The organism is Pantoea sp. Ap-870 (genome assembly GCF_011752515.1).
GTDB lineage: Bacteria > Pseudomonadota > Gammaproteobacteria > Enterobacterales > Enterobacteriaceae > Pantoea > Pantoea dispersa.
In genome coordinates, this window is record NZ_VWXG01000014.1 from 1 (window position 1) to 54,286 (window position 54,286).

A 54,286-nucleotide genomic window follows, 5' to 3' on the forward strand; every position below is an offset into this window, starting at 1 on the left:
CCGGGGATGAATCTACGAAGCAGGCTTTATGCCCAGGGGGCGCCCCCATCTCACCAGCAACTTCCCGATGATCAGTCGGGGATCATCATACCCGGAGGAGAATGATCGGGATATAAGGGGCGCCATTCATGGCGACCGCAGCAAACCTTAAATACCGTACTCTTTGCGATACGCCCCGACCTTCGCCACCAGGTGCGCATCAATGCGCACCCTACGCTCAAACATCCTGCTACTGTAGGGTCGCCATTCATGGCGACCGCGGCAAACCTTAGATGCCGTACTCTTTGCGATACGCCTTCACCTTCGCCAGATGGTCGGCCATCTCTGGCTTCTCCGCCAGGTAATCAATCAGCTCGCTCAGCGTAATGATCGCCGTGACCTTGCACTGATAATCGCGCTCCACTTCCTGAATCGCGGAAATCTCGCCACGGCCACGCTCCTGGCGGTCGAGTGAAATCAGCACGCCGGCCAGCGTGGCGTTGTGGGCGTTGATGATGTCCATCGATTCACGAATTGCCGTGCCGGCGGTGATCACATCATCGACCAGCATCACTTTGCCCTGCAGCGGGCTGCCCACCAGTAAACCGCCTTCGCCGTGATCTTTGGCCTCTTTACGGTTAAAACAGTACGGCACATCGCGGTCATGATGATCGGCCAGCGCCACGGCGGTAGTGGTCGCTATCGGAATGCCTTTGTAGGCCGGGCCAAACAGCAGGTCGAAATCAACGCCGCCATCCACCAGCGCCTGTGCATAGAAACGGCCCAGCAGCGCTAAATCGCGCCCGGTATTGAACAGACCGGCATTAAAGAAATAGGGACTTTTACGGCCAGACTTCAGGGTAAACTCACCAAACTTCAGCACCCCTTTGTTCAGGGCGAACTCAATAAACTGACGCTGCCAGGCTTTCATTTCTCACTCCTCAAATAAAGAAAAGGCGACTCTGTGGTCGCCTGTTACATCAATCAATTAACGCCGCTTTCTGCGCCTGAATCAGCTGCTCAATGCCGCCGCGCGCCAGCGCCAGCAGCTGCAACAATTCGTCATGGCTGAACGGCTCGCCTTCTGCGGTGCCCTGCACCTCAATCATGCGGCCATCTTCGGTCATCACCACATTCATATCCGTTTCAGCGGCGGAGTCTTCGACATACTCTAAATCGCACACTGCTTCACCGGCCACGATGCCGACCGAGATCGCCGCCACCATGCCTTTCAGCGGGCTGGCTTTCAGTTTACCGGCTGCCACCAGCGCGTTCAGCGCATCCGCCAGCGCAACGCAGGCACCGGTGATTGCCGCAGTGCGCGTGCCGCCGTCGGCCTGAATCACGTCGCAGTCCAGCGTGATGGTGAATTCACCCAGCGCCTGCAGATCAACCGCCGCACGCAGCGAGCGGGCGATAAGGCGCTGGATTTCCAGCGTACGTCCGCCCTGCTTGCCTTTGGCGGCTTCACGCGCCATACGGCTGTGCGTCGAACGCGGCAGCATGCCATATTCTGCGGTTACCCAGCCCTGACCTTTGCCTTTGAGAAAACGCGGCACGCCCTCTTCAACGGTCGCGGTGCACAGGACTTTGGTTTCGCCGAACTCGACAAGAACCGAGCCTTCCGCATGTTTGGTAAAGTGACGAGTGAGGGTGACGGGACGCACTTCAGAAGTGCTACGGCCTGCTGGACGCATGGTTTCTCTCCGGCTTGCTTGGGTTTGGCTGCGCATTATACGGACTTCACAGGCGGCTGTCCTGCCCGCGTGCAGCCAGCGCGTATTACAACGCCGCGCACACCAGCGAGTCGATACGCGTCACCGGTCGTGTCGCAAAACGATTTTTAAACTTGTCACGCAGCGCATTAATGCTTTCGGAGCTGGCCCGATCCGCCGGATGAAGCAGTACCAGTACCTTGCGATTGCCCTGCGGGCCGCGGCCATCGTAAATCGTCAGCGGCGAGGGAAAGTGCGGCGTGATGTCGCGTTCAGCAAACTGCGACCAGCCCGCTGCGCCAGCGGAGGACGGCAGGTCAAACCACAGCGTGGTTTGCATCATCATCTCGCCAGCCCCGCACACGGCCACGGGCGCGGTGTGCGGCGGAATAACCTGCGGAGTGGGCGGAGAAGTCTGACATCCGCTTAATACCATGGCGAAGCCCAGCGGCCTCATCCATTTATTCAACATCTTAGCCTCAGAAGTTGCCTGTCTCATCTGTCACAGCATAGGCTGCCGATGACCATTCCGTCATCATTTTTGCTTTCAGCTGCAGCAGGCTTTCATCTGTCGGATAGAGAGTCAGCGCCTGACGCAGCAGCCTGCGCGAGCGCTGATAGTGACGCAGATGCCACTCAATCATCACCGCATTCCGGAACACGTTGAGATCGTTATGGCGCTCCAGCCACAGCGATGACTGCTGCACAAAGCGCGCCAGCAGGCGCTCATCCCGCGTCTGGTTGTAGCGCATCAGGCAATGCACCATTTCGCCAAACTCATAGCGCTCGCCCTGAATCCACGGATTCCACAGCTGATCGCGTGAAGGATACGAGAGAAACTGACCGCGCTCCGCCTGGGTGAGCAGCGCGTTGGTCTGCAGGCCGCTGAAGAAAAACAGCATCAGCGCAATCGCGCCGCCGGCCATGTTCAGGCGCAGCATGCGCGACGGCAGCCCCGGCGTCGCAGGTTCAATCATTGATCGATCTTCGGGCTGACGTAACGCCAGATGGGTAAGCAGCATCAGCAGCCACAGATGCGGCAGCGATTGATAGAGCGGAAACTCGACCATGGTGTGCAGCATGACGGGCAGCGTCAGACTCCACAGCATCAGGCGCTGCGGCTGACTGCGCCAGCGCCACAGCGGCGTCAGCCATGCCAGCAACACGGCGGTGAAGCCTACCATCGGCAAAACACCGCCTTCCACCCAGCTATACAGCCACTCGTTATGGGGATGGGTGGCGTTGAAATCTTTCAGGTGGATCGCGTCCACCATGCGTATCCGCGAAAAATGATACTCAAACTGACCAAAGCCCCAGCCGCTGAACGGTTTTTCCATAATCATGCGCAGCGTGTATTCCAGCAGCTGCTGGCGCGCCAGGTCGGACGACGCAAATTCACGCATGCCCGGCGCTAATTCATTGCGCAGCAGCAGGGCGCACAGCACGGCCAGCGCCATCACCATGACAATCCTGATGATTACCGCGCGCTGGCGACGATCGCACACCAGCAGCATCACCAGCAGCGCCAGCGCAAAGCCAAACGCACCGGTACGCGACTGCGTCAGAAGCAGCGCCAGGCTGTTGATCAGCACTGCCGGCAGTAGTAAGAAACGGTGCCTGATGTCAGATTGCAGACAGAGCCAGACCGTTGCCGCCAGACCGGTCGCCAGAAAGCTGGCCAGCAAATTGAACTGCTGAAAAATACCGTAAGGGCGAATCTGGCCGGCGTGATAACGAAACTCCATCAGCGTTTGCAGCTGGGCCGGAAAACAGGTTTGCGCAATCGCCAGCAGCGCCTGCAAGGTGCTGAGCAATACGATGCCGGCAATGATTTGCTGACGCTGCTGCCAGAGCTGCGGCATCAGGCCGAGCAGCAGCCACATAATGAGTATGGCGCTGAGCCCCAGTAGCCGGATAACGCCGGTCAGCAGTCCGTTATCGTTCTCCTGCAGGATCACCGCCAGCGCAAAGCAAAACAGCATCAGCAACAGCGCATGCGTCATGACGTTGTCATCAATTAAATCGCGCGGCTGGCGCCAGTTCTTCAACAGCAGCGTGGCCGCCAGCAGCGCGAGGCAGCCTGCAGTGAGCAAATTCAGCGGCAGATCAAAGCCATTGCCACCACTGTTGGGCAGATAAATCAGCGTGGGGAGGAAACAGATTAGACAGGCCAGCGAAGCGAAAGGGAAAGAAGCGACTTTCTCACCGCACTGTCCCCAACGCCGCCGCTGCAGAAATTGCTGCATCAGCAAAGGCGGCGTGACGCGCGGGTCTCGTCCGGACAGATACCACGACATAAAACAGAGAAAGAGCATAGCAAACCCAATTGCCGAAACAGGCCAAAAACTGTCTCGTTGAATAATGGTTGATAGACTTTGGCTACAGAAAATGTACGGCCAAAAAGCTGTGAATGGTGTGAAAACCCCCGTGAATCATGGTGATTCACACAGCTGTGATGATGAAAAATATTTTCAAACACCGTTAATCTGTATCGCTGCAGGTTAAGCCGATCTCCCTCTGATAAGTGTTTAACTTTAACCATCATAAAAAGATTAATTAACATTAATATCAATAACGCGGATTAAAGCATCATCAAGGCAGGCTGATCAGCAATGTTGCTGAAGCATTGAATTCACCACCGCTCAGCGGTTGTCCTTTCTTTTTCACCGGGAACACGGTGATGACCTCTGAAGCCATGCCGTTGATTAACCGGACAGCAGAAGTGCCCATCGGTTTGAGCAATTGTCCTTTATGTTTAACCGCAATGCCCAGATCAGGATAGTTGGTGGCGATGAGTTCATTCGAGAAAGAGGGGGTTCCGGCGACTAAGCGTAAATTGACTTCCTGATTTAATGCAGAACTGCATTTAACTTCTAACGGCACATCTTTGTAGTTGGCGGTATTGGACACTGATTCAGAAACGGAGCTTACCGCGATGCGGTCAAATTCAACGTTAATATCCGTGCCGTTATTGATATCGCAGACAATGGGTACCGGGATGATAATGCCGTGAGGTCCGATAACGATTTTTAGCAAGGGTTTTTCGGGTCTCGGAGGATAAGGCGGGCTCATATAACCAATCGTATAAATGGTCACCATCTCTACATCAGGCGGGACAAAAATCGCTCCACCGATAATATCTTTTGTTATAATAAAATCAGTTAAAAGAAATGAAGAAGCCGAAAAAACATCATGAATCATTCCCAGCCCAGGCTTTATTGTCCCACGACCAGGATTTTTATATCTACGGTCCTCGAAAGTCATTGGATAAGGATACCAGCTTGGAGCATAGCCTTGCACCTTCACATCAACATCATCAGTGAGTTTATAATAACCGATATTTGTAGATGAAGGGATAAAATGTGCACCCAGATCAGCCTCAATAAGTAAGTTATACCATTCATATTTACCGGGATTATTACATATGCCAGAAACCCCCCCTAATGATTCATCAAAGAATAACCTGCCGTGTACTCCTTTTACAGGAGATATGCTGTGGCTAGCCAAACGGCCAGATGTCAACACCATTACCGCTAAGGGGTCGGTCCAGCAGGCATAATCAAGACCAGCATGAGCCTGACCGGAGAAGGTGCTCATAAAAATAAATTTTATAATAAATAACACGCATTTTCTTCGCGACAATTTGGTTTTCATAACATAAATACGCATATCCAGTTAAAATAATAAAGACACTTAGCAATTAACAATTGGCTTTGAATTTACTCAGGACACATCCAGCCGTACTAGTCTTCATAAATTCGGCCCATCTTCTTTTTAATTTATTACATTACTGTGACAATTACCGTGGCTGAAGCAGTAAACTCACCACCGGAAAGTTTCGCACCTTTCCTTTTAACCGGCGAGAGTGTAATAGTTTCCAGGGCTTCGCCATTAACCAGCTTTACAGGTGAAGGTTGGTAAGGTTTCATTAGCTGCCCACGGTGAAACACTGCCACACCTAAATCCTTATTACTGGTAGCAATCAGGTCGCTGGAGAAATCGGTTACCCCAGTCGCTAACTGGATTGCTGCGTCCTGATTAAGGAGAGAGTTGCACTTTATGTGCAGGGGTACGTCCTGGCTATATTTGTCATTTACTGGTGCATCAGGAATTTCACTAACCACCATACGACCAAACTCAACATTTAAAGCATTACCTTCATTAATATTACAAACTATCGGCACAGGAATAACAACCCCAAGAGGATCGGTAATAATATGAGCCAAAGGCTTGTCTGGCCGCGGAGGAAGCGGCACAAAAAATCTGTCAACGGAATATAAAGTTGCTACAACTATATTACCTGGTATCACTACTGCCCCACCGATAACATCACGTCGCAATTTAAAATATATAGTTTCGCTCGAAAAGTCTGGACTTTGTGATGAGACACTTCTGCCAACAGGAACGAATGCATCTATAACTCGCATTATATCGTCATTAAAAGTTACGGGAAGATATTTACGACGAGTGCCCGCATTTGTTAAAATCAAGACAGCCACATCAATATCATCAGTTAATTTATAATACCTATTGTTCTGATCAGAAGGAGTTAGCAATGGACCCATGTCACCTTCCAACCAAAGAACATCTGAAAGATTACCCGGAGGCCGCGTGATTTTGCTCTTATTACAAATAACAGGGAATATGCGGGGTAATAAAGTCCTATTGCCCAGGGAGCTTTCTGCACCTTTCTTATAACTATTGAATTTTAACGCCTTAGTATCAAGAACCATTAATTGAGTCGGTTCAGTCCAGCAAGATTCTTCTAACCCTGCTATAGCACTATTCATTCTTATCAAAATAAAACATAAGAAACCGAAAAATATAATTTTACTCATTTGTATAACCATAAGTTATTTTTTACAAATCACCGACGGATTCGCATTATTGCCAATCACATAACGCACATTCTGCAGACGATAAATCCAGCCGTAATTGACATGGCCGGGCGCCAGGCCGGCGGAGATATAGCGTTCAATATTCTGTGGTGAGGCACGATTAGCGAGGTTGTAGGAGATAGCAGTGGTTTCGCTGCGCAGCGCGGCGCCGGAGAAGCTGTGGCGCAGCTCAAAAGAGACGTCTACCGGTTCGCGGCGCTGCAGTTGCTGTTGTGGCGAGTAATAACTGATCATGCCGCTGTAATTGCCGGTGGCCTGAAACAGACTGTTTTGCACTTTCCACTGCCCATGCGACACCACCAGCTGTCCCGCCTCTCTGGAAATCAGAATCGAATCTGCTTCACAATGAGGGATACGGCGCGACAGCTGGTAAATCAGGATAGCCGCCAGTACCAGCGCCAGCATCAGTAATCCCCCCTGCAACACCCAGGTTACTCGGCGACGAAATATATGGCTGACCGACATAACGCATCCTTCTGCTCGATGGGGTTTTGACAGATAAACCAGCTGTAACGGTCAGCCAGCTTGGTGCGGTTGATATAGATGTGGCGTTCCTCTTCGGCCAGCTGGATAAAGCGCGCCATGCTGTCACTCACCAGCTGCAGGTTTTGATCGATCTCTTCACGCTCGGTGGCGCTGAAGTCGTCCTGGATATACCACTGCCGGCCCTGCACGTGGCGATAGGGTGCATAGGTCACAGTCACCACGTCGCGAATCTCCAGCACCTTAATACCGAGTAAGGCCAGCACCAGTAACAACACCGCGCTGATCAACATGCCGATTAACACCAGCCCGGAACGGCTGCGTGGTGCCGCAGCGGTCGTTTCCTCCTCCACGGTGGCGGTGGCTGGCGGCTGCACCATCACCGGCAGCGGCGCCGTGTGCACATGAGTGGTCACCAGCGGCTGAATACGTGCTTCCGACGCAATGCGCGCTTCTTCTACGGCTTCAGCCAGCGGTAAACAGGCTTCCACCCGCACCGACTCATGCAGCCGGTAGCCCTGACGATGAACGGTGACAAAGGTTTCTCCTTCAACCCGCAGTTGCAGAAACTGCTTGCGCAGCATCGATAGCATCTGGCGCAGCGAGTTTTCCGTCACGTGCACCCCCTGGCTACGCCAGCCTTCATCCAGCAGCGTTTCGTGGCTAATGACCTCACCCGGCTTTTGCAGAAACAGCGCCAGGCAGCGTGCGCTGCTCTGGTTGAGCAGCAGCTCGTTATCATGCCGATCGCGCAACAGGCGCCGATCCGGGTCAAACGTGATATGTTGATTTATCAACCACATAACAGGCACTCAGGGATAGTTCAGATAAAAAGTAGCAATCGCCGATACGTTGCCAGGCTCAATGGTGCGCTCGGCAATCGCGCTCGCCGAAGCCTGCAGCCAGGCACTGAACTGCAGCTGGTTGTCGCCCTGCTGCAGCGGAAAATGCATCACGCCGCGGTTAATGGGCACCAGCTTTCCGTCCGCATCACTCAGGCCAATGGCCACGCCTTTGGCACCGGCATCACCGGCCAGCGCCAGCAGATCGGGCTGCTCGGCATCGGCAATACCGTTGAACACCAGCTCGACGTCTTTACCCAGTTCGGTATCACAACTGCTCAGACGCATCACCAGCGGACGCGCCGGCGTGCGCGGATTCTGATACAGCGATTTCGCAACGATATCGCCAAAGTTGAGTTCCAGCTGCTGCTGATCCGGCTCCAGCGAACAGGGTTCCGCCACCAGCGTGCCGTGCAGCTGCATCTCTATCGCCTGTGCCTGTGACACCAGCAGCCATCCCAGTACCAGCATTACTCCCGCTCTCATCGCCTCTCCTTACTGATATTCCAGCAGCAGCGCCGCGCTGGCGGTGAACTCCCCACCCTCCAGCGTCACGCCCGGCTGCTGTACCGGCACCGCGCCGAGATCGAGTGTGCCGGGGAAAACAATCGGCAACGTGCTGTTGACCGCCAGCGGCTTGCTGGCCAGATAAAAGCGAATACCCAGCGCACTCACACTGCTGAGCAGCGCACTGCTGTCGAATCCGGAAGCGGTACCGGTCAGACGCACCTGCAATGCCGCACCCGGATCCTCGGTGCACTTGACCGGTATCGCCTTACGCTGCAGATAGTTGACGCCATCGATCTTTTTCACGCTCAGCGCATCGCCAAACTCAATCATCAGGCTCTGGTTGTCATTCAGCGTGCAGGGCGGATTCTCAATCAGCGTACCGTGCAGGCGCAGCTCCACCGCATGCAGCGGCCAGCAGATGCACAGCAGCAGGCTACCGATCAGCAGCCTGCTGTAATACTTCATCAACGGAACAAGTCGATGCTTAGTCATAGTTCACCTGTAACTGACCGCTGGCTGACCAGGCACCCGGCTGCAGCGGCAGCGCGGTGCGTTCCTCTACCGTCAGCCAGCTCAGCACATTGCTACCGGCGCTGAGCGGCACGCGCAGATTGCGGAAGGTGGGCGGCAGCGGCTGATGGTTCTCATCAAACAATTGCAGGCCCACGCCGTCAGAGCCCTTTACGCGAATCAGCTGCGGGTCGGCCAGACTTTGCGGGGCAAAAAAGTCGATGCTGATGGACGGCACATGTTGCAGCCATAGCGGATCGGCGACATTGCGGATACTGTACGGACAGTCCTGCAAATGCAGCGTTAACGCCTGCTTCATCACCTGCTCGCCGACCTGTTGCAGCGCGGCGGTCGGCGTGGTATCGAGGCCAGCCGCCTGATCATTGTTACCGACGTCAAGCCAGCATGGACTCTCCTGCAGCGCGCCATACACATGCACCACGCCGTTGGTTGCTGCCTGCAAAGTCAGGCTCAACAGCGTCAGCACCAGCAACAGCACACGCATCGCTTACTGCTCCACCTTGTTACTGACGACGCTGCAGCTGTCGCCGGCACACTTCAGCGCCAGCGTTGGACGGCCGCCGTAGTCGTTGATGTAGGTTAATAGCGGCGCGCTGCCCAGTTCTGCTGCGTTCACGCCCAGATCGATACTGGTTTTTGGCGCGACCATGACCGGTTCAAAGCTCTTCTTCAGCGACTGGCCTTTCGCTGGCTGTGCATCCACCAACGTAATGAAGTAAGGCGTGGGATTATTCAGCTGGTAGCGTGCACCCTTGCGCGTCAGCGTCAGTTTTTCCTGCCATGGCGTCACCACTGACGGATTGCTCACCACGATCGCTTCCGGGCGATAGAACAGCTTGATACGCGTCTGCAACGCGATTTGCAGCACGTTGCTCTTCTCGCTGCGCGGCGGGATTTCACGCATGCTGAAATAGAACACCGATTCACGATCCTGTGGCAGCGCCTTGATGGCGGGCAGCGCCTGCACTTTCACCACGCTGCGTTCGCCCGGTTCGACGCGCTGCACCGGCGGCAGCAGCACCAGCGGTGACGTAATTTTTTTACCGCTGCTGTCTTCAATCCAGCCCTGCGCCAGATAAGGCAGCTGCTTGTTTTCATTGCTGATATTCAGTGAGACGTTTTTTTCGTTACCGTTAAAAATGACCCGGGTGCGATCAAGCGCAATCGCCGCGTGAGCCTGCAGCGATAGCGTCAGCGTGGAGAGCAGCAAGGCGCTGCTCAGCGTTTTTACCAGCATGATTAACTCTTTCCTTACGTTGAAGAAGCAGGCGCTGCGCGGCGCGTGCAAAGTAATAACAAGTTCTGTCCTTCGTCGAGCAACTGCTGCGGCAGAGGATCGGGCAATGCCAGCTGACACTGGGTTTCGCCGTTCCAGCGCACATCCATGCTGGCACCGGCCTCAATGCCACTCAGCCATACCAGGCCGTCATCATCCAGAATGCCCACTTCGCGTCCGTTACTCTGGACGCTGGCACCAAAGGGCGGCCAGCTACCATCTTCCAGCCGGATGGCGGCCATGGCTTTGATACCTTTAATCACACCAAAACGCCGGTAACCGATGGCACCTTCGGTCAGGGTGATCTGGGTTACCGGGCGCGACGCTTCCACGTTGTCGGCCAGTCCGGTGACATCGATACTGGCGGTGTTGCGGTAGTAGCTGTTCACATCCGAAATCACCGCTTTGCCAAAGAAATTGGTATACGTGTTACTGCCACCACCGTTGACCGGCACGCCGGAGACGCCATCGGTATCGACCATCAGACGCGTGCTGCCGGGCATGCCCAGCCGGTGCAGCGCCGCGCCCTGCGGCGTGAGCGTTAAACCGCCCTGCAGTGACAGGCTGGCGCTGCGGTACTGTCCCTGCTGCGCGCTGGCGCTGGCCGTCATGCTGGTCAGACTGCCCTGATGACTGTAAAACCCGCTGAACGACTGACGGCGATCGTTATTGAGGCCGGCGCTCAGGCTGTAGCTGTTATTACTGTCCAGCCGGTCATAAAAACTGGCCGAGTGGGTGGTTTGCTTACCGCTGGTTTGCTGGCTGTAGCTCAGGCTACTGTCACCGCCAATCGGCATACTGAAGTTGAGGTAAACGCTGTCATCGTTTTTGCCGTTATATTGCGTCCGGTTGAGCGACAGACTTAAACTCAGATTCTTAAACCGGCCGACATCAAAGTAGCGCGAAGTGGAAAAGCTCCAGCGATCCAGCGGGGCACGATCCCAATAGGTCTGATGGCTGTAGCTGAGGTAACTACTCAGGTTCAGGCTGCGAAAGTGCTTGTTGAGCGTAATGGTGTAGAGCTCTTTGCTGTTAGAAACCTGCTGGTTGCGATAACGCGCGTCGAGATACTGCGGCAGACTCATAAAGTTGCGCTGCGAAAAGCGGTAGCCGGCAAACGTCACCTGACCATCAAGTTCCTCGAAGCGTTTGGAATAGCTCAGGCGATAAGAGCCGCCGCTTTTGTTGCCCTGCTGCGGTAAGCCAGCCTGTGACTGGGTGGCATCAAACGAAATGGCGCCCAGCAACAGCAGATCGCGTCCCAGACCCATCGATAACGCTTTGTAATTGCCTGCGGCCAGCCCGCCGCCGTACATCGACCAGCCGTTACTGATCCCCCAGGAGAATTCGCCGGTGGCAAATGTGGGGCCCTGCGTTTTGTGCTCTTCGCTGCCCGGTTTGCCGCTGGCGAATTTGTAACGCACGCGGCCCGGACGTGTCAGATACGGGATGGTGGCGGTATCGACGCTAAAGGTCTGCACGCTGCCGTCCTGCTCCTCGACGCGCACGTCAAGCTGGCCGGAGACGGCATCATTGAGATCCTGAATCCGAAATGGACCGGCAGCCACCTGCGATTCATAAATCACCCGTCCCTGCTGGCTAATGGTGACTTTGGCGTTGGTTTTGGCGATACCGGTTACTTCCGGCGCATAGCCACGCAGGTTGGGCGGCAGCATGTTGTCATCGCTGGTGATCGCCGCACCAAGATAGCGAAAGCTGTCAAACATGCCGGAATCGAGATAGTTCTCGCCCAGCGTGGCTTTCGCCTGGAGAGAAGGCAGCGGCCGATAGGCGTAAAAGCGTGTCCAGGTGAATTCCTGGCGATGGCTGCCCGTGCCACGATTTTGCTGCATCTGCCAGTCCGCACGCAGGCGCCAGGCACCGGCGTTAACGCCACCGGTGCCGTTGCCGCTCACACTCTGGCTTTTAGCGCCGTATTGCGCACGCGTAGTGGAGGCAAACAGGTTGTAATCCATTAACAGGCCCGGGACGCCGTTATCCCAGCGAGACGGCGGTTCCCAGTTGGCGGCGCTGTACTCCAGCCATGCTTGTGGAATGGTGATGTTGAGGCGAGATTCACCCAGATTGCCGCGCACCTGCATACCGGAGATGGAATCCACCGCCAGACACTGGCCATCCTGCAGCCACGACGCGTTTTTCAGCACTTCCGGTTTCAGCGCCAGTTTATCCACCATTTCGGGTGTCAGGCAGGGCAGACTTTCATTCGGCGCGTTTTCGGGCGCGTAGTAGCGCACCAGCATTTCCGGAATCTGCGTCTGGTTGACGCGCAGCTCCATCATGTATTCGCCCGGCATGATGTAGCCAGCCTGAGCAAACTGCGACAGATCGATGTTTTGCCGATCGTTGAGATCAAGGATATCGGTGTTGAATGACACTGCACCGGCAGCGAAGAGCGGAGCACTGTAGCCGAGGGCTAACATTAACGCCACGCTGAGCGGCGTCAGCCTGATACGCTGCCTGCGCACGCATGAGGCTGGCGCAGTTAATGAAGCCTTTTTCATGGCAAGCGGTGTCCGTAAACCGTGAAAGATCAGTTGTAATTAATGTGAAAACGAATCGCGGCGGCGTAACTCCCGCTGTGCAGTTGCTGCTGGTTGCTGACCAGCGTGAGCCGATAACGCAGGTCGTGCTGCTGCGTCAGATGCTGATCGATCGGCTGCGCCTCACCGGGAGCAATGGTGTTGCCCTGCGTATCCGTAATCATCAGCTCTACCCCTTTGGCATCGCCATACACAGCAAAACGCTGCTGACCCGGCGGGCCATCGTGGTCAAAGGTGATAGAAAAGGTGCGTGCCACGCCTCCCGACGCGCTGTACTCCACCGGACAATTCACCAGCTGGATAGAGAAGGGAAAACCCGGCCCTTTACCGTCACGTTGCAGGCGCGCCAGCGGCAGCACCCCCATCGCGATGGTTTGTTCAGCATCATCGACCTTAATGGCGCAGGCACCCTGATGAATGGCGCCGCGTAACGCAACGCGGCCGCGGTCGATCAACTGTTCGGCGCGGCAGTCATTGATGAAAAGCACCGATGCCGAAACTATCGCCGCAGGCATAAAACGACTCATCGCCGCAGTTCCTTAAGCGAAAAGATAGAGTGGCGGGCAAGGAAGCCCGCCAGTCTCTGACCATTACTGATAGTTCAGTGCGAAGTCAGCCACGCTCTGGAATTCGCCCGGGACGATAGTCTCAGAAGCGCCGCCACCCTGCAGGAAGGCTGCGAAGGAGAGCTGGTTGTTGCCGTCCATCAGTTTTTGCGCTGGTGTTGCGGTACCCAGTTCAATTTCGGTATCGCCGAAGTTGATGCCGATCGCCGCGCCTGATGCAGTACCGGTGATGGCCAGTTTGCCCGGGATAACCTGAGAGCCAGTACCGGCAAAGGTCACGGTCACTTCTTTTTTGGTTGCGGTGTCGCAGTTTTCCAGTTTGATCTGGAATGGACGCGGTGTAGAACGGCCACCGTCTTTCAGCGCCAGGTTGGAAATCTGACCCAGCTCAACCGTCTGATCGACTGAACCCGGTTCGATGGAGCATGGCGCATCAACAATCGCACCTTTAAACGTCACAGTACCGTTACCTTCACCTGCTGCCATCGCAGAACCCGCCACCAGAGACATAGACAGACCTAAAGCCACAACGATTTTGTTCATGTTCATTTGCTGATTTCCATTTAGGTGAATAAAACAAGGAGCGCGTTCTGCGTCGGTCTTATTCAATTTGCTGTGTATAGAAAAATTTAATTACTTATATTTTTCCTGATGGCCGTCCACATCATTTTTGTGGTTGTCGTCCTCAAGTGGTGCCAACGATAGAGATCAATTTTGCCCTGCGCAACGGTATTTTCGTTATATATGATCAAAAACAACACTCACAAATCCATTATGTTTTAACGGTTATTAAATCCATTAAAATCAATGGATTGACAAAATTCACAGCTTTGCATCAGTGTTTTAATGATTTTAATCAAGGGAAAAACCCTGCCCGTTCACAAGCTGGCGATAATTACCGCAGGTCAATTCACGCAGTAGCTATTTTTTCGCCAGATTAAAACGTTATTTATCTCTGCATTCACAACCTTGATATTTTTATCGCCTGAAAACATCGGTAAATAACAATAAACGCGGTTGTCAAAGGCCTGGCACCCTGCTGTGCGTTTACGCCTATCATGCCGGGAGCACCCTCGCTATAATTCGAAGAACATTTCCTGAATGAGTAGAAGCTTATGATCCGCAGTATGACCGCATACGCCCGCCGTGAAGCCAAAGGCAGCTGGGGCAGCGCCGCCTGGGAACTGCGTTCCGTCAACCAGCGTTACCTCGAAACCTATATCCGCCTGCCGGAGCAGTTTCGCAGCCTGGAGCCGGTGATTCGCGAACGCATCCGCAACCGCCTGACGCGTGGCAAAATCGAGTGCAACCTGCGCTTCGACGCCGATGCCAGCGCACAGGGTGAGCTACAGCTGAATGAGTCGCTGGCTAAACAGCTGGTGCAGGCGGCGAACTGGGTGAAGATGCAGAGTGATGAAGGCGCAATTAACCCGCTGGATATTCTGCGCTGGCCGGGCGTGATGACCGCGCAGGAGCAGGATCTGGATGCCATCAACGCGGAACTGCTGGCGGCGCTGGATGGCGCGCTGGACGATTTCATCATTGCGCGTGAAAGTGAAGGCAACGCGCTGAAAGCGCTGATCGAACAGCGACTGCAGGGCGTGACCGAGCAGGTCAGCAAAGTGCGTGCACAGATGCCAGAAGTGCTGAAATGGCAGCGCGAGCGTCTGGTGAGCAAGCTGGAAGAAGCTGAGGTTCAGCTGGAGAACAATCGCCTTGAGCAGGAACTGGTGATGATGGCCCAGCGTATTGATGTAGCCGAAGAGCTGGATCGCCTCGATGCGCACGTAAAAGAGACTTACAACATTCTGAAGAAGAAAGAAGCCGTCGGCCGTCGCCTCGACTTTATGATGCAGGAGTTCAATCGCGAGTCGAACACCTTGGCATCGAAATCGATTAATGCGGACATTACCGCCTCAGCGATTGAGCTTAAGGTGTTGATCGAGCAGATGCGCGAGCAGATTCAGAACATCGAGTAACGCTTATCTCTGTAAAGCCCTGCTCAGGGCTTTATCTTTCCTTGCTAACCGCAGCCATTACGCCGGTTTGTATAGCGCCAGGTGGCTGGATGGCACGGTTTTACGGCCTGCCGCAGGTATGCGGTGAGATTTTGCTGCACACCATAGCCATAGGGTAAGCCTGATTGAGCTATAACGCTTCCACACAGACACAATAGTGTCTGATCATGGCTTTTTTAGCGTCAAATGGACACTACTGTGTCTGAAACTGGCTTGCAGAAGCTACCAGTTGCAGTGGTAGACCAATATTTAATTTTCGCAATGTAAGGATTATTGCCTGAATGATGAACAACCGTGTCTGTTACTGACCGAAAATGACATATAAATTTAGCCAGCCAATCCACCAACCTATTGTTTTTAAGCAGTTTAAACCCAATCCGATTTCATTCTCACGCCAGTTAGTGCACGATCCATCAATCATCTGAATCCTGAAGATTGCAGAGTTTACATATCTTATACGGCACTATTTGCTAAAGTGCCGGTCGTAATAACTACAGTTGTACCGCACCGGGAACCATGGACCGACTTCTTCGCGCGTTACATTCACTCCTGACATGAAGGCGCTATGAAGAAAACCGGGCAGTTCTGTTCCAAACTTTTGCATCCCCGCTACTGGTTTACCTGGTTCGGGCTGGCAGTGCTCTGGCTGCTGGTGCAGCTCCCCTATCCTTTATTAATCCGGCTGGGTGCGACGGCGGGCCGGTTATCACGCCACTTCCTGAAGCGGCGCGAACGCATCACGCGGCGTAACATCGAACTCTGCTTCCCGCACATTAATGAAGACGAGAAAGAGGTGATGATTGCCGGCAATTTTGAGTCGCTGGGCATGGCGCTGGCGGAAACCGGCATCGCCTGGTTCTGGTCCGATGCGCGCGTGCGTCAGCTGTTTCAGGTGCACGGCATCACCAATCTTCAGCATGCGCAGAGCCAGCAGCGCGGCGTGATGGTGATTGGCGTGCACTTTATGTCGCTGGAGCTGGGCGGCCGTATTACCGGACTGTGCCAGCCGATGATGGCCATGTATCGCCCGCACAATAATCAGGCGATGGAGTGGGCGCAAACCAAAGGGCGCATGCGATCCAATAAAGCAATGATTGATCGACGCGATCTGCGCGGCATGGTTCAGGCGCTGAAACAGGGCGAAGCCGTCTGGTTCGCGCCGGATCAGGACTACGGCCCGAAAGGCAGCGTGTTTGCTCCACTGTTCGCAGTCGAGAAAGCGGCCACCACCAATGGCACCTTTGTGCTGTCGCGGCTGGCCAAACCGGCGATGCTGACCATCGTGCTGATTCGTAATGCGCGCAAAGACGGCTATCAGCTGATCATTCAGCCGCAGCTGGAAAACTACCCGCATGATGATGAAGCGGCCGCCGCGGCGTACATGAATCGGGTGATTGAGAAAGAAATTCTGCGTGCACCTGAGCAATATCTGTGGCTGCATCGCCGCTTTAAAACCCGTCCGCCAGGCGAAGCTTCACTTTACGTCTAACCAGCGCTCGTGAATGATAGTCCGCACCAAGACATAACCTGCGGACTATTATAATGGAACATTCTGAGACAGCAGGCTGGCTGCGACCGCTGCACGCCGACCGGCTTACGCCCTACCTGGAAGTTGATGCTGCGCGCCTGCAGCGTAACCTGCAACTGATGCAACAGAAAGCCGATGCCGCCGGCGTCGCGCTGCGTCCCCACATCAAAACTCATAAAAGCGTCTGGATCGCTGAACAGCAGCACCAGCTGGGTGCGCGCGGCATTACCGTGTCGAAACCGAGCGAAGGCGTGGCTTTTGTGCACGGCGGGGCACGCGATGTGCTGCTGGCCTATCCCGTGGTGCACGCCGCCGCGCTGACCGAACTGCTGCAGCTGGCGGCACAGCATCAGGCACGCATTACCTGCATCGCAGACTGCGCGGCGGGCGTGAGCGCCATTGTCGCCGCCCATCAGCAGCAGCCGGACTGCGCGCTGGCGATCGCCATTAAAGTGGATGTGGGTCTGCATCGCGTTGGCGTCGATCCACATAGTGATAGCGCGCTGACGCTGGCGCGGCAGATTGTCGCCAGCGGATTGCCCTTCGCCGGACTGATCTCGCATGCGGGTCATGCGTACGCTGCGGGTCATGCCACGGCGATAGCTGAGGTGGCGCAGCAGGAGATCGTGCTGATGCGCGACCTGCAACGGCGGCTGCTGGATGCCGGTTTTGCCCCTTGTCCCGTCTCGGTTGGCTCCACGCCCACGGCGCTGGCGGCACCGGTAGCCGCCGGCAGCGATGAAATTCGTCCCGGTAATTATGCCCTGCTGGATCTCACCGCCTGGCGTCTGGGCTTGTGTGAGGCGGATGCGCTGGCGTTAACGGTCGTGACGCGCGTGGTGGCCGTTAATCCTTATTACGCCATCATTGATGCTGGCTCCAAAATGCTGAGCTCGGACAAAGGCCCGCACGGCACCAATGCCAGCGGTTTCGGCATCGCGGTGGACGAGCATGGCCATCAGTATGAAGTGCAGAAGTTGTCGGAAGAGCACGGCTTTTTAACCTACGGCGAACATGCGCCTGCAGTTGGCGCCCTGTTGCGCATCTTCCCTAATCACAGCTGCGCGGTGGTGGCGCAATCCGATCGCTTCGTGCTGCGTCAGGCCGACGGCAGCGCCGAACTGCATGACATCCAGGGGCGCGGCCGTTTTATCTGACAAAAAACGCTGTTGCAGCACACTTCCGTCACCGGGCCGTTTGCAGTCCGGTGCCCTTCAGTTAAGGTGACAGGCGATGTTTCAGGTTTAATTTGTCGTTTACCTGCCCCGCGGAGGCTCCATGCTGCCATCTCAGACAGTGACGCTCACCATTCCCCGTAACTGGTTAGATCTGTACGAAACCATCTGGAAACCCGAATGTTTTGCGAAGTGGGCCAGCGGCCTGAGCAGCAGCACGCTGACGCAGGAAGGCCAGTACTGGAAAGCGAAAGGCCCGGAAGGCACAGTGAAAATTCGTTTTACCCCCTATAACCCGTTTGGCGTGATGGATCACTGGATCGACACCGGCAGCGGTAAAGAGATTTATATGCCGATGCGGGTCATTGCCAACGAGCAGGGGGCCGAAGTCGTCATGGTGGTTTATCGCCAGCCGCTGATGTCTGACGAGAAGTTCGCCGGGGATGTTGCCTGGGTAAAACGCGATCTTGAGCGCCTCCTTCATCTGTTAACCCATTAGAATCAATGCATTATCCCACCAGCCACCCTTTATCCTCCGCTGGACGTAATCGTTAAAAAGCAGCATTTTTTTCGCGCAGCGGTGTTTAACTGTTTCACCGCGCGCAAAGCGCATTTTCGCACCATTCACCAGTCTGGCTAAAGCGTCGTAACCGGGAAAATTCCTGGTCATGCCGGGCTGACGAGAGCTGAGTGCTTCTGATTTATCTCTGTTTTTTCCTGTGCGCTGACTTGTTCAACTTTGCAGCGCCATAAAAGGTGGAAAAGGACTTATAAATTGCAAAGGCCAGAACTTATATATTCACATCCATATTCTGAAACCATTTATTCCTGCAGTCGATTTATAGGAGTTTTCTTATGGTGTTAATTTAAATAAAACACGGTATAACTCCTTCACACACAGCAGTACTTAATAATAAAAACAGCAGGGACATAACATGGATCGCTCAACCTATCCTTCGTTATCTGAAAAAGAATTCGTTGAGATTGCCAGACGGATACTGGCCGGGAAATATAATAATGCAAAAGGATTTTATAACGATCTCGCGGATTTCCTCCTGACCGGAGGAGATACCGCGCAGACGCCACAACAATTACGCGCCAGGGGCATCATTTTATTATCAGAGCATCACTTAATTAACAGCATCGCGACGTGGCCGGCCCTGAAAGGTATCTCAGGACTGCGACAGGAAGCGCTGCATTGATGTGATCTGTACTCTGGGCCGCCGCCCGGGTGAACCCTTAATTGCACTGGTACATGTACCATAATGAGCAGAGTATGGCGATACGCGAAAGAAATCTGGACAGCGCCAAATGGTCAGTGTTGTCATCCATAAAAATCGTTGGCATTGGGGTATTACAGCTTTCACTGCTGGCGCAAATCCTGCAGGCAAATGAGCTCAATTTGCTCGCGATTGCCGTAGTGATATTATTAGTGATTGATACACTAGCCGATCGCGGCTTTGGTAACGCACTTATTCGCTATCAAAGTTTAAATAACAGCGAACTCTCGACGCTTTACTGGGGTAATGTATTAAGCGGTCTATTTATTTTTGCCACGCTGTTTATCGGCAGTGACATTTACAGCCGAATAATGGGACAGCCGGAACTGGCAATTATGCTGGAGATGATTTCCGTCATCTTTATTATTATTCCGCAGGGGCAGCACTATCGCGCCATCCTGCAACGGGAAAAACAATTTACGCGCATTGCCTTTACGGAAACGTCTTCCGTGCTGGCAGGGCTGGCGGTCACGCTGTTTACCGTGTGGCTGACGCCGTCAGTGCTGTGCGCCATCTGGGGTTACCTGGCGATGGTTTCCATCAGAATGCTGATCTACTGCTACTACGGACGTCCCTGGTTCCAGCCGGAGTACCGTTTTAGCCTGAAAGCTTTCGCCGCAGTGCGAGCAAGAAACGGATAATAACAACAAGTCTGTATGGTGGGCTCTGGGCATCTGCAAGATGCGTTCGCGTGCTGGTTACCAGCACGCTTTTTTCTTTTTATGCTTCCAGTAACTCTTCCAGCGAATGATAAGCCAGCTCGCTCAGCTTGCCATTGCGGTGCAGGCGCAGCCATCCCACCAGCATGCGCAGCTCGTCAATCACCATAAACAGATCGGCCATGTCGTTTTTGCTTTTCACCTGCAGGCGGGTAAGCGCATTTAGCTTGTGTGCATTCACCGTTTTATGGCTGATACCGAGCCGGTTACCAATCTGCTCCGTGTTGTAGCCCCACGCCATCATCAGCAGCACCCGTAGCTGCCGGTCCGGTAGCAGAATGTCAGCCCCCTCCTGCAACTGCGGTATCCCGCCGGCGATACAGGCCAGCAGGCAACGACGCAGCGCGGTGTGTGAGGACTTTAAATCGAGGACGCTGAGTCCGGGCAGATAACGACTGAGGGCGTGCATCATCGGCAACAGACGTCGGGTCAGCACCAGCATCTGCATGGCCGGAAACTGCTGCTGCAGCGCATACAGCACTTTGAAGGTGCCAGCCAGCGGCATATTCTCGTGAAAAATAAACACCAGTAACCGCGGCCGCACTCTTTCACACTGCGAGATGACGGTACTGAGCGACCAGAGTTCATGCACCCGGCAGCCCACCGGTAACGCTGATAGCAGGCTTTCCAGCCCGAGTGCCGCCAGCTTATCGGAGGAGTAGTAGAGGATGTCTTCGCTGTGTTTTTTCATGCCTGTCCAGAGTTGCTGCACGTCGCGCCCGTAAATGATGAGCCTGAATGAGCAGGCATTAATCAGGTACGACACATCATCGGCGAAACTTAAATCAGGGTCGATCCGCCGTCTCGCATCATTTTTATTGATGCGAAAACACCGGCTGACAACCGCAGTTCCTCTGTAACAAGCCCATCAGCAGGCTCGCCATCAGCATGGCTAATCCGAAAACATTTTTTTAGAAAATCTCAGTGGTCTACACTCTGGGAAATCTTTAGCCTTGCCGCCAGTTTACTGGAGTGCTCTATGTTATTAACCGTCCTGTACATCATTGGTATTACCGCCGAAGCAATGACCGGTGCGCTGGCGGCAGGCCGACGCAAAATGGACCTGTTTGGCGTCATTATTATTGCGTCGGTCACGGCGATTGGCGGCGGCTCGGTGCGCGATATTCTGCTGGGCCACTATCCGCTCGGCTGGGTGAAACACCCGGAATACATCATGATCGTCGCGGCGGCGGCCGTGGTCACCACCTTTGTCGCGCCGCTGATGAATCATCTGCGTAAAGTGTTTCTGGTGCTGGATGCGCTGGGTCTGGTGGTGTTCTCGATTATCGGCGCACAGGTTGCGCTGGATTCCGGCCATGCGGCGATCATCGCCGCCATCGCCGCAGTCATAACTGGCGTTTTTGGCGGCGTGCTGCGCGATATGTTCTGCAACCGCATTCCGCTGGTGTTCCAGAAAGAGCTGTACGCCGGCATCGCTTTTGCCTCCGGCTGGATGTATATCCTGCTGCTGAAAACACCGCTGGCGCATGAAGTGGTGGTGATCATCACGCTACTGTTCGGCTTCTTCGCCCGCCTGCTGGCGCTGCGCTTCCGCCTCGGTCTGCCGATTTTCAACTACCCCCACCCCGAGCACTGACGGCTGCGCCGGGATATTCTGCTGCTGCAGAAAGTGAATCAGCGACTGCAGGCGCGCATCCTGCAGCATCGTCACCAGCCGCTGTGCCAGTACGCTGCCGATACCCGGCAGCTGCTGCCAGCTGTCGGCTGAACGCGCCAGCAACTGCGACCACTGCGTATCGGGCAACGCCTGTAGCGCCGTGCGCGGCAGCGGTAAGCCCAGCGCGCTGATCCAGCGGCGCAGCGGCTGCTGGCGCGTCAGGTTAAAACGATGCCAGATCTGCCGGGCGCGTACGGTGGAGATGCCCTGTGCCTGCGCAATCTGCTCTGGCGTGAGCGTCAGCCAGGAGAACAGGTGGCTGACGCTGCCGCCGTCCAGCAGGCGCTGCCAGCTACTGCGCTGCATGCCAGCAATATCCAGTACCGACTTATGACTTAGCCAGCTGAGACGCGACAGAAACTGCGCGCGACACCCTGCGCTGAAGTGCAGGCAGCTCAGCGGATTGAATGCGTCGTCCTGCGGCGGCGACGGATAGTCGCGCTGCGCCACGCGCCAAATCACTCGTTCCAGCCGCGGAATACCCAGCCCGGCCAGCGACAGCGTGACCTGATCGCCGGCGATCACATCCCACTGCTTCCAGCGACGCAGCGAGCCCAGATTGACCCGCCGGACGGTTTTATCCTCCAGCTGCACCGGCTGCAGGTTCAGCACCACGGCAATTTTTCCGGTGCGTCCGACGTTGAAATCCACCGACAGCACCTCGCTGCTGACTTCGGCAGGCTGATATTTCCACGCGGCCGACCAGCTGCCCTGTCCGGGCTGCCAGTCGCGCCCGACGCGCTGCGGTGACTGGTGAATCACCACACCATCGGTGACAAAAGGCAGCGGCTGGCGATACCAGCGCTCACGCCAGGCCGCGACCTCCTCTTCATTACTGACCTGGCGGCTCCACTGCTGCGTCAGGGCAAAGCCCCACTGCGTAAGCTGCGCCAGCCGCGCCTGCATCATCGGCGGCCCATCCGGCCATGCCCAGATAAACACGCCAATGCGCGACAGCAGCGGACTGGCTTCGCGCCGCATCATGGCGCCCGCCACCTGGGCGCGCGCATTCTGACCGCCATCGCGCACCTGCTGGTGATCGGTCATCGTCAGGAACAGCTCACCCTGCAATACCACTTCCGCACGGTCGGTCGTGATATGCTGCGGGATCGCCGCAATGTGCGGTGCTTTCGCCAGCCACTGTTCACCGCGCAGTCCGTCGCCCCGGCTGATCAGGCCAGCCAGTTCGCCTTGGCGATACACCAGCGTCACCGCCACGCCATCGACTTTCGGCTGCACCCACAGCGCCGGTTTATCCTGCATCCAGTAGGCCACCGCCAGCTTGTCACGCAGCTTGCGTACGCCGGTATGCGCCACCGGGTGCAGCGTGCTGCCGTCGGTGCTGAGCTGTGCTGCATAGCCGGGCAACGCCGGCGTGAAGCAGCGCTGCCACTGCTGTAAGCGCTGCTGCAGGCTGTCGTAATCGGCATCGCTTACCTGGCTTTGCCCCTGACGGTAGTAGGCATCATCCCAGTGGCGCAGCTGGTTGTGCAGCACGCCCATCTCCTGTTCAGCGCGCACCGGTGACCAGTTGGGACAAACCGCCATCCCATTCGCACATCCCGCCAGCAACATCGCACCCAGCCATATCCATCCTTTCATCGTCGCCTCCTTTTTTGCTGATTGCAGCGTGCCGCGGTGAGTGACACCAGCGTTAAAAAGCCGATTGTGGAGCGAGGCTGACGGATTTTTGTGCGAATTGCAGAAAGTTGCGCTGCCGCTGGAGGGCGCGCACAGAAAAAGAATTGCCGCGTGCGGGCGGCAAACGCTGCGTGCTGCGCTTAAGCCGTGTATACTGTGCAGGAAATCGACTCCGCTCTTTACTCAATTCAAGATAACCATGGCTCAAGGCACGCTCTATATTGTTTCCGCCCCCAGCGGCGCAGGTAAATCCAGCCTGATTCAGGCGCTGTTAAAGACACAACCGCTGTACGATACGCAGGTGTCTGTTTCTCATACCACCCGCGGCGTGCGCCCCGGCGAAGCGCATGGTGAACACTACTTTTTCGTCTCAAAGCCTGAATTCGAACGCATGATCGCCGAGGATGCTTTCCTTGAGCATGCGGAAGTGTTTGGCAATTATTACGGCACCTCACGCGCGGCGATTGAGCAGGTGCTGGCGACCGGCGTTGATGTGTTTCTCGACATTGACTGGCAGGGCGCGCAGCAGATTCGCCAGAGAATGCCGGCCGCCCGCAGCATCTTTGTTCTGCCGCCGTCCACCGAAGAGCTGGATCGCCGCCTGCGCGGTCGCGGTCAGGACAGCGAAGAGGTGATCGCCCGCCGCATGGCGCAGGCAGTGGCAGAAATGAGCCACTATGCCGAATACGATTATTTGATTGTTAATGATGATTTCGATCTGGCGCTGTCAGATCTGAAAACCATTATTCGCGCAGAACGTCTGCGTATGGGTCGCCAGAAAGCGCGACATGATGCTTTAATCAGCAAACTATTGGCAGTCTGAAGTCACTTTCAGTATTATGCCCAGTCATTTCTTCATCATCTGTGGAGTAGCACACCTATGGCACGCGTAACCGTTCAGGACGCAGTAGAGAAAGTTGGTAACCGTTTTGACCTGGTGTTGGTCGCTGCACGTCGTGCACGTCAGATGCAGGTAGGCGGCAAAGATCCGCTGGTTCCGGAAGAGAACGATAAAGCCACGGTTATCGCCCTGCGCGAAATCGAAGAAGGCCTGATCACCAACCAGATTCTGGATGTCCGTGATCGTCAGGAACAGCAAGAGCAGGAAGCCGCTGAGTTACAAGCCGTTACCGCTATCGCTGAAGGTCGTCGTTAACAGCACTCTGCAGGTCAACCTTGTATCTGTTTGAAAGCCTCAATCAGCTGATTGAAAAATACTTGCCTGAGGAGCAAATCAAGCGCCTCAAGCAAGCTTACCTTGTCGCACGTGATGCCCACGAGGGCCAGACACGCTCCAGCGGCGAACCCTATATCACCCATCCCGTTGCGGTTGCCTGCATTCTGGCCGAGATGAAACTCGACCACGAAACGCTGATGGCGGCGCTGCTGCATGATGTGATTGAGGATACGCCCGCCACCTATCAGGACATGGAACAGCTGTTCGGAAAAAGCGTGGCCGAGCTGGTAGAAGGCGTTTCCAAGCTCGATAAGCTGAAATTCCGCGACAAGAAAGAAGCGCAGGCTGAAAACTTCCGCAAAATGATCATGGCGATGGTGCAGGACATTCGCGTCATCCTGATCAAACTGGCTGACCGCACGCACAACATGCGCACGCTGGGCGCGCTGCGTCCGGATAAAAAACGGCGCATCGCGCTGGAAACGCTGGAGATTTACAGTCCTCTGGCGCACCGCCTCGGTATTCATCACCTGAAAACGGAACTGGAAGAGCTCGGCTTTGAAGCGCTCTATCCAAACCGTTTCCGCGTGATTAAAGAGGTGGTGAAAGCGGCGCGCGGCAACCGTAAAGAGATGATTCAGAAGATCCTGTCCGAAATCGACGGGCGTCTGCAGGAAGCCGGCATTCCCTGCCGCGTCAGCGGACGTGAAAAGCATCTCTATTCGATCTACCGCAAAATGCACCTGAAAGAGCAGCGATTTCACTCGATCATGGATATTTATGCCTTTCGCGTCATCGTGAAAGACCTCGATACCTGCTATCGCGTGCTCGGTCAGATGCACAGCCTGTACAAACCGCGTCCCGGACGCGTGAAAGATTACATCGCCATTCCCAAAGCCAACGGCTATCAGTCACTGCACACCTCGATGATCGGCCCGCACGGCGTGCCGGTTGAGGTGCAAATCCGTACCGAAGATATGGATCAGATGGCGGAGATGGGGGTAGCGGCCCACTGGGCTTATAAAGAAGCTGGCGAAAGCGGTACCACCGCGCAAATTCGCGCCCAGCGCTGGCTGCAAAGCCTGCTGGAGCTGCAGCAGAGCGCTGGCAGCTCGTTTGAATTTATCGAGAGCGTAAAATCCGATCTGTTCCCGGATGAGATCTACGTGTTTACGCCGGAAGGCCGCATCGTCGAACTGCCCGCTGGCGCCACGCCGGTGGATTTCGCCTATGCGGTGCACACCGATATCGGTCACGCCTGCGTCGGTGCGCGCGTCGATCGCCAGCCGTATCCGCTGTCGCAGGCGCTGACCAGCGGCCAGACGATTGAAATCATTACCGCACCTGGCGCCCGGCCAAATGCCGCGTGGCTCAACTTTGTGGTGAGCTCAAAAGCGCGTGCCAAAATTCGCCAGCTGCTGAAAAACCTCAAGCGCGAAGATTCCGTTAACCTCGGTCGTCGTCTGTTGAGCCACGCGCTCGGCGGCAGCAAAAAACTGGCCGAGATTCCGGCGGAGAATATTCAGCAGGAACTGGAGCGTATGAAGCTCTCCAGCATCGACGATCTGCTGGCGGAGATTGGCCTTGGCAATGCCATGAGCGTAGTGGTGGCGAAGAACCTGCTGCAATCCGGCAGCGAACCGTCATCTGGCAGCAGTAAGCGCAGCAAAAAGCTGCCCATCAAGGGCGCTGATGGCGTGCTGATTACCTTCGCCAAGTGCTGCCGTCCAATCCCTGGCGACCCGATTGTCGCGCACGTCAGCCCCGGTAAAGGGCTGGTGGTGCATCACGAATCCTGCCGTAACATTCGCGGCTACCAGAAAGAACCGGAAAAATTCATGCCGGTTGAATGGGATAAAGTGACCGATCAGGAGTTTGTCGCCGAGATTAAGGTGGATATGTTTAACCACCAGGGCGCGCTGGCCAACCTGACCGCGGCAATTAATACCGCAGGTTCGAATATTCAAAGCCTCAATACCGAAGAGCGTGACGGCCGCGTTTACAGCGCCTTCATCCGCCTCACCGCGAACGATCGCGTCCATCTGGCCAATATCATGCGTAAAATCCGCGTGATGCCGGACGTGATTAAAGTTCACCGTAACCGTAATTAGTGCATGAACGCTCAACGTTTTGCTCGTATCCAGGAGATGCTGGCCATGCGCCAGCACGATCTCACCGTCTGCATGGAGCAGGTGCATAAGCCGCACAATGTCTCTGCGGTGATCCGCACCGCCGACGCCGTCGGCATCCACGAAGTGCACGCCGTATGGCCCAGCGTGCGTATGCGCACCATGGTGTCCGCGTCGGCGGGCAGTAACAGTTGGGTGAAGGTGAAAACCCATCGCCACATTGCTGATGCGGTGCGCCATCTGAAAGATCGCGGCATGCAGGTGCTGGCGACCCATCTGTCAGACAAAGCGGTCGATTTCCGCGAGATCGATTACACCAAACCGACCTGTATTTTGATGGGCCAGGAGAAAACCGGCATCACCGCTGAAGCGCTGGCGCTGGCCGACCGCGATATCATCATTCCGATGGTCGGTATGGTGCAGTCGCTGAATGTCTCCGTGGCCTCCGCACTGATTCTGTATGAAGCCCAGCGTCAGCGGCAAAACGCCGGCATGTATCGCCGCCAGCATAGCCTGCTGGACGAGGATGAGCAGCAGCGCCTGCTGTTTGAGGGCGGTTATCCGGTGCTGGCGCGCGTAGCGAAGCAGAAAGGCCTGCCCTATCCGCACATCAACGCGCAGGGCGAAGTCGAAGCCGATGCCGCCTGGTGGTCCACCATGCAAGCGACGGGTAAAAAATGAAAGGCCGTCTGCTGGATGCCATTCCGCTCAGTACCCTGACCGGCGTCGGCGCCAGCCAGGCGGGTAAGCTGGCGAAACTCGGCCTGTTTACCATTCAGGATCTGCTGCTGCACCTGCCGCTGCGCTACGAAGACCGCACCCAGCTGTACAAAATTAACGATCTGCTGCCCGGCATCTGGGCGACGGTGGAAGGTGAAGTGCTGCACAGCGAAATCACCTTTGGCCGCCGCCGTATGCTGGTATGCCAGATCAGCGACGGCAGCGGCGTGCTAACGATGCGCTTCTTCAACTTCAACGCCGGCATGAAAAACAGCCTGGCACCGGGCCGTCGCGTCACCGCTTATGGCGAGATCAAACGCGGCCAGCGCGGCGCTGAAATCATTCATCCGGAGTATCGCGTCCAGGGCGAGTTGGGTGGCGTTGAGCTGCAGGAAACCCTGACGCCGGTCTATCCCACCACCGAAGGGATTCGCCAGGCCACGTTGCGCAATCTCACCGATCAGGCACTGACGCTGCTGGAGAGCTGCCCAATTGCCGAGCTGCTGCCGCCGGAATTGAGCGGCGGTCTGATCAGTCTGCCGGAGGCGCTGCGCACCCTGCACCGGCCGCCGCCGGACCTGCGCCTGAGCGAGCTGGAAACCGGCCGTCATCCGGCGCAGAAGCGTCTGATTCTCGAAGAGCTGCTGGCGCACAATCTCAGCATGCTGGCGGTACGCGCCGGCGCGCAACGCCATCACGCCCTGCCCATGCCGGCACGCCACCAACTGGTGGATAAACTGCTGGCCGCGCTGCCATTCTCACCCACCGCGGCGCAGCGGCGCGTGGTCGCAGAGATTGAGCGCGATCTGGCGCACGACTTCCCGATGATGCGCCTGGTGCAGGGTGATGTCGGCTCCGGTAAAACGCTGGTGGCTGCGCTGGCGGCGCTGAACGTGATCGCCCACGGCAAACAGGTGGCGCTGATGGCGCCGACCGAGCTACTGGCTGAACAGCACGCCAGTAATTTCCGCCAGTGGTTTGCGCCGCTTGGCGTGGAAGTTGGCTGGCTGGCCGGAAAGCAGAAAGGGAAAGCGCGCGAAGCGCAGCAGGAGGCGATTGCCAGCGGTCAGGTGGCGATGGTGGTGGGCACGCACGCGCTGTTCCAGGAACAGGTGAAATTCAACGGTATGGCGCTGGTGATCATTGATGAGCAGCACCGTTTCGGCGTGCATCAGCGGCTGGCGCTGTGGGAAAAAGGCGAAGAGCAGGGTTTCCATCCGCATCAGCTGATCATGACCGCTACCCCGATTCCGCGCACCCTGGCGATGACGGCCTACGCCGATCTCGATACCTCAACCATTGACGAACTGCCGCCGGGCCGTACGCCGGTGACCACGGTGGCGATTCCCGATACCCGCCGCAGCGACATCATCACCCGGGTGCAAAGCGCCTGCCACGAGGGCCGTCAGGCCTATTGGGTGTGTACGCTGATCGATGAATCCGACGTGCTGGAAGCGCAGGCGGCGGAAGCCACCTGGCAGGAGCTGAAAGTGGCGCTGCCGGACCTGCAGGTCGGTCTGGTACACGGGCGTATGAAGCCGGCGGAGAAACAGGCGGTAATGGCGGCGTTCAAGGCCAACGAAATCCAGTTGCTGGTAGCCACCACGGTGATTGAGGTCGGCGTGGATGTGCCCAACGCCAGCCTGATGATCATCGAAAACCCGGAACGACTTGGTCTGGCACAGCTGCATCAGCTGCGCGGACGCGTTGGCCGCGGTGCCGTCGCCTCACACTGCGTGCTGCTGTACAAAGCGCCGCTGAGTAAAACCGCACAGAAACGCCTGCAGGTGCTGCGCGACAGCAACGACGGGTTTGTCATCGCCCAGCACGATCTGGAAATTCGCGGTCCGGGTGAACTGCTCGGCACGCGCCAGACCGGCAACGCCGAGTTTAAAGTCGCCGATTTACTGCGCGATCAAAGCATGATTCCGGAAGTTCAGCGCGTGGCGCGCCATATCCACCAGCATTATCCCGAACAGGCTCAGGCGCTGATCGAGCGCTGGCTGCCGGAAACCGAGCGCTACAGCCACGCTTAATCCAGCTGCGACTGTCGATCCACCGCCATAAAATCCCCGACGAAGCGCTGTAACAGGCGCGTTAAATCAGCACGCTCTTCAGCTGGCCAGCCAGCGAACAGTTGCTGATAGATCTGCGTGCGCGCCGCGTCGATTTTATCCGTCATCACTTTTCCCGCCGCCGTGATCACCGCCTCATTGATCCGCTTGTCTCTGGCATTTTTCTGCCGCTGCGCCAGCCCCAGCTCTTCCAGCTTCGCCACCTGGCGGCTGACAGTGGTGTAATCGCGCCCGGCGCGATCGGCCAGCTCGACCACGCCGAGGGGACCAAAGCGGCCAATCTGGATCAGCAGCGGAAACAGGGCGCGATCCAGCTGGATACCGGACTCTTTTATTAATAATTCATCGCGTTGCGGACGATTAAAGGTGCCGACGATCATCAGCAGCGCGTTGTGCAAGTCATCAAAGCCGGCATTATTATGTGTATTTTGCACTCTTTTCATTGACGTCATCCCAGAGCAGGCCTAATGTGTGCATATTACACATATTATCCGATGAACTGAAGGTGAAACATGAAAGCAGCCATAGTCAGTGCCGCAGGTGAGAAACCGGTATGGGGCGATTTCCCGGCACCGCAGGCCGATGAACAGCATGTGGTGGTAACGGTGAAGGCCGCCGCCATCAGCCAGCTGGCGAAAGCGCGCGCTGCCGGCGCCCATTACAGCGCCGGTAGCCACTATCCGTTTATCGCCGGCATTGATGGCACCGGCACGCTGAGCAACGGCGATCCGGTCTATTTTCTCGCCTTTAGCGCGCCGTGGGGCAGTATGGCGCAGCAGACCCGGGTGCCGGCCGCGGCGGTGGTTGCGCTGCCGCCGACGCTTGATCCGCTGCTGGCTGCGGCAATCGCCAATCCCGGCATGTCCTCGTGGGCCGCACTGACGCGTCGCGCGCAGTTTCAGGCGGGTGAAACCGTGCTGATCAACGGCGCAACCGGCACCTCTGGCGGGCTGGCGGTGCGTATTGCGCGTCACCTCGGTGCCGGGAAAATCATCGCCACCGGCCGTAACCGCGCGGTGCTGGAGCAGCTGCGCACGCAGGGCGCGGATATCATCCTGACGCTGGATGAGCTACCCGGCGCGCTGCCAGCGCTGATGCAGCAAGGCATTGATGTGGTGCTGGATTATCTGTGGGGCCAGAGTGCGCTCGACATCATGCACGCGGCCGTGGCCGGCGGTGAGAAAACGGTGCGCTTTGTGCAGATTGGCTCGCTCAGCGGGCAGGAGATCGCGCTGCACAGTAAACTGCTGCGCTCATCCGGGCTGACGCTGATGGGCAGCGGACTGGGCAGCGTCTCTGACAGCGAACTGATCGCCTGTATTGGTGAGATGCTGAACGCCGCCGCTGAAAGTGATTTCTCCATCGCTTTTCAGCAGCGTCCGCTGAGTGAGGTAGAGCAGGCGTGGCAGCAGGATGACAGTCGCTGCCGCACGGTGTTTACGCTCTAGATCAATCGCAACTAAAAGGGGTATTGCAAACGATTGCTTTCACAACGCAACCGTTTAAAATCGCCCCTTTGTTGTTATTGAGAAGCCACCATGTCCGTCAATACTGCTGAATCCCGCCAGCCTGCCACTGCACCAGGCGAGAGCAAAAGTGAACTGATTTACCGTCTTGAAGATCGTCCGCCGCTGCCGCAAACGCTGTTTGCTGCCTGCCAGCATCTGCTGGCGATGTTTGTGGCGGTGATTACCCCGGCACTGCTGATCTGCCAGGCGCTCGGCTTACCGGCGCAGGACACGCAGCACATCATCAGCATGTCGCTGTTTGCTTCGGGCGTGGCGTCCATTCTGCAAATCAAAACCTGGGGACCGGTGGGTTCTGGCCTGCTGTCGATTCAGGGCACCAGCTTTAACTTTGTCACGCCGCTGATCATGGGCGGTATGGCGCTGAAAAACGGCGGTGCCGATGTGCCAACCATGATGGCGGCGCTGTTTGGTACCCTGATGGTGGCTTCCTGTACCGAGATGCTGCTGTCACGCGTGCTGCACCTCGCGCGCCGCATCATCACGCCGCTGGTGTCCGGCATTGTGGTGATGATTATCGGTCTGTCGCTGATTCAGGTCGGCCTGACCTCGATTGGCGGTGGCTTCGCCGCCATGAACGATCACAGCTTTGGGGCGCCGAAAAATCTGCTGCTGGCCGGTGCCGTGCTGGTGGTTATCATCCTGCTCAACCGCCAGCGCAACCCTTATCTGCGCGTCGCGTCGCTGGTGATCGCCATGGCGGTGGGTTATGCGCTGGCCTGGGCGCTGGATATGCTGCCCGCTACCTCTGCACCAACCAACCAGGCGCTGCTGGCCGTGCCATCGCCGCTCTATTACGGCCTGGGTTTTGACTGGAATCTGCTGATCCCGCTGATGCTGGTGTTTATGGTGACCTCGCTGGAAACCATCGGCGATATTACCGCCACCTCCGATGTCTCCGAACAGCCGGTCAGCGGTCCGCTGTATATGAAGCGTCTGAAAGGCGGCGTGCTGGCCAATGGTCTCAACTCGTTTGTGTCGGCGCTGTTCAACACCTTCCCTAACTCCTGCTTTGGTCAGAACAACGGGGTGATTCAGCTGACCGGCGTGGCCAGCCGCTACGTGGGCTTTGTGGTGGCGCTGATGCTGATCGTACTCGGCCTGTTCCCGGCGGTGAGCGGCTTTGTGCAGCATATTCCGGAACCGGTACTGGGCGGTGCCACCATCGTGATGTTTGGTACCATTGCCGCTTCTGGCGTGCGTATCGTGTCGCGCGAGCCGCTCAATCGCCGCGCCATTATGATCATCGCGCTGTCGCTGGCGGTGGGCCTCGGCGTATCGCAACAGCCGCTGATTCTGCAATTTGCCCCGGACTGGCTGAAAACCCTGCTGTCATCCGGCATCGCCGCCGGGGGTATCACCGCTATCGTGCTTAACCTCGTCTTTCCGCAGGAAAAGTAATGCTGCTGGCAGGCTACGGCCTGCCTGTTATTTATCCGCTTTTTCATCCAGGCTGTTGAGCTGTAACGGTAATTCAGGCATAACAACCACTCACCGGATAAATATCGGGATGGATGGATGCGATGAAATTTTTAGGCAAGTTTTTCCTTACCTTGTTACTGCTGATTCTGCTGGCGCTGGTGGTTCTCTATGTGCTGCTGCAAACCCAGTGGGGCGCAGGCTGGTTTAGCCGTTGGGTAAGCGATAAAACCGCCTGGCATTTGTCGCTGAGTAAGATTGAGCACAACTTCTCCTCGCCTTCCCACATCATCCTGGATGACTTCAGCTTCGGCCACGACGGCCAGCCGGCGGTACTGGTGGCGAAGCGCGTCGATCTCGGACTGGCACTGGTGCAGTTCAGCGATCCGCTGCATTTCGACAGCATTGAAGTGCGCGACGGCGACATCAACCTCGCTAACCAATCACCACAAACCACGCTGCCGATTCAGGCCAACCGGCTGCAGCTCAATAACGTGCAGATCGAAAGCCCGCACAGCGCCCTGCCGCTGGCGGCGCAGCGGGTCAACGGCGGCATTGTGCCGTGGAAGCCCACGCCTGACGATATGCTGGGCAGCGATGCGCAGTTCCAGATGAGCGCAGGTGCCATGACGCTGGACGGCGTCGCCGGTAACAACGTGCTGCTGCAGGGCAATATCGCCAAACGCCGGCTGGTGCTGAGCAATATCGGCGCCGATCTGGCGCGCGGCTCAATGACCGGACGGGCCGAGCGCGACGCGCAGGGTAACTGGCAAATCAACCAGCTGCGTCTTAACGATATTCGTCTGCAAACCCAACAGAGCCTGAGCGAGTTCCTCAGTCCGCTGCGTGACGTGCCTTCGGTGAGCATCAACCGGCTGGATATGACCGATGCGCGCCTGCAGGGCCCGGACTGGGCGGTGACCGATCTCGATCTGACCCTGAAGAACATTACGCTGCGCGGCGATGACTGGCAGAGCGACGACGGTTCGCTGGCCATGAACGCCGGCAACTTTATTAACGGCAGCTTTGAACTCAACGATCCGATCGTCAACGCCGAATTCTCACCGCAGGGCATTCAGCTGACGCAGTTCAGCTCCCGCTGGGTCAACGGCGTGATTCGCGCCAGCGGCAGCTGGACGCGCAGCGATAAGCGCCTGACGCTTGACGATTTAGCCATTGCCGGCCTGGAATACACGCTGCCGCAAAACTGGCGCGATCGCTGGCAGCAGACGCTGCCGGGCTGGCTGGATAGCGTGCTGGTGAAGCGTGCGACCGCTAACCGTAACCTGGTGATTGATATCAATCCGGCCTTCCCGTTCCAGATGACCGCGCTTGATGGTAATGCAGAGAATCTGCTGCTGGCGCGCCAGCATCAATGGGGCATCTGGGCGGGCAAAGCCAGCTTTAACGCGGCGGAAGCCACCTTTAACCGCACCGATTTGCGCCATCCGTCGATTAGCCTGAACGCCAGCGATCGGCAGATTGAGGTCAGCGAGATGAGCGCCTTTAACGGTAGCGGATTACTGGAAGGCACGGCAACCGCAGGACAGGAAGCACAGCGTCCGTTTACGCTGAACCTGAAAGGCCAGGCGGTGCCGGCAAACGTGCTGCAAAACTGGGGCTGGCCTGCGCTGCCGCTGAGCGGTAGCAGTAATTTGCAGCTGCAGCTGAAGGGCTCGCTTAGCGCGGGCGCCCCGCTGCGTGCCAGCGCAGAAGGCAGTTTGTCGGTGACGACGGATACGCAGTCGGTGCAGCAGACGATGCGTGGCGGGCAGGTGCAGTGATGATTGCATGACCTATCGCGCTGAAAAGCGCGATGCGGGTCAGTTGCGCTTTTTTGGTCGCCATTAATGGCGACCCTACAAAATCAATGCACCGTTTTTCCAGGGTGCGCATTCATGCGCACCGGGGTGATCGGATTAATTTTGTGGCTGCGCGCTGCGTGGTTAATTAATACGCGCGCCTGAACCGCCCTCTTCCAGCGGTCCGTCGGGATCGGCGGGTAACACGATGTAGACACCTTCAAACACCGCGCCCAGCTCATCATCCCCAAAAAGCTCCACCTCCATCTGTACGCGAGCTTTTCGTCCGCGCGCCAGCCGGTCGAGATCGCCGCTCAGCGAGCCGAGATCGGCGATGGCGCCGGGCCGTCCGCTGATGGGTTTGCTATAGCGAATATGTGCATCGGCCAGAATGATGGTGCCGCCAAGATGGCGTTCACGCAGCAGCAGCCAGATCAATCCCCAGCCGGTGAGCGTGGCGAGTGAAAACAGGCTGCCGGCAAACAGCGTGTGGTGCGGATTCTGGTTGCCAGCTTCCGGCATGGTGGTGACAAACTTCTGCCCGGTGTACTGCAAAATACGCACGCCCATTTTTTCGCTCAGCGGGATGTGTTCGTACCACGCCTGCTGCAGCTGTCCACACCAGTCGGCGCGATGCAGAATATCATCCAGCGTCACCACCGGTTTAATCATCAGGAAGTGACGCACCGGCGTGGTTTGCGGTGCGGTAATTTCGCCCTGATTGACAAAGCCGAGCTTGGCAAAGAACTCCACCGCATCCTCGCGCGCGCTACAGGTGACGCGTTTGGCCCCTTCCTGGCGCGCCACCGACTCCAGCGTCATCGCCACCAGCGTACCCAGCCCTTTGCCCTGCACCGACGGATGCACCGCCAGAAAGCGGATCGCCGCTTCATTTTCCGCATTGATATACAGCCGGCCTACCGCTACCGGTTTGCCGTGCTCATCCACCACCATCTGGTGATGCGCCAGCGCATCCCAGGCATCACGTTCTGAGCCCTGCGGCTGGCGCAGCGGCTTCCGTAACATTTCCCAGCGGAACTGGTAATACATATCCAGCTCTTCCGCCGTTTGCGGTACGCGAAGATGATACATAAAGTGATTCTCTCGTTCGGAGCTTGCGTGGCTGATCCCTTGCCGCTCGGCTAAAAATCTCACACCTGTAACCAGAAGGTCACCGGACCATCGTTAATTAGTGAAACCTGCATATTGGCGGCGAAGCGCCCGTTGGCGGTGGTGACGCCCAGCGCCCGGCAGCGATCGCTGAAGTCGTGATAGAGGCGCTCCGCTTCCGCCGGATGCGCGCCGCCAGAGAAAGAGGGACGCATGCCTTTTTGCGTGTCGGCCGCCAGGGTGAATTGCGAGACCACCAGCACGCTACCGCCTGTCTGCTGTACGCTGAGGTTCATTTTGTCGTTCTCATCGCCAAAGATACGGTAGCCCAGCACTTTCTCCGCCAGGCGCTGTGATTTCTGCTCGTCATCGCCCTTTTCCACCCCCAGCAGCACCAGCAGACCGGCGCCAATTTCGCCCACCGTGGCGTTATCCACGCTGACGCTGGCGCGCGTCACACGCTGAATCAAAGCAATCATGTTTCCTCTCGTTCTTTATCGCGTTCCTGCTGTTTTAACTGGCGATAGTCATCCAGCGTGACGGTCACTTCCGCGCCTAACAACACAATACACCAGGTCCAGTAAACCCACAGAAACAGGATGGGGATCACCGCCAGCACGCCGTAAATTAACTGATACGAAGGAAACATCGTAACATAGAGCGCAAAGCCTTTTTTGCCCAGCTCGAACAGCAGACCCGCGACCACCGCACCTATCAACGCATCGCGTCCCGGCACACGCCGCGTCGGCACAATGCTGTATAGCAGCCAGAAGGCGAGAATCGACAAAACCAGCGGGAAGATGCGCAGCGCCTGATCGATCAGGCTGGTGACGCCGGTCACGTTCACCCAGCGCAGCGACAGCAGATAGGAGCTAATAGCCAGACTGGCACCGGCCAGCAGCGGTCCCAGCGTCAGGATCATCCAGTAGACCGCAAAGGAGTAAACCATCGGGCGCGGCTTATCGCTGCGCCAGATGGCGTTGAGCGCGCTGTCGACCGAGTGCATTAGCAGCAGCGCAGTGACAATCAGCCCGACCGCCCCCACCGCCGTCATTTTGTTGACGTTGGCGACAAACTGATCGAGATAGCGCTGAATCACATCCCCGGCGGCTGGCATGAAGTTAGTGAAGATGAAGTTCTTCAGCTGCACGCTGATGTCCGAGAACACCGGGAAGGCGGCAAACAGCGCGAATACCACGGCAATCAGCGGCACCAGCGCCAGCAGCGACACGTAGGCCAGATTACCGGCCTGCGTGGTCATGTTGTCTTCATCAATGCGGCGCCACAGCAGTTTGATCCACAGGAAAAACGCATGCGCCGAGTGGCGCAGATGAGTTCGCATGGTCACTCAGCGACGGCTCGCAAACCAGTCAGGCACGGTTTTCGCATCTTCGACCAGCACGCTCTCAATGCCCAGCGCGCGCGCCGCATCAACATTGGCCTGGTTGTCATCAAAGAATACCGCCTGATCGGCGGTGAAGCCTTCATGCTCCAGTACGTAGTGCCAGATGCGCGCTTCTGGTTTGCGCATGCCGATATCCTGCGACATATAGATGTGGTCGGCAGCCTGCTGCACTTCCGGATACTGCGTTGGCCAGAACTCGAAATGCAGCTGGTTGGTGTTAGACAGAATCACCACGCGCTCGCCGCTGGCGCGCAGCTGGTTCATGATCGCCAGCGTTTCCGGACGCACGCCGACAAATACCGCCTGCCAGCCAGCGGTGAACTGCGGATAGCTCAGGGCAATATCGAGCTGGTCACACAGCCGCGCGGCAAACTCCGGGTCGCTGATTTCGCCCCGCTCGTGCTGCTCGAAGGTCTCGTCCATGCGAAAACGGCTCTGCAGCGTGGCAAGCGGCACGCGTCCCAGATCGCTCCAGACGCCGAGTACCCGATTGAAATCGATATCAACAATCACATTGCCTAAATCAAAGATGTACAGCATGACACCTCTCCTCTACGTTCCCTGGATCATTCACTCTAGCGGTAAAAGGCAAGCCTGAACAGGTACGCTTAGGGGAAATCCGCATTCCGCAAGCGGGGTCTGATTTCGTGCGGGTCACGCTGCCTCAGACGGCAGGCAAAAAAAAGCCCCGCGGGTGCGGGGCTTATTATCAGACGATTTCGCTTACTCTTTGCTGCCGCGAGACGCGCGTTTGCGATCGTTCTCGGTCAGGTGGCGTTTACGAATACGTACTGACTGCGGCGTCACTTCTACCAGTTCGTCATCATCGATGAACTCGATAGCCTGCTCCAGCGTCATTTTCTGCGGTGGTACCAGGGTGGTCGCTTCGTCAGTACCTGACGCACGCATGTTGGTCAGTTTCTTACCGGTCAGGCAGTTTACGGTCAGGTCGTTAGAACGGCTGTGAATACCGATGATCTGGCCTTCATACACTTCCGCACCGTGACCGAGGAACAGCTTACCGCGATCCTGCAGGCCGAACAGGGCGAAGGCAACCGCTTTACCCTGACCGTTGGAGATCAGCACGCCGTTCTGACGCTGGCCCACTTCGCCCGGACGCACGTCGTCGTAGTGGCTGAAGGTGGAGTACAGCAGACCGGTACCGGAAGTCATAGTCATGAATTCGTTACGGAAGCCGATCAGACCACGGCTTGGGATCACGTAGTCGAGACGTACGCGGCCTTTACCATCCGGATCCATGTTTTTCAGGTCGCCTTTACGCTCACCCATCGCCTGCATCACTGAACCCTGGTGGGTCTCTTCGATGTCGAGGGTAACGTTTTCGAATGGCTCCTGCTTGCGGCCTTCGAATTCACGGTAGATAACTTTCGGACGGGATACCGCCAGCTCGTAGCCTTCACGACGCATATTCTCGATCAGAACTGACAGGTGCAGCTCACCACGACCGGATACGCGGAATGCATCGGCATCTTCGGTTTCTTCTACGCGCAGCGCTACGTTGTGCACCAGCTCTTTGTTCAGACGCTCAAGGATCTGACGCGACGTCACAAACTTACCTTCTTTACCACAGAACGGTGAGGTGTTGACGTTGAAGAACATGGTTACGGTTGGCTCATCCACGCTCAGCGCTGGCAGCGCTTCCACATTCTGCGTGTCGCAGATGGTGTCGGAGATGTTCAGCTCGCCCAGACCAGTAATAGCGATGATGTCGCCCGCTTCAGCCAGATCGGATTCAATACGCTCCAGACCCAGATGGCCCAGCACTTTACCGACTTTCGCGTTACGGGTTTTCCCTTCGCTGTCGATTACAGTAACCTGCTGGTTTGGCTTCACTTTACCGCGCTTGATGCGGCCGATACCGATTACGCCGAGGTAGTTGTTGTAGTCCAGCTGCGAGATCTGCATCTGCAGTGGGGCTTCAACTTCAACCTGCGGTGGAGAAACGTGGTCGACGATGGCCTGATACAGCGGGGTCATGTCGTCAGCCATGTCGGTGTGATCCAGACCGGCGATACCATTCAGCGCAGACGCATAAATGATCGGGAAATCGAGCTGCTCGTCAGTCGCGTCGAGGTTAACGAACAGGTCAAATACCTGGTCCACAACCCAGTCCGGACGCGCACCAGGACGGTCAACTTTGTTGATGACTACAATCGGCTTCAAACCGTGGGCAAAGGCTTTCTTGGTTACGAAGCGGGTTTGCGGCATAGGGCCATCCATCGCGTCTACAACCAGCAGCACCGAATCCACCATGGACATGACGCGCTCAACTTCACCACCGAAGTCGGCGTGTCCCGGGGTATCAACGATGTTGATACGGTAGTCGTTCCATTTGATGGCGGTGTTTTTCGCGAGGATGGTAATCCCACGCTCTTTCTCCAAATCGTTGGAGTCCATCACGCGCTCAGTCGCTTCGGTACGGGCATCAAAAGTACCGGACTGTTGCAGCAGTTTGTCAACCAGGGTGGTCTTACCATGGTCAACGTGCGCGATGATGGCGATGTTACGCAAATTTTCGATCACAGCTTTGCCTCAGGCATTATAGAAATAACGCGGTATTGTACACGGATTAAGCGAAAGACTGAACATGATCACAGTTTTCGCCGAAAGATTCTCGCAGTGCGCGTTTTTAGCACCAATAACGGTGCATTAAGCTGCACTTTGATGGCGCTTTGCACCATTTAAGTGCTTACCCCTAAACTGACGGCACTATTTTGGTGCATTCCATCCACGCTGGTGCAGCCGTCGTCTCACCGCAGCGCGCATCACAGCGCCATTTTCACCATTGTAATAAAGTTGGCACAGAATTCGCTTTATATCTTTTAAGCGAAAACGACAGTTGCACAACGGTTGAAGAGCTTGCCGAGATCTTGGTCAGGGGTGGTCAGTAGTCGTGACACATTCCCGGCAACAGAAGTTCTCTCACCACGACGACAAAATGACCATTTCCAGGAGAGTTGAGTATGTCCGCTGAACACGTTCTCTCGATGATGAACGAGCACGAAGTTAAGTTTGTTGACCTGCGTTTTACCGATACTAAAGGTAAAGAACAGCACGTTACTATCCCTGCTCACCAGGTTAACGCTGACTTCTTCGAAGAAGGCAAAATGTTCGATGGCTCTTCCATCGGCGGCTGGAAAGGCATTAACGAATCAGACATGGTGCTGATGCCGGATGCAACAACTGCCGTGATGGATCCGTTCTTCGAAGATCCAACGCTCATCATCCGCTGTGACATTCTCGAGCCAGGCACGCTGCAGGGCTACGATCGCGATCCACGCTCCATTGCCAAGCGCGCAGAAGAGTTCCTGCGTTCTTCCGGCATCGCCGACACCGTACTGTTCGGACCTGAGCCAGAGTTCTTCCTGTTTGACGACATCCGTTTCGGCTCTTCAACTTCCGGCTCACACGTGGCTATCGACGACATCGAAGCAGCCTGGAACACCGGTAAAGAGTACGAAGGCGGTAACAAAGGTCACCGTCCAGGTCTGAAAGGCGGCTACTTCCCGGTGCCACCGGTTGACTCATCACAGGACATCCGTTCTGCCATGTGTCTGACCATGGAGCAGATGGGTCTGGTGGTTGAAGCGCATCACCACGAAGTGGCTACTGCTGGTCAGAACGAAGTGGCTACCCGCTTCAACACCATGACCAAGAAAGCTGACGAAATTCAGATCTACAAATATGTCGTGCACAACGTCGCGCACGCCTACGGCAAAACGGCTACCTTTATGCCGAAGCCAATGTTTGGCGACAACGGTTCCGGTATGCACTGCCACATGTCACTGTCTAAAGGCGGCGTAAACCTGTTCTCTGGCGACAAATACGGCGGCCTGTCTGAAACTGCCCTGTTCTACATCGGCGGTATCATCAAGCACGCTAAAGCCATCAACGCCCTGGCAAACCCGACCACCAACTCATACAAGCGTCTGGTCCCAGGCTACGAAGCACCGGTAATGCTGGCTTACTCAGCGCGTAACCGTTCTGCCTCTATCCGTATCCCGGTGGTGGCCAGCCCGAAAGCACGCCGTATCGAAGCGCGCTTCCCGGATCCAGCGGCTAACCCATACCTGGCGTTCACCGCACTGCTGATGGCCGGCCTCGACGGCGTGATCAACAAGATCCACCCTGGCGATGCGATGGACAAAAACCTGTACGACCTGCCGCCGGAAGAAGAAGCTGAGATTCCAAAAGTGGCCGGTTCACTGGAAGAAGCGCTGAACGCACTGAACGAAGACCGCGAGTTCCTGACCCGTGGCGGCGTGTTCACCGATGACGCTATCGATGCTTACATCGAACTGCGTAAAGCTGACAACGACCGCGTACGCATGACGCCGCACCCGGTTGAGTTCGAACTGTACTACAGCGTTTAATCCTTAAAAGATTCGCGCAGATGCACCGTAGCCGCCAACGCCGCGACGGTGCTAATCCTGGCGCTGAAGATTTTTTGTTGCCGTGGAAACTTTAGCCCATCTCCGGATGGGCTTTTTTCACCGCGAATTCATCGTTCGACGGATAGATTTGCGTCCCCAAAGGCTATAATGCACTAATTTAGTGCAGAGGAACGCTGTATGGCAACTGGCACGCTGCCCGACGCGGGGCAGATTCTCAACTCCCTGATCAACAGTATTTTGCTGGTCGATAACGATCTGGTTATCCACTACGCCAACCCGGCGGCCCAGCAATTACTGGCGCAAAGCTCACGAAAATTGTTCGGCACGCCCTTACCGGAACTTACCGGCTATTTTTCGCTGAACATTGAGGTAATGAGCGAGAGTTTAGGGGCAGGCCAGGGCTTTACCGATAGCGAAGTCACGTTAGTGGTGGATGGCCGCGCGCACATTATGTCGCTCACGGCACAGCGTCTACCCGACGGATTTATTCTGCTGGAAATGGCGCCGATGGATAATCAGCGCCGTCTCAGCCAGGAGCAGATTCAGCACGCTCAGCAGGTTGCCGCGCGCGATCTGGTACGCGGCCTGGCGCACGAAATTAAAAACCCGCTCGGCGGATTGCGCGGCGCGGCACAGCTATTATCGCGCGCCCTGCCCGATCCGGCGCTGAATGAATATACCAAAGTGATTATTGAGCAGGCCGACCGGCTGCGTAACCTGGTCGACCGCCTGCTGGGTCCGCAGCAGCCCGGACTGCACGTGACCCAGAGCATCCATCAGGTGGCTGAACGTGTGGTTAACCTGGTGTCGATGGAGCTGCCGGAAAACGTCTCGCTGGTGCGTGATTATGACCCCAGCCTGCCGGAGCTGCCACACGACCCGGACCAGATTGAGCAGGTGCTGCTCAACGTGGTGCGTAACGCGCTGCAGGCGCTGGGCGAAGCGGGCGGCACCATTGTCATCCGCACCCGTACCGCGTTTCAGCTGACGTTACACGGCACGCGTTACCGGCTGGTGGCGCGTATCGACATTGAAGATGATGGCCCGGGCATTCCGGCCCAGCTGCAGGATACGCTGTTCTATCCGATGGTCAGCGGACGCGAAGGCGGCACCGGTTTAGGTCTCTCTATCGCCCGCAGCCTGATCGATCAGCATTCGGGAAAAATTGAATTTAACAGTTGGCCAGGCCACACCGAATTCTCGGTTTACCTGCCTATTCGCCAGTGAGGTTTCTATGCAACGAGGGATAGTCTGGATCGTCGATGACGATAGCTCCATCCGCTGGGTGCTTGAACGTGCGCTCACTGGAGCCGGTTTAAGCTGCGCCACCTTTGACAGCGGCAACGAGGTGCTGGATGCGCTCTCGACCAAAACCCCGGACGTATTATTGTCGGATATTCGTATGCCAGGCATGGATGGTCTGGCGCTGCTGAAGCAGATCAAACAGCGTCATCCGATGCTGCCGGTCATCATTATGACCGCGCATTCGGACCTCGACGCGGCGGTCAGCGCTTATCAGCAGGGCGCGTTTGATTACCTGCCAAAGCCGTTTGATATTGATGAAGCGGTCGCGCTGGTAGAGCGCGCCATCAGTCACTATCAGGAGCAGCAACAGCCGCGCAATCAGCCGGTAAGCGGCCCGACCACCGATATCATCGGCGAAGCGCCGGCGATGCAGGATGTCTTCCGCATCATCGGCCGTCTGTCGCGTTCGTCGATCAGCGTGCTGATCAACGGCGAGTCCGGTACCGGTAAAGAGCTGGTCGCGCATGCGCTGCATCGCCACAGCCCGCGCGCCAAATCCCCGTTTATCGCGCTGAACATGGCGGCGATCCCGAAGGATTTGATCGAATCGGAGCTGTTTGGCCACGAGAAAGGCGCGTTTACCGGCGCGAACCAGATTCGTCAGGGCCGCTTTGAGCAGGCCGATGGCGGCACGCTGTTTCTCGACGAAATCGGCGATATGCCGCTTGATGTACAGACGCGCCTGCTGCGCGTGCTGGCCGATGGCCAGTTCTATCGTGTTGGCGGCTATGCGCCGGTCAAAGTGGATGTGCGCATCATCGCCGCCACCCACCAGAATCTGGAACTGCGCGTGCAGGAGGGCAAATTCCGTGAGGACCTGTTCCATCGCCTCAACGTGATTCGCGTGCATCTGCCGCCGCTGCGTGAACGTCGCGAGGATATTCCGCGTCTGGCGCGCTACTTCCTGCAGGTCGCAGCGCGTGAGCTGGGCGTGGAAGCGAAAATTCTGCACCCGGAGACCGAAGCCGCGCTGACGCGACTGCACTGGTCGGGTAACGTGCGTCAGCTGGAGAACACCTGCCGCTGGCTGACGGTGATGGCCGCGGGCCAGGAAGTGCTGATTCAGGATCTGCCGCCGGAGCTGTTTGAGTCGAGTACGCCGGAAAATCCGGTGCAGTCGCTGCCGGACAGCTGGGCAACGCTGCTGGCGCAGTGGGCAGACCGCGCGCTGCGTTCCGGTCATCAAAACCTGCTGTCAGAAGCACAGCCGGAGATGGAGCGTACGCTGCTGACCACTGCGCTGCGTCATACGCAGGGCCACAAGCAGGAAGCGGCACGTTTACTGGGCTGGGGCCGCAATACGCTCACGCGTAAACTGAAAGAACTGGGCATGGAATAACGCGGAAAAGTGTAAAAGGGTTATTTATTGCACACTTTCTGCGCGTAACATCTGTACAGACCGGTGCCGTTCAGTATCATACGGGCGGCAATCGGGAGAGGCTAACATGTTGCAATCTGTCATCCAGCTGATCGCGCATAACGTGGCGGCAATCGGTAATGCTGTGACTCACTCACCGCAAACCGCGCTGGCCGCCGTGGTCTGCGCCATCAGCGTCAGTCTGTTCAGTTAACATAAAGGGAGCGTTTGCTCCCTTTATGCTTAAATCACCCGCGAAAATTGCTGCATCCGTGCTTTCTGCCGCAGATAGCGGTCAAAGCACATGCAGATGTTGCGAATCAGCAGACGGCCAATGCCGGTGACCTGCAGCCGGCGCTCACCGATCTCAAGCAAGCCGTCCGCCACCAGCGGCGCCAGCAGCGCTAAGTCCTCAGCAAAATAGCGTTCAAACACCACTGGCCACCGGGCTTCGATGTCGGCAAAATCCAGCGCAAAGTTACAGATCAGCGCTTTGATTACATCCCGCCGCAGACAATCATCTTCGCTGAGAGATAAGCCGCGCCACAGCGCATGGCCCTGCTGCTCAACGCTGGCATACCAGGCTTTTAACTCTTTCTGATTCTGCGCATAGCTGTCGCCCAGCATGCTGATGGCCGAAACGCCCAGCCCGAGCAGTTCGGTTTCGCCCTGCGTGGTGTAACCCTGGAAGTTGCGATGCAGTACGCCGGCGCGCTGCGCCACCGCCAGTTCATCATCCGGTTTGGCAAAGTGGTCCATGCCAATAAACTGGTAACCCGCACCGGTCAGCGTCGCGATGGTTTGCTGCAGGATTTGCAGCTTCTGCGCCGCCGTCGGCAGCTCCTCATCTTTGATTTTGCGCTGAGCGGCAAACAGCGCAGGCATGTGCGCATAGTTGAAGACGCTGAGGCGATCCGGATTGAGCGCAATCACCCGCTGCAGCGTAAAGGCAAAGCTCTCTGGCGTCTGCAGCGGCAGGCCGTAGATTAAATCCAGACTGACTGAGCGGAATCCCTGCGCGCGGGCACGCTGCACCAGGGCGAAAATGGTCTCTTCATCCTGAACGCGGTTGACCCGCTCCTGCACCACCTTGTTGAAATCCTGCACGCCCATGCTCAGGCGATTGAAGCCCTCTGCGCGCAGATGATCGATCATCTCCAGCTCAATTTCACGTGGATCGACTTCGATCGACATCTCAACGTCGTCAGCGATGTCGAAATGGCTGCGCAGCAGCGCCACCAGCCGGCTGACCTGCTGCTGATTAAGGAAGGTGGGCGTGCCGCCGCCCCAGTGCAGCTGCGTAACGCGACGGCCGGCAAACAGCGGAGCGCGCTGACGAATCTCCTGCGCCAGTACCTCCAGATAGCGATCGGCCTTATGCAGCTGGCGCGTCACGATTTTATTGCAGCCGCAGAAGTAACACAGACGATGGCAGAACGGGATATGCACATACAGTGACAGCGCGCGCTCGGGATAGCACTCAACCGCGCGCTGAAAATCGCTCGCGCCAAAGCTTTCACTGAATTCCAGCGCGGTGGGATAGGAGGTGTAACGCGGACCGGCGTAATTGTATTTTTCGATGAGCCGCTGATCCCACTCAATCTGCTGCGATGACATGCTCACTCCTTACGGTGACGTCGTCTGAGGGCGGGTCGCGTGGCAGAAGAGGAGACGAAGCGCTGGGCGGAACGCCGCCGTAAGCGCGATTTCAGCCGCGACAGGCGGCGTAGTTTAAACAATAACCACAGCAGATAACATGTCAGCAGCAGCGCTAAAATTGATCCAGGCCAAAACATAGGTGAATACCTGTTTAGCGCGGCATGCGCAAAGCCGCATGCCGATCAAAAATGGCGGTTAGTGGCCCTTAAGCAGGCGCATCATATCCTCTTCTGCCTGCTCGTCTTCGGCGTCGTCGTCCAGCGCAATGCCCAGCGTTTCCATCAGCTCGTCAATGCGATCCAGCGTCTCATCCAGCCACGCCTGATCTTCTGCGCTCAGGGTTTCGCCGCTCTCAAGGCGATCGAGCAGCGTGTCGAGACGCTCATCGTTCTCCAGCTTCGCCAGCTCTTCCTGCGGCGTCAGGCGCACTTTTTCGGCTTTGGGCTTTGGCTTCGCCACTTTCTTTTCGGGCAGGGTTTTGCCGTCCGCCACCAGCGCGACTGGCTTTTTGCTGCCCACGCGCGGATCGGCGCTCTTTTTGCTGTGCCCTTTACCGGCGCTTTGCGTTTCCGGGTTGGCGCGGCTGCCGGATTTGTGGCCGCTGTGCTTTTTATCGCGCTTGCGATCGCGGGCTTCCTGGTTCAGTTCTTCACGCGATTTGCGTTTCGCTTTAGCAGCAGGTTTGCCACGCTGGGCTGGTGCAGGTTGCTTCATGTGTTCGGTCTCGGCGATGCCTGGTGAGTTCAGTATAGAATTGCGGCGAAATCTAGCAGAAAGATGACAAAGAAAAAAGGCGATAGCCTGTGCTATCGCCTTATTTCGCACCTTCATACGAAGGAAACACGCGTCAAATCCTTTACGGCTCACAACGTCCCGGTTGCTCCATCGCCACATCGCTCCTGCGAGTAATCCCTGTCCCTGTCCGATTCCTGCCTGAATCGCTCTCCTGCCATGCTCGCGGTCATCCCCGACGCTCCTGAGCTCATCATCCTGATGGGTGCTGCCGTGCACTGACAACAAATGTAGACCAAACAGTAAATTGAACAAGTGAGACTTGTCTCTAATTTAGAGCGGTCTTTTTCATGCTTAACGTAATACATTGAAAATAAACAATATTATAACGAATGAATGTTGCATGAATCCGTCATCACTGGTAGCAGTTAGCGGCGATCTCTTACAAAATGGCGCGTTAAGACGCCTGTCGGGCACTTTTGCGCCATAACAGGTATAATCAGCGCCATTGCCCGATCATTCTGCTGGAGTTTTACATTGTCTGCTTTGAACTATCACGTCACCCATTTCATGCTCAGCGCGCCGGATATTCGTCATTTACCGGCGGATACGGGCATTGAAGTTGCCTTTGCCGGGCGCTCAAATGCAGGCAAATCCAGCGCGCTGAATACCCTGACCAACCAGAAAAGCCTGGCGCGTACCAGTAAAACACCAGGCCGCACGCAGCTGATTAACCTGTTTGAAGTGGTGGAAGGCAAACGCCTGGTGGATTTACCAGGTTACGGTTATGCGGAAGTCCCGGAAGAGATGAAGCGTAAATGGCAGCGCGCGCTGGGTGAATATTTGCAGAAACGTCAGGCCCTGAAAGGACTGGTGGTACTGATGGATATCCGCCATCCGCTTAAAGATCTCGATCAGCAAATGGTTGAGTGGGCGGTGCAGAGCGGTATCCCGGTTATGATTTTGCTGACTAAAGCCGACAAGCTGGCTTCCGGTGCCCGTAAAGCGCAGCTGAACATGGTGCGTGAGGCATCGCTGGCATTTATGGGCGATGTCCAGGTCGAGATGTTCTCATCGCTGAAAAAACTGGGCGTCGATAAGCTGCGTCAGAAACTCGATACCTGGTTTAGCGAGCTGACCCCGGCGCAGGAAGGCGACGGTGAAGCGCTGTCAGAATAGCGCCAGAGTGGGCCTTTGCGTCCGCTTTTTTTCAGAAAAAGCCCAATAAAAAACGCCCCAGTCATAAATGACTGGGGCGGCTAATATTCAGCCAAATCCGATTACGTGAAGTAAAAGGTCTGAAAGATAGAACATCTTACCTCTGTACCCTACGCGATGAACTTTACCCGATTTTTTCTGACCAACAAAGGGTTTTTTGTTGTTAAGTTTCAGAATTCGACATCTTTTTTACCAGCTTCGTCACATTTTCGCGCAGGGCATGTAGTTTAATTACCAAAAAAATGCTTAGCCGATAAGCAGTTACTTAACCTGTATTTTACCGTCAGTTTTGATGACCGGCTGAACCGATTAAGTAAACTTTTTTCTTATGACGTTACCCGCCGCCTGCATCTGCGGCGGGCAGCGGGCCCTTAGTGCGCCTGATCCCAGTTATCACCCGTTCCCACTTCAACCTGCAGCGGTACATCCAGCTTCATGCTGTTCTCCATCAGTTCGCGGATCGTCTGGCTGGCACCTGCGACGGCATCTTTGTGGATCTCAAATACCAGTTCATCGTGTACCTGCATGATCATTTTCACCTCGTCACTGTTCTGCTGCAGCAGCCAGCCGTCAACGGCGATCATGGCACGTTTGATGATGTCCGCCGCGGTGCCCTGCATCGGTGCGTTGATCGCCGCACGTTCGGCGGCTTTACGGCGAATAGCATTGCTGGAGTTGATGTCCGGCAGCCACAGACGACGACCATCCAGCGTCTCGACGTATCCCTTATCCGCGGCTTGCGCGCGCGTCGCTTCCATATAACGCAGCACGCCCGGATAGCGCTCAAAGTAGAGATCCATGTACTTCTTCGCTTCGCCGGCACCAATGTTCAGCTGTCGCGACAAACCAAATGCGCTCATGCCATAAATCAGTCCGAAGTTGATTGCTTTCGCACTGCGGCGCTGCTCACCGGAAACCTTGCTCAGCGCCACACCAAACACTTCGGACGCCGTGGCGCGGTGGATATCCTCACCCTGCGCAAACGCATCCAGCAGGCCTTTGTCCTGCGACAGGTGCGCCATAATTCGCAGCTCAATCTGCGAATAGTCGGCGGCCACGATGCGCTTATCCGCGCCCGCAATAAACGCCTGACGAATGCGCCGTCCCTCTTCGTTGCGCACCGGAATGTTTTGCAGGTTCGGGTCGGTCGAGGAGAGTCGTCCGGTGGCCGTCACCGCCTGGTGATAAGAGGTGTGTACCCGGCCGGTGATCGGATTGATCATCTGCGGCAGCTTATCGGTGTAAGTGGATTTCAGCTTCGACAGGCCGCGATGCTCAAGAATCACTTTCGGCAGCGGATAGTCGAGCGCCAGCTCAGCCAGCACTTCTTCACTGGTCGATGGCGCGCCGCCCGGCGTTTTCTTCGTCGGCTTAATACCCTGCTTCTCAAACAGAATGGTTTGCAGCTGTTTGGTGGAGGAGAGGTTGAAAGGCTCGCCGGCCAGCTCGTGCGCTTTCTGCTCCAGCTCGGCCAGACGCGTGGTCAGCTCCTGCGAATGTTTCGCGAGGATGTTCTGATCGATCAGCACACCGTTGCGCTCTACGCGGGAAATGACCGTCACCAGTGGCATCTCAATCGCCTCGAATACCTGCTTCGGACCGGCTTCCTGCTCCAGCTTCGGCCACATCTGCAGGTGCAGCTGCAGCGTGACGTCAGCGTCTTCTGCCGCATAGTGCGCAGCCTGCTCAAGAGCGATCTGATTGAAGGTGAGCTGATTTTTACCTTTACCGGCGATTTCTTCGAAAGTGACGGTTTTGTGGTTAAGCCAGCGGGCCGCCAGGCTGTCCATGTCATGCTTACCGCCGACGCTGTTCAGGCAGTAAGACTCCAGCATGGTGTCGAATTTGATGCCGTTCAGCTCAATATCGTAATTTTTCAGTACGCCACGATCGTACTTCAGATTCTGCCCGACCTTCGCTGCTTTACTGTCCTCCAGCAGCGGTTTCAGCTGCTTCAGCACCGCGGCGCGATCCAGCTGCGGTGGCGCGTCAAGATAGTCATGCGCCACCGGCAGGTAAGCGGCCTCGCCCGGTGCCACGGCGAAGGCAATGCCGACAATATTAGCGCTCAGGGTATCCAGCGAATCGGTTTCCAGATCAAAAGCAAACACGTCGGCGCTTTGCAGTTTTTTCAGCCAGTCGGTAAAGGTCGCCTCGTCGAGGATGGTGACATAGCCGTCGGATGACAGCACGCTGACCGTTTCCGCTGCTGCCACGGCGGGTTCATCCGGCAGCGATTTCTGCGCCTGGCTATTGCTCTTTTTACCCTGCAGCCATTTTCCTTCCTGCAGATCGGCAAGCCAGCGTTTGAATTCATAGCGGCTGAACAGCGTCTGCAATGCTTCGACGTCAGGCTCGTTAACCGTCAGCTGCTCGCAGGCCAGCTCCAGTTCCACATCGGTTTTGATGGTCGCCAGCTGGTAGGAGAGAAATGCCACATCGCGATTCTGCTCCAGCTTCGCCGCCATGGTTTTTGCTCCACGGAAGGAGAGCCCGGCCACTTTATCAAGGTTGTCGTAGATGGATTGCATGCCGCCCAGCCCCTGCAGCAGCGCCTGTGCGGTTTTCTCGCCCACGCCCGGAACGCCCGGGATGTTGTCCGAGCTGTCGCCCATCATGGCGAGGAAATCGATAATCAGCGAAGGCGGTACTCCATATTTCTGCTCGACTTCTTCCGGACCGAGCACGGTGTTGGTCATGGTGTTAATCAGGGTAATGCCCGGCGTCACCAGCTGCGCCATGTCTTTATCGCCGGTGCTGATCAGCACCGCACGCCCCTGCTTTTCCGCTTCCAGCGCCAGCGTGCCGATTACGTCATCGGCTTCCACGCCGGACACAGCCAGCAGCGGCAGCCCCATGGCTTTTACCATCTCGTGCAGCGGCGCGATTTGCGCGCGTAAATCGTCCGGCATCGGTGGACGATGCGATTTGTAATTTTCAAACAGCTCATCGCGGAACGTTTTGCCTTTGGCATCGAAGACCACAGCCACATGGCTGGGTTGATACTGCATCAGCAGGCTTTTCAGCATGTTGAGCACACCATACATGGCGCCGGTTGGCTCACCCGCACTGTTGGTCAGCGGCGGAAAGGCATGATATGCACGGTAGAGGTAGGAAGAGCCATCTACCAGAATCAGGGGATTTTCTGCAATTTGCGCCATAGGTTTGTATTTTCTTCGTTGCGATAATCAGGGTTATAAGGATGCCACAACCAGCGAACAATGTTGAAGTAACAGCAGAAAGTGAGGATCTTTTTCGCGGTTACGCGGCGCGGATCGCAAGGATCATCTTGTGGATAACTTTGTGCGTAAAATTCATAACGTATTGTTATTTACGTTAATTGCAATCATTTTACGATTAAAATATTTTTACAATCAGTCAGTTATAATCTTGCCGTGATACGAAACACCTTTTTAAAAAGGCGATCGTCTATGTGGATATTAAGCGAAAGGGTAATCAAAAAACGCTGGCGGTAAGGGATGAATGGCTTAGTGAATTAAGGATATGGTGTGGGTTGGTTTCACTGTAGCGGCGGGTGATAACCGCGCCGCTACAGCATAAGCCATCGCGTTGTCAGCGCTTAATTACTTTTTCTCAACCAGGAATTTCACGACGTTGGCATAATCCGCCACGAAGTTATCCATTGAGCTGGTGTCCAGGCCGCCGTTGTTAACCATGTATTTGCCGTTAACGAAAATCGCCGGTACGCCCTGCAGATTAACATCCGAGGCCGCTTTCTGCTGCTGTGCGACCAGCGCCTTCACGGCGAAGCTGTTCCACGCTGCATCGTAATCTTCAGAGGTGATACCCGCTGCTTTAATAAAGGTTTCTTTCAGGCTGGCTGCGTCGGTAATGGTCTGGGTCTTCTGGATACCGTCGAAAATCGGTGCGGTCACTTTATCTTCCACACCCAGCGCCATTGCCACTGCCCACGCATGCGTGACCACCGGACCGAAGTCGCCGCCGAGGAAATCAACGTGATATTTGGTCACTTTGGTGTCCGCTGGCAGATTTTTTCTTACCGCATCGCTGACGTGGTAAATGCGTTCAAACTGGTAGCAGTGCGGGCAGAAGAAGGAGAAGAATTCCATAACCTGCGGCTCACCGGCGACCGGTTTTGGCAGCGTAACGTACTGTTTACCGTCGTTGAACTGTGCCGCTGAGGCGCTAAATGCCAGCATCAAACCTACCAGCGCAAACCAAATCTTTTTCATCGTGAGAACATCTCCTGAGTACTTCATTAAAATTGCGGGCTAAGCTGTAACGGCGGTTCGTGTAACAGCCTTTCCTGCTCGATAAATAGTGCAATCTGCCGGCGCCAGAAGTCCTCATCGGTCATCCAGGGGAAGGCGCGCGGAAAAGCGGGATCCTGCCAGCGGCGTACCACCCAGGCCAGATAATAAACCATGCGCATGGCGCGTAAAGACTCAATCAGTGTCAATTCGTGTAAATCGAAATCACCAAATTCGTTATACGCTTCCAGCAAAATATCCCACTGGATCAATTGTTCCTGACGGCTGCCGTTCACCAGCATCCACAAATCCTGCACAGCCGGACCGGTGCGCGCGTCATCGAGATCGACAAACATCGGCCCATCGCGCCACAGAATATTGCCGGGATGGCAGTCACCGTGCAGCCGGAGCGGTTGCCACTGGCTATGCCAGCTCTGCTGCAGCGTGGCGCTGAGTTTATCTAACGCATTCAGTAGCGCATCCTTCAGCGAGGCGGGCACCAGCGCGCTCTGTTCCAGCTGCAGACGTGGCTCAACCACATACTCCTGCAGGCCCAGAGTGGGCCGCTGGCGGAACGGGCTGTGGCGTCCGGTTTGATGGATACGGCCAAGGAAACGACCTACCCACTCCATTTGCTCTTCATTGTCGGTTTCATACTGCCGGCCACCGAGGCTGGGGAACACCGCGAACATAAAGCCAGCGTGCTGATTGAGCGTATTGCCCTGCAGCGCCAGCGGTGCGGCAACCGGCACTTCATCATCCAGCAGATCCTGAGCAAACCGATGCTCTTCAGCGATCTGCGCGGCGCTCCAGCGTTGCGGACGATAAAACTTAGCGACATAGCGTCGCTTATCCTCATCGCTGAACTGATAGACGCGGTTTTCGTAGCTGTTCAGGGCGGTTAAGCCGGACTCGACCCGCAGACCGGCATCCCAGAGCGCATCGAGGATGACGTCGGGATTCAGCGTCTGAAAATTAAAAGCGGCTTCGCTCATCATTGTGCCTATGTGTTACCTGTGCGTTGAACGCGCAAGGATAACACTACTCATCATCCTTGATCACACCGCGCGCACGTAATAGCGCGCTTTTGAAGTCCACTTCATAATCTTTCTTCAGACCCGGGATCACAGCCTGACTACCGGCATCACGCATTTTGAGATGGTAAATCAATACGTCATCGCTTAATTCACTTAATGGGCCACTGAAACCTGATTCCTGCGCCAGTTTTTGTAAAAATGCCAGCAGGTTGAGATCGGGTTCTTGCTGCCAGGCAGGCTGCAGCAGTTCGAGCAGTTCATTGAGTCGGTGATATTTCATCATTGATTCCTTTGCGCAGGTGGTTCGCTACCGCGAGTTAAGTATCGTCCAGAATAAACAGGGAGACGAAGATGACCGCATTTACCGGTGTGATCCTCGCAGGCGGGCAAGGCAGCCGTATGGGAGGTCAGGATAAGGGCTTGCTGCCATTACAGGGCAAACCGCTTTATCAGCACGTTCTGCAGCGTTTACAGCCGCAGGTCAATATTGTGTTGATTAGCGCCAACCGTAACATTGATCGTTATCAGGCAAGTGGTTGTCAGGTGATTCGTGATTCGCTGCCTGATTATCCCGGTCCGCTGGCAGGCATGCTCAGCGGCCTGCGGCACAGCCAGACCGAATGGGTGGCGTTTTGTGCCTGCGATACGCCGTGGCTACCGCAGGATTTTGTTGCACGGCTGTGGCAGCAGCGTGGTGCAGCAGCCGCCGTGTGGGTGACATCGGGTCAGCGTGATCATCCGGCGCTGGCTTTGGTGCATCGTGCGCTGGCTGATAATCTGGAAGCGTGGCTGCTGCGCGGAGAACGCCGTCTGATGCAGTTTATGTGTGAACATGGCGGACACAGCGTACTGTTTGATGATGATGAAGCCGCCTTCCGCAATATCAATACGCCTGACGATTTGGTTAATGAGGAAAGTTCGTGATGAGTGTGCCGTTACTGGCGGTGGTGGGCTGGAGTGGCACCGGCAAAACCACCCTGTTACAACAGGTGATTCCGCTACTGAGAGCGCAGGGCATTCGCCCCGGGCTGATCAAGCATACCCATCATCAGATGGACATCAATACGCCGGGAAAAGACAGTTATCTGCTGCGCAAAGCGGGAGCCGATCAGGTGATCGTCGCCAGCGAGAATCGCTGGGCGTTGATGTGTGAAACGCCACAGCAGCCGCTAAGTTTGATGGAGCTGGCAGGCCGTATGGACGCTGACGCGCTGGATCTGGTGCTGGTCGAGGGGTTTAAACAGGAACCCGTGCCCAGGATGGTGCTATGGCGGCGCGGCGTTAAGGGAGAAATTGATGAATTGCTGGATGACTGGGTGATTGCCGTAGCGACGGATGAAGCGTTAGCGCTTCAGGTACCGGTGCTGGATATCAATCAGCCTGATCAGGTTGCAGAGTATATTGTTCAGTGGCTAAAAAACCGTTAATCACACGTTTTTCGGCGGGAAATTTGCCGAAGTACGGACGTAAAAAAGCCCCGGACTTTCGTCCAGGGCTTTTTTACTGGTTTGATGCCTGGCAGTTCCCTACTCTCGCATGGGGAGGCCCCACACTACCATCGGCGCTAC

The 54,286-nt window shown here is 56.3% G+C and carries 51 protein-coding genes; 22 read left to right on the forward strand and 29 right to left on the reverse strand.

The genetic code is table 11. The features are described 5' to 3' along the window. Window positions 1–268: 268 nt before the first annotated feature. From pyrE to F3J41_RS22600, 15 genes are all read right to left on the reverse strand, one after another. A complete protein-coding gene (pyrE, locus tag F3J41_RS22530) occupies window positions 269–910 on the reverse strand; it encodes an orotate phosphoribosyltransferase (protein ID WP_021507081.1) in 642 nt (213 codons plus the stop codon). A 49-nt stretch (window positions 911–959) separates the two neighbouring features. Beyond that, a complete protein-coding gene (gene rph, locus F3J41_RS22535; protein ID WP_021507082.1) occupies window positions 960–1,676 on the reverse strand; it encodes a ribonuclease PH in 717 nt (238 codons plus the stop codon). A gap of 85 nt (window positions 1,677–1,761) precedes the next feature. Next, entirely contained in the window at window positions 1,762–2,040 is a 279-nt protein-coding gene (locus tag F3J41_RS22540) for a DUF3574 domain-containing protein (RefSeq protein WP_247656324.1), read from the reverse strand. Window positions 2,041–2,173: 133 nt separating this feature from the next. Further along, complete coding sequence (locus F3J41_RS22545) at window positions 2,174–4,009, reverse strand: PglL family O-oligosaccharyltransferase (RefSeq protein WP_081316028.1); 1,836 nt, start codon at window positions 4,007–4,009, stop codon at window positions 2,174–2,176. A gap of 277 nt (window positions 4,010–4,286) precedes the next feature. After that, the gene (locus F3J41_RS22550; protein WP_166712543.1) at window positions 4,287–5,348 is read right to left on the reverse strand and encodes a fimbrial protein; all 1,062 of its coding nucleotides are present in this window, start codon (window positions 5,346–5,348) and stop codon (window positions 4,287–4,289) included. A 128-nt stretch (window positions 5,349–5,476) separates the two neighbouring features. Then, the gene (locus F3J41_RS22555; protein ID WP_166712545.1) at window positions 5,477–6,532 is read right to left on the reverse strand and encodes a fimbrial protein; all 1,056 of its coding nucleotides are present in this window, start codon (window positions 6,530–6,532) and stop codon (window positions 5,477–5,479) included. A gap of 15 nt (window positions 6,533–6,547) precedes the next feature. Further along, complete coding sequence (locus F3J41_RS22560; protein WP_127833493.1) at window positions 6,548–7,057, reverse strand: hypothetical protein; 510 nt, start codon at window positions 7,055–7,057, stop codon at window positions 6,548–6,550. Then, a complete protein-coding gene (locus tag F3J41_RS22565) occupies window positions 7,024–7,878 on the reverse strand; it encodes a winged helix-turn-helix domain-containing protein (protein ID WP_021507088.1) in 855 nt (284 codons plus the stop codon). Before F3J41_RS22565 ends, F3J41_RS22560 begins: the two co-directional genes overlap by 34 nt. 9 nt (window positions 7,879–7,887) lie before the next feature. After that, the gene (locus F3J41_RS22570; protein ID WP_031279633.1) at window positions 7,888–8,403 is read right to left on the reverse strand and encodes a fimbrial protein; all 516 of its coding nucleotides are present in this window, start codon (window positions 8,401–8,403) and stop codon (window positions 7,888–7,890) included. 9 nt (window positions 8,404–8,412) lie between these two features. Then, window positions 8,413–8,919, reverse strand: coding sequence for a fimbrial protein (locus F3J41_RS22575; protein ID WP_081035969.1), 507 nt, complete (start codon window positions 8,917–8,919; stop codon window positions 8,413–8,415). Next, the gene (locus F3J41_RS22580) at window positions 8,912–9,442 is read right to left on the reverse strand and encodes a fimbrial protein (protein ID WP_166712547.1); all 531 of its coding nucleotides are present in this window, start codon (window positions 9,440–9,442) and stop codon (window positions 8,912–8,914) included. Before F3J41_RS22580 ends, F3J41_RS22575 begins: the two co-directional genes overlap by 8 nt. A gap of 3 nt (window positions 9,443–9,445) precedes the next feature. After that, window positions 9,446–10,195 carry a fimbria/pilus periplasmic chaperone gene (locus tag F3J41_RS22585; RefSeq protein WP_021507092.1) on the reverse strand — a complete coding sequence of 250 codons (750 nt, stop codon included), beginning with the start codon at window positions 10,193–10,195 and terminating at the stop codon, window positions 9,446–9,448. A 14-nt stretch (window positions 10,196–10,209) separates the two neighbouring features. Further along, window positions 10,210–12,756, reverse strand: a complete 2,547-nt coding sequence (locus tag F3J41_RS22590) for an outer membrane usher protein (protein ID WP_132466158.1) — start codon at window positions 12,754–12,756, stop codon at window positions 10,210–10,212. Window positions 12,757–12,785: 29 nt separating this feature from the next. Then, the gene (locus F3J41_RS22595) at window positions 12,786–13,322 is read right to left on the reverse strand and encodes a fimbrial protein (RefSeq protein WP_021507094.1); all 537 of its coding nucleotides are present in this window, start codon (window positions 13,320–13,322) and stop codon (window positions 12,786–12,788) included. A gap of 63 nt (window positions 13,323–13,385) precedes the next feature. Next, window positions 13,386–13,910, reverse strand: a complete 525-nt coding sequence (locus tag F3J41_RS22600; protein WP_021507095.1) for a fimbrial protein — start codon at window positions 13,908–13,910, stop codon at window positions 13,386–13,388. Between the two features lie 566 nt (window positions 13,911–14,476). Between F3J41_RS22600 and F3J41_RS22605 the strand changes: the two genes are divergently transcribed. The 6 genes from F3J41_RS22605 (at window position 14,477) to F3J41_RS22630 (ending at window position 20,003) form a co-directional block, all read left to right on the forward strand. Continuing rightward, on the forward strand, window positions 14,477–15,340 hold the full coding sequence (locus F3J41_RS22605; RefSeq protein WP_021507096.1) for a YicC/YloC family endoribonuclease: 864 nt from the start codon (window positions 14,477–14,479) through the stop codon (window positions 15,338–15,340). Window positions 15,341–15,944: 604 nt separating this feature from the next. Further along, the gene (gene lpxP, locus F3J41_RS22610; RefSeq protein WP_166712549.1) at window positions 15,945–16,868 is read left to right on the forward strand and encodes a kdo(2)-lipid IV(A) palmitoleoyltransferase; all 924 of its coding nucleotides are present in this window, start codon (window positions 15,945–15,947) and stop codon (window positions 16,866–16,868) included. Between the two features lie 53 nt (window positions 16,869–16,921). After that, window positions 16,922–18,064, forward strand: coding sequence for an alanine racemase (locus F3J41_RS22615; RefSeq protein WP_211075353.1), 1,143 nt, complete (start codon window positions 16,922–16,924; stop codon window positions 18,062–18,064). Between the two features lie 121 nt (window positions 18,065–18,185). Next, window positions 18,186–18,581 (forward strand): hypothetical protein, encoded by a 396-nt coding sequence (locus tag F3J41_RS22620; RefSeq protein ID WP_021507099.1) that lies wholly within the window; start codon window positions 18,186–18,188, stop codon window positions 18,579–18,581. A gap of 436 nt (window positions 18,582–19,017) precedes the next feature. Next, window positions 19,018–19,284: a hypothetical protein gene (locus F3J41_RS22625; protein WP_166712551.1), complete on the forward strand. Its 267-nt coding sequence runs from the start codon at window positions 19,018–19,020 to the stop codon at window positions 19,282–19,284. 74 nt (window positions 19,285–19,358) lie between these two features. Further along, complete coding sequence (locus tag F3J41_RS22630) at window positions 19,359–20,003, forward strand: oligosaccharide flippase family protein (protein WP_166712553.1); 645 nt, start codon at window positions 19,359–19,361, stop codon at window positions 20,001–20,003. A gap of 79 nt (window positions 20,004–20,082) precedes the next feature. On the opposite strand, the gene F3J41_RS22635 is transcribed toward F3J41_RS22630, so the two are convergent. Further along, window positions 20,083–20,772 carry a LuxR C-terminal-related transcriptional regulator gene (locus F3J41_RS22635; RefSeq protein ID WP_058771006.1) on the reverse strand — a complete coding sequence of 230 codons (690 nt, stop codon included), beginning with the start codon at window positions 20,770–20,772 and terminating at the stop codon, window positions 20,083–20,085. A gap of 288 nt (window positions 20,773–21,060) precedes the next feature. On the opposite strand from F3J41_RS22635, the gene F3J41_RS22640 reads away from it, so the two are divergent. Next, window positions 21,061–21,678: a trimeric intracellular cation channel family protein gene (locus F3J41_RS22640; RefSeq protein WP_031279636.1), complete on the forward strand. Its 618-nt coding sequence runs from the start codon at window positions 21,061–21,063 to the stop codon at window positions 21,676–21,678. Here the strand turns inward: F3J41_RS22640 and ligB are convergent. Further along, complete coding sequence (ligB, locus tag F3J41_RS22645; protein ID WP_166712555.1) at window positions 21,592–23,361, reverse strand: NAD-dependent DNA ligase LigB; 1,770 nt, start codon at window positions 23,359–23,361, stop codon at window positions 21,592–21,594. The two genes, F3J41_RS22640 and ligB, sit on opposite strands and share 87 nt — an antisense overlap. Before the next feature lie 238 nt (window positions 23,362–23,599). On the opposite strand from ligB, the gene gmk reads away from it, so the two are divergent. The 5 genes from gmk to recG are packed head-to-tail and all read left to right on the forward strand — an operon-like array spanning window position 23,600 to window position 29,462. Then, a complete protein-coding gene (gene gmk / locus F3J41_RS22650; protein WP_021507104.1) occupies window positions 23,600–24,223 on the forward strand; it encodes a guanylate kinase in 624 nt (207 codons plus the stop codon). A 57-nt stretch (window positions 24,224–24,280) separates the two neighbouring features. Then, entirely contained in the window at window positions 24,281–24,556 is a 276-nt protein-coding gene (gene rpoZ, locus F3J41_RS22655) for a DNA-directed RNA polymerase subunit omega (protein ID WP_021314198.1), read from the forward strand. Between the two features lie 20 nt (window positions 24,557–24,576). Beyond that, a complete protein-coding gene (gene spoT / locus F3J41_RS22660; RefSeq protein WP_021507105.1) occupies window positions 24,577–26,688 on the forward strand; it encodes a bifunctional GTP diphosphokinase/guanosine-3',5'-bis pyrophosphate 3'-pyrophosphohydrolase in 2,112 nt (703 codons plus the stop codon). Window positions 26,689–26,691: 3 nt separating this feature from the next. Continuing rightward, window positions 26,692–27,387 (forward strand): tRNA (guanosine(18)-2'-O)-methyltransferase TrmH, encoded by a 696-nt coding sequence (trmH, locus tag F3J41_RS22665; protein WP_031279638.1) that lies wholly within the window; start codon window positions 26,692–26,694, stop codon window positions 27,385–27,387. After that, the gene (gene recG / locus F3J41_RS22670) at window positions 27,384–29,462 is read left to right on the forward strand and encodes an ATP-dependent DNA helicase RecG (RefSeq protein ID WP_021507107.1); all 2,079 of its coding nucleotides are present in this window, start codon (window positions 27,384–27,386) and stop codon (window positions 29,460–29,462) included. Before trmH ends, recG begins: the two co-directional genes overlap by 4 nt. On the opposite strand, the gene F3J41_RS22675 is transcribed toward recG, so the two are convergent. After that, the gene (locus F3J41_RS22675) at window positions 29,459–29,944 is read right to left on the reverse strand and encodes a MarR family winged helix-turn-helix transcriptional regulator (RefSeq protein WP_166712557.1); all 486 of its coding nucleotides are present in this window, start codon (window positions 29,942–29,944) and stop codon (window positions 29,459–29,461) included. The two genes, recG and F3J41_RS22675, sit on opposite strands and share 4 nt — an antisense overlap. A 69-nt stretch (window positions 29,945–30,013) precedes the next feature. On the opposite strand from F3J41_RS22675, the gene F3J41_RS22680 reads away from it, so the two are divergent. The 3 genes from F3J41_RS22680 to F3J41_RS22690 all read left to right on the forward strand — a co-directional run bounded on the left by F3J41_RS22680 (window position 30,014) and on the right by F3J41_RS22690 (window position 34,230). Beyond that, window positions 30,014–30,949: a zinc-binding alcohol dehydrogenase family protein gene (locus F3J41_RS22680; protein ID WP_088516694.1), complete on the forward strand. Its 936-nt coding sequence runs from the start codon at window positions 30,014–30,016 to the stop codon at window positions 30,947–30,949. A 90-nt stretch (window positions 30,950–31,039) separates the two neighbouring features. Beyond that, window positions 31,040–32,428 (forward strand): NCS2 family protein, encoded by a 1,389-nt coding sequence (locus F3J41_RS22685; RefSeq protein ID WP_021507110.1) that lies wholly within the window; start codon window positions 31,040–31,042, stop codon window positions 32,426–32,428. A 122-nt stretch (window positions 32,429–32,550) separates the two neighbouring features. Then, on the forward strand, window positions 32,551–34,230 hold the full coding sequence (locus F3J41_RS22690; protein WP_166712559.1) for an AsmA family protein: 1,680 nt from the start codon (window positions 32,551–32,553) through the stop codon (window positions 34,228–34,230). Between the two features lie 162 nt (window positions 34,231–34,392). Here the strand turns inward: F3J41_RS22690 and fabY are convergent, their stop codons facing one another. The 5 genes from fabY to typA all read right to left on the reverse strand — a co-directional run bounded on the left by fabY (window position 34,393) and on the right by typA (window position 39,307). Further along, a complete protein-coding gene (gene fabY / locus F3J41_RS22695; RefSeq protein ID WP_021507112.1) occupies window positions 34,393–35,340 on the reverse strand; it encodes a fatty acid biosynthesis protein FabY in 948 nt (315 codons plus the stop codon). A 59-nt stretch (window positions 35,341–35,399) separates the two neighbouring features. Then, window positions 35,400–35,837: a D-aminoacyl-tRNA deacylase gene (gene dtd, locus F3J41_RS22700; RefSeq protein WP_021507113.1), complete on the reverse strand. Its 438-nt coding sequence runs from the start codon at window positions 35,835–35,837 to the stop codon at window positions 35,400–35,402. After that, window positions 35,834–36,700 carry a virulence factor BrkB family protein gene (locus F3J41_RS22705; RefSeq protein ID WP_021507114.1) on the reverse strand — a complete coding sequence of 289 codons (867 nt, stop codon included), beginning with the start codon at window positions 36,698–36,700 and terminating at the stop codon, window positions 35,834–35,836. The genes dtd and F3J41_RS22705 overlap by 4 nt, the downstream gene beginning before the upstream one ends. Window positions 36,701–36,706: 6 nt before the next feature. Further along, window positions 36,707–37,303, reverse strand: coding sequence for a glucose-1-phosphatase (gene yihX / locus F3J41_RS22710; RefSeq protein ID WP_021507115.1), 597 nt, complete (start codon window positions 37,301–37,303; stop codon window positions 36,707–36,709). 183 nt (window positions 37,304–37,486) lie between these two features. Next, on the reverse strand, window positions 37,487–39,307 hold the full coding sequence (gene typA, locus F3J41_RS22715) for a ribosome-dependent GTPase TypA (RefSeq protein ID WP_058771001.1): 1,821 nt from the start codon (window positions 39,305–39,307) through the stop codon (window positions 37,487–37,489). Between the two features lie 440 nt (window positions 39,308–39,747). On the opposite strand from typA, the gene glnA reads away from it, so the two are divergent. The 4 genes from glnA (at window position 39,748) to F3J41_RS22735 (ending at window position 44,054) form a co-directional block, all read left to right on the forward strand. Further along, window positions 39,748–41,157 (forward strand): glutamate--ammonia ligase, encoded by a 1,410-nt coding sequence (gene glnA, locus F3J41_RS22720; RefSeq protein ID WP_031279641.1) that lies wholly within the window; start codon window positions 39,748–39,750, stop codon window positions 41,155–41,157. Window positions 41,158–41,355: 198 nt separating this feature from the next. Beyond that, entirely contained in the window at window positions 41,356–42,405 is a 1,050-nt protein-coding gene (glnL, locus tag F3J41_RS22725) for a nitrogen regulation protein NR(II) (RefSeq protein WP_021507118.1), read from the forward strand. Between the two features lie 7 nt (window positions 42,406–42,412). Next, complete coding sequence (glnG, locus tag F3J41_RS22730; RefSeq protein WP_031279642.1) at window positions 42,413–43,822, forward strand: nitrogen regulation protein NR(I); 1,410 nt, start codon at window positions 42,413–42,415, stop codon at window positions 43,820–43,822. A gap of 106 nt (window positions 43,823–43,928) precedes the next feature. Continuing rightward, window positions 43,929–44,054, forward strand: a complete 126-nt coding sequence (locus tag F3J41_RS22735) for a YshB family small membrane protein (RefSeq protein ID WP_021507120.1) — start codon at window positions 43,929–43,931, stop codon at window positions 44,052–44,054. A gap of 29 nt (window positions 44,055–44,083) precedes the next feature. On the opposite strand, the gene hemN is transcribed toward F3J41_RS22735, so the two are convergent. Continuing rightward, window positions 44,084–45,457 carry an oxygen-independent coproporphyrinogen III oxidase gene (gene hemN, locus F3J41_RS22740; protein ID WP_166712561.1) on the reverse strand — a complete coding sequence of 458 codons (1,374 nt, stop codon included), beginning with the start codon at window positions 45,455–45,457 and terminating at the stop codon, window positions 44,084–44,086. 237 nt (window positions 45,458–45,694) lie between these two features. Further along, window positions 45,695–46,213: a Der GTPase-activating protein YihI gene (gene yihI, locus F3J41_RS22745; protein WP_058770999.1), complete on the reverse strand. Its 519-nt coding sequence runs from the start codon at window positions 46,211–46,213 to the stop codon at window positions 45,695–45,697. A gap of 555 nt (window positions 46,214–46,768) precedes the next feature. Between yihI and yihA the strand changes: the two genes are divergently transcribed. Then, complete coding sequence (yihA, locus tag F3J41_RS22750; RefSeq protein WP_031279643.1) at window positions 46,769–47,410, forward strand: ribosome biogenesis GTP-binding protein YihA/YsxC; 642 nt, start codon at window positions 46,769–46,771, stop codon at window positions 47,408–47,410. A 410-nt stretch (window positions 47,411–47,820) separates the two neighbouring features. On the opposite strand, the gene polA is transcribed toward yihA, so the two are convergent. From polA to F3J41_RS22770, 4 genes are all read right to left on the reverse strand, one after another. After that, complete coding sequence (gene polA / locus F3J41_RS22755; RefSeq protein WP_166712563.1) at window positions 47,821–50,610, reverse strand: DNA polymerase I; 2,790 nt, start codon at window positions 50,608–50,610, stop codon at window positions 47,821–47,823. A gap of 423 nt (window positions 50,611–51,033) precedes the next feature. Next, complete coding sequence (gene dsbA, locus F3J41_RS22760; protein ID WP_021507125.1) at window positions 51,034–51,663, reverse strand: thiol:disulfide interchange protein DsbA; 630 nt, start codon at window positions 51,661–51,663, stop codon at window positions 51,034–51,036. A gap of 26 nt (window positions 51,664–51,689) precedes the next feature. Next, on the reverse strand, window positions 51,690–52,676 hold the full coding sequence (locus tag F3J41_RS22765) for a serine/threonine protein kinase (protein WP_166712569.1): 987 nt from the start codon (window positions 52,674–52,676) through the stop codon (window positions 51,690–51,692). Window positions 52,677–52,722: 46 nt separating this feature from the next. Then, window positions 52,723–52,998, reverse strand: a complete 276-nt coding sequence (locus F3J41_RS22770; protein ID WP_021313943.1) for a YihD family protein — start codon at window positions 52,996–52,998, stop codon at window positions 52,723–52,725. A gap of 71 nt (window positions 52,999–53,069) precedes the next feature. Between F3J41_RS22770 and mobA the strand changes: the two genes are divergently transcribed. Together mobA and mobB are read left to right on the forward strand one after the other, a co-directional pair. Beyond that, window positions 53,070–53,642, forward strand: a complete 573-nt coding sequence (gene mobA, locus F3J41_RS22775) for a molybdenum cofactor guanylyltransferase MobA (RefSeq protein WP_059011685.1) — start codon at window positions 53,070–53,072, stop codon at window positions 53,640–53,642. Next, window positions 53,642–54,145 carry a molybdopterin-guanine dinucleotide biosynthesis protein MobB gene (gene mobB / locus F3J41_RS22780; RefSeq protein ID WP_166712565.1) on the forward strand — a complete coding sequence of 168 codons (504 nt, stop codon included), beginning with the start codon at window positions 53,642–53,644 and terminating at the stop codon, window positions 54,143–54,145. Before mobA ends, mobB begins: the two co-directional genes overlap by 1 nt. Window positions 54,146–54,286: the final 141 nt, after the last annotated feature.

Coding starts and splice junctions, on each gene's coding strand:
- F3J41_RS22570 (WP_031279633.1), bottom strand. CDS start 8,403: ATGAGAGCGGGAGTAATGCTGGTACTGGGATGGCTGCTGGTGTCACAG.
- F3J41_RS22575 (WP_081035969.1), bottom strand. CDS start 8,919: ATGACTAAGCATCGACTTGTTCCGTTGATGAAGTATTACAGCAGGCTG.
- F3J41_RS22680 (WP_088516694.1), top strand. CDS start 30,014: ATGAAAGCAGCCATAGTCAGTGCCGCAGGTGAGAAACCGGTATGGGGC.
- F3J41_RS22770 (WP_021313943.1), bottom strand. CDS start 52,998: ATGAAATATCACCGACTCAATGAACTGCTCGAACTGCTGCAGCCTGCC.
- mobB (WP_166712565.1), top strand. CDS start 53,642: ATGAGTGTGCCGTTACTGGCGGTGGTGGGCTGGAGTGGCACCGGCAAA.
- F3J41_RS22630 (WP_166712553.1), top strand. CDS start 19,359: ATGGCGATACGCGAAAGAAATCTGGACAGCGCCAAATGGTCAGTGTTG.
- F3J41_RS22685 (WP_021507110.1), top strand. CDS start 31,040: ATGTCCGTCAATACTGCTGAATCCCGCCAGCCTGCCACTGCACCAGGC.
- pyrE (WP_021507081.1), bottom strand. CDS start 910: ATGAAAGCCTGGCAGCGTCAGTTTATTGAGTTCGCCCTGAACAAAGGG.
- ligB (WP_166712555.1), bottom strand. CDS start 23,361: ATGAAAGGATGGATATGGCTGGGTGCGATGTTGCTGGCGGGATGTGCG.
- F3J41_RS22735 (WP_021507120.1), top strand. CDS start 43,929: ATGTTGCAATCTGTCATCCAGCTGATCGCGCATAACGTGGCGGCAATC.
- trmH (WP_031279638.1), top strand. CDS start 26,692: ATGAACGCTCAACGTTTTGCTCGTATCCAGGAGATGCTGGCCATGCGC.
- F3J41_RS22675 (WP_166712557.1), bottom strand. CDS start 29,944: ATGAAAAGAGTGCAAAATACACATAATAATGCCGGCTTTGATGACTTG.
- F3J41_RS22765 (WP_166712569.1), bottom strand. CDS start 52,676: ATGAGCGAAGCCGCTTTTAATTTTCAGACGCTGAATCCCGACGTCATC.
- F3J41_RS22620 (WP_021507099.1), top strand. CDS start 18,186: ATGCTGCCATCTCAGACAGTGACGCTCACCATTCCCCGTAACTGGTTA.
- F3J41_RS22580 (WP_166712547.1), bottom strand. CDS start 9,442: ATGCGTGTGCTGTTGCTGGTGCTGACGCTGTTGAGCCTGACTTTGCAG.
- F3J41_RS22595 (WP_021507094.1), bottom strand. CDS start 13,322: ATGAGTCGTTTTATGCCTGCGGCGATAGTTTCGGCATCGGTGCTTTTC.
- rph (WP_021507082.1), bottom strand. CDS start 1,676: ATGCGTCCAGCAGGCCGTAGCACTTCTGAAGTGCGTCCCGTCACCCTC.
- F3J41_RS22635 (WP_058771006.1), bottom strand. CDS start 20,772: ATGAAAAAACACAGCGAAGACATCCTCTACTACTCCTCCGATAAGCTG.
- recG (WP_021507107.1), top strand. CDS start 27,384: ATGAAAGGCCGTCTGCTGGATGCCATTCCGCTCAGTACCCTGACCGGC.
- F3J41_RS22540 (WP_247656324.1), bottom strand. CDS start 2,040: ATGATGATGCAAACCACGCTGTGGTTTGACCTGCCGTCCTCCGCTGGC.
- F3J41_RS22705 (WP_021507114.1), bottom strand. CDS start 36,700: ATGCGAACTCATCTGCGCCACTCGGCGCATGCGTTTTTCCTGTGGATC.
- rpoZ (WP_021314198.1), top strand. CDS start 24,281: ATGGCACGCGTAACCGTTCAGGACGCAGTAGAGAAAGTTGGTAACCGT.
- F3J41_RS22690 (WP_166712559.1), top strand. CDS start 32,551: ATGAAATTTTTAGGCAAGTTTTTCCTTACCTTGTTACTGCTGATTCTG.
- gmk (WP_021507104.1), top strand. CDS start 23,600: ATGGCTCAAGGCACGCTCTATATTGTTTCCGCCCCCAGCGGCGCAGGT.
- dtd (WP_021507113.1), bottom strand. CDS start 35,837: ATGATTGCTTTGATTCAGCGTGTGACGCGCGCCAGCGTCAGCGTGGAT.
- polA (WP_166712563.1), bottom strand. CDS start 50,610: ATGGCGCAAATTGCAGAAAATCCCCTGATTCTGGTAGATGGCTCTTCC.
- F3J41_RS22625 (WP_166712551.1), top strand. CDS start 19,018: ATGGATCGCTCAACCTATCCTTCGTTATCTGAAAAAGAATTCGTTGAG.
- F3J41_RS22560 (WP_127833493.1), bottom strand. CDS start 7,057: ATGTCGGTCAGCCATATATTTCGTCGCCGAGTAACCTGGGTGTTGCAG.
- F3J41_RS22565 (WP_021507088.1), bottom strand. CDS start 7,878: ATGTGGTTGATAAATCAACATATCACGTTTGACCCGGATCGGCGCCTG.
- fabY (WP_021507112.1), bottom strand. CDS start 35,340: ATGTATCATCTTCGCGTACCGCAAACGGCGGAAGAGCTGGATATGTAT.
- glnL (WP_021507118.1), top strand. CDS start 41,356: ATGGCAACTGGCACGCTGCCCGACGCGGGGCAGATTCTCAACTCCCTG.
- F3J41_RS22640 (WP_031279636.1), top strand. CDS start 21,061: ATGTTATTAACCGTCCTGTACATCATTGGTATTACCGCCGAAGCAATG.
- dsbA (WP_021507125.1), bottom strand. CDS start 51,663: ATGAAAAAGATTTGGTTTGCGCTGGTAGGTTTGATGCTGGCATTTAGC.
- F3J41_RS22600 (WP_021507095.1), bottom strand. CDS start 13,910: ATGAACATGAACAAAATCGTTGTGGCTTTAGGTCTGTCTATGTCTCTG.
- F3J41_RS22615 (WP_211075353.1), top strand. CDS start 16,922: ATGGAACATTCTGAGACAGCAGGCTGGCTGCGACCGCTGCACGCCGAC.
- F3J41_RS22590 (WP_132466158.1), bottom strand. CDS start 12,756: ATGAAAAAGGCTTCATTAACTGCGCCAGCCTCATGCGTGCGCAGGCAG.
- glnA (WP_031279641.1), top strand. CDS start 39,748: ATGTCCGCTGAACACGTTCTCTCGATGATGAACGAGCACGAAGTTAAG.
- F3J41_RS22545 (WP_081316028.1), bottom strand. CDS start 4,009: ATGCTCTTTCTCTGTTTTATGTCGTGGTATCTGTCCGGACGAGACCCG.
- F3J41_RS22550 (WP_166712543.1), bottom strand. CDS start 5,348: ATGAAAACCAAATTGTCGCGAAGAAAATGCGTGTTATTTATTATAAAA.
- F3J41_RS22585 (WP_021507092.1), bottom strand. CDS start 10,195: ATGCTGGTAAAAACGCTGAGCAGCGCCTTGCTGCTCTCCACGCTGACG.
- F3J41_RS22555 (WP_166712545.1), bottom strand. CDS start 6,532: ATGAGTAAAATTATATTTTTCGGTTTCTTATGTTTTATTTTGATAAGA.
- yihX (WP_021507115.1), bottom strand. CDS start 37,303: ATGCTGTACATCTTTGATTTAGGCAATGTGATTGTTGATATCGATTTC.
- glnG (WP_031279642.1), top strand. CDS start 42,413: ATGCAACGAGGGATAGTCTGGATCGTCGATGACGATAGCTCCATCCGC.
- F3J41_RS22605 (WP_021507096.1), top strand. CDS start 14,477: ATGATCCGCAGTATGACCGCATACGCCCGCCGTGAAGCCAAAGGCAGC.
- lpxP (WP_166712549.1), top strand. CDS start 15,945: ATGAAGAAAACCGGGCAGTTCTGTTCCAAACTTTTGCATCCCCGCTAC.
- mobA (WP_059011685.1), top strand. CDS start 53,070: ATGACCGCATTTACCGGTGTGATCCTCGCAGGCGGGCAAGGCAGCCGT.
- hemN (WP_166712561.1), bottom strand. CDS start 45,457: ATGTCATCGCAGCAGATTGAGTGGGATCAGCGGCTCATCGAAAAATAC.
- yihI (WP_058770999.1), bottom strand. CDS start 46,213: ATGAAGCAACCTGCACCAGCCCAGCGTGGCAAACCTGCTGCTAAAGCG.